Raw genomic sequence first — 57289 nt, 5'->3', positions numbered from 1 at the left:
CATAGCCAGCTGACGAGGACGCGCTACAGAACGAGAACGACGCTTAGATAGCAAGTCCGCTACTTTAATCTTGTAGTATTCCGCCACGGTCTTTTGAATGTTATCGATCGTCACCAGCTTCTCTTGTAGAGCAAGCAGATCGCGCAGCGCTTCACGAACAAAATCAATCGTAATTGGACGACCAGTAAAGTTCGCGTTCGCGATAACACGGTTCAGTGCACCTTCGAGCTCACGAACGTTCGAACGCAGACGCTTGGCAATAAAGAATGCCACTTCATCAGCAAGGTGGATTTGGTGATCTTCGGCTTTTTTCATCAAGATCGCCACACGCGTTTCAAGCTCAGGTGGCTCGATCGCAACAGTAAGACCCCAACCAAAGCGAGATTTAAGACGATCTTCAACGCCATTAATTTCTTTAGGATAACGGTCAGACGTTAGAATGATCTGCTGATTACCTTCCAATAGTGCGTTGAAGGTATGGAAGAATTCTTCTTGTGAACGTTCTTTATTAGCAAAGAATTGGATGTCATCGATAAGGAGCGCATCCACGCTGCGGTAGTAGCGTTTGAATTCTTCAATCGCATTGTTTTGCAGCGCTTTTACCATGTCTTGCACAAAACGTTCTGAGTGCATGTAGACCACTTTTGCGTTCGGGTTGTTATCCACAATCGCGTTGCCCACCGCATGCAACAAGTGCGTTTTACCCAAGCCCGTGCCGCCGTATAGGAACAGCGGGTTGTATGCTGCACCAGGATTATCCGATACCTGACGCGCCGCAGCCAAACCCAGTTGGTTCGACTTACCTTCAACAAAGTTATCGAACTTGTGTTTTGGGTTCATGTTTGAGCGGTGATTGATAGCCGCAATCGCTTGAGCGTCGTCATCCCAGGTTTTGTGTACTGGCTTACGCGCCTGTAATTGCGCAGGTGCAGATGACTCGGCAGCCACATCTGCAGGCGTACGTGTCGGCGCTGGTTTTGGTGCAGAGACAGGTCGGCTCCCCACTTCAAAACGTAAGTTAGGAATATCGCCACCGCAGTATTCCTGCAGTAAGCGAGTAATATTGTTCAGATACTTATCACGCACCCAGTCCAACACAAAGCGGTTTGGCGCGAATAGAGTGAGAGTATTGTCATTGAGCTCCGCTTGTAGCGGACGAACCCACATGCTGAATTCTGTAGCTGGTAGCTCTTCTTGAAGCTGCTGCAAACATTGCAGCCAAAGCGAAGATGACACGGTGCCCCCACTGAGTAATTGAATTATCGGAAAAGACTGGCAATTTTACCTGTTGATAACCAAGATCGCCAGCGATTGATCGACGTTCCAGTGAATAAGATCCAAGTTATTCACAATTATTTCTGCAAACTTGATGAGATCAACACACCTTGCCCCAAATTTGCCCACACAACGATCCACAATTGGGCAAAATTAACAAGATCGAGCGATTGGTGATAAGTCTGTGTATTATTTTATTCCCAATGCTGATTTTGTCGATCATTTCGCTAGGTTCAGTTCGCATTTTCGTCACATTTAACATTCTTCTTCTATTATCTAATAACTCACAGGTCTAGGTTATTGCTCTTGGTTATTTATTTAATTGAGCTAACTAACAGTAGTATTTCCAACCATAAAATTATGGAGATGTATTATGAAAAACTGGATTAAGGTTGCCGTTGCAGCCATTGCACTGTCGGCAGCAACCGTACAAGCCGCTACTGAAGTCAAAGTTGGTATGTCAGGTCGCTACTTCCCGTTTACTTTTGTAAAGCAAGACAAGCTACAAGGCTTTGAAGTCGACATGTGGGATGAAATCGGTAAACGTAACGATTACAAAATCGAATACGTAACAGCCAACTTCTCTGGTTTATTTGGTCTTTTAGAAACTGGTCGTATCGATACGATCTCCAACCAAATCACCATGACTGATGAGCGTAAAGCTAAATACCTATTTGCTGACCCTTACGTTGTAGATGGCGCACAAATTACCGTGCGTAAAGGCAACGACAGCATCAAAGGTGTTGACGATCTTGCGGGCAAAACCGTTGCGGTGAACCTAGGCTCTAACTTTGAGCAACTGCTGCGTCAATACGACAAAGACGGCAAGATCAACATTAAAACGTACGACACAGGTATCGAACATGACGTGGCGCTCGGTCGTGCAGACGCGTTTGTAATGGATCGTCTTTCTGCGTTAGAGCTGATTAAGAAAACTGGCCTTCCTCTGGAATTGGCAGGCGAACCGTTTGAGACAATTCAAAACGCATGGCCTTTCGTTGACAACGAGAAAGGTCGTAAGCTGCAAGAAGAAGTAAACAAAGCACTGGCTGAGATGCGCGCAGATGGTACAGTAGAGAAAATTTCCGTGAAGTGGTTTGGCGCTGACATCACGAAATAAGAACTCTTTGTACTTTAGGCCGCAAAGTGGTATCACTCTCGGACTAAAATAAACTTACGTAAAGGTGGAACTTGTTTTCCACCTTTTCTTTTCTCTAGCCTTTAGGTAAGCCGTATGGGATTTGACTTTAATTACATGTTGGAACTGCTGCCGATATTGCTGAAATATCTTGGCACAACCATGGAAATGGCGACATGGGGATTGGTGTTTTCGCTGATTTTATCCGTCATTTTAGCCAATATTCGCGTATTTAAACTGCCAGTTCTGGATCAATTAAGCCAACTGTACATCAGCTTCTTCCGTGGCACCCCACTGTTGGTTCAGCTTTTCCTGCTTTACTACGGCTTACCGCAAATTTTTCCATTGATGGTCGGTATCGACGCCTTTTCAGCAGCGGTGATCGGTTTAACGCTGCACTTTGCCGCTTATATGGCGGAAAGTATTCGTGCCGCCATTATTGGCATTGATCGCAGCCAAATGGAAGCGAGCTTATCGGTCGGTATGACGACATCCCAAGCAATGCGCCGAGTGATTTTACCTCAAGCAACGCGTGTCGCACTGCCTTCATTGATGAACTATTTCATCGATATGATCAAGTCAACGTCTCTCGCTTTCACGCTTGGTGTGGCCGAAATCATGGCGAAAGCACAGATGGAAGCCTCATCAAGTTTCCGTTTCTTTGAAGCTTTCCTTGCGGTTGCTCTTATTTACTGGGGCGTGGTGGTAATTCTGACTCGCGTACAAATCTGGGCAGAAGCAAAACTGAATAAGGCGTACGTACGATGATTAAGTTAGAAAATATTCACAAACGTTTTGGTGAGACTGAAGTGCTGAAAGGCATCGACCTCGATATTAAGCAAGGTGAGATCATCGTGATTATCGGCTCAAGTGGAACGGGTAAATCAACCTTGCTGCGTACGGTGAACTTTCTAGAGCAGGCAGATGAAGGTCGTATCACGATAGATGACATCTCCGTTGATACTCAAAAACACACTAAAGCCGAAGTATTAGCGCTGCGTCGTCGAACTGGCTTTGTGTTCCAAAACTATGCCCTGTTTGCCCACATGAATGCGCGCCAGAACATTGCCGAAGGTCTAGTGACCGTTCGAGGCTGGAAAAAAGCCGATGCTCTCAAACGAGCGCAACAAATTCTGGATGACATCGGCCTTGGGGATAAAGGCGATAGTTATCCAGCGGCATTGTCTGGCGGCCAACAACAACGTGTGGGTATCGGCCGAGCGATGGCGCTGCAACCAGAACTGCTGTTGTTTGACGAACCAACTTCTGCGCTGGATCCTGAATGGGTCGGTGAAGTTCTCTCATTAATGAAGAAGTTAGCTAATCAGCATCAAACCATGCTGGTGGTGACGCACGAGATGCAATTCGCGAAAGAAGTCGCTGATAGAGTGATCTTCATGGCGGAAGGCAATATCGTTGAGCAAGGTTCTCCACAGGATATCTTCGATAATCCACAAGATCCTCGTTTGAAAAAATTCCTTAACCAAGTAGGAATAGAGTAACGATCAAGCATCAGGATCGATTGATCCTTGAGATTTTACTCACACTACGTATAATCGCCCGGCCGGAATTTCGTACTCATTGAGTCATTGACACATTATGTGAGTGTGATTACAATTCCGCCTCTTTGTTGAGAGGCGTCGGTTGTCCTTCTCTATATAAAGAGCTTCTTTATATAAGAAAGCAAATACCCACGCCGGGTTTAACAAGAACCTAAAACTACTGATCAGTAAAGGTAATTATCATGAAACGCACTTTTCAACCTACAGTTCTAAAGCGCAAGCGTACTCACGGCTTCCGTGCTCGCATGGCAACTAAGAACGGTCGTAAAGTTATCAACGCACGTCGTGCAAAAGGCCGTGCGCGCCTATCAAAATAATCGCTAGTTTATTTTGAACACGTACGCGTTTAATCGGGAGTTACGTTTGTTAACTCCCGAGCATTATCAAAACGTCTTCCAGCAAGCTCATCGAGCTGGCTCGCCTCATTTCACCATCATTGCTCGCAATAACAAACTTTCTCACCCACGATTAGGTTTAGCGGTTCCCAAAAAGCAAATCAAAACGGCTGTCGGTCGTAACCGATTTAAGCGTTTGGCTCGTGAAAGCTTTCGTAACAATCAACATCAGCTTCCAAACAAAGATTTTGTTGTGATTGCGAAGAAAAGCGCGCAAGATTTAAGCAATGAGGAAATTTTTAAGTTGTTTGATAAGCTATGGCAACGCCTGTCTCGCCCTTCACGTGGATAGCCATTGGGCTCGTTTATCTGTATCGCTGGTTTATCAGCCCTTTGATTGGTCCTCGTTGCCGGTTCACACCAACCTGTTCCACTTACGCGCTAGAAGCTTTGAGAGCTCACGGTTTTGTAAAAGGATGTTGGTTATCAGGCAAACGTCTATTAAAATGCCACCCTTTGAATGAAGGGGGGTATGACCCCGTTCCACCAGTCCAAAAACAAGACAGAGATAACTAACGATGGATTCTCAACGTAATATCCTGCTCATCGGTTTGGCCCTGGTTTCTTTTTTGCTGTTTCAACAATGGCAAGTTGCAAAGAATCCAGAACCTCAAGCAGTTGAACAGGCTCAATCAAGCAGCACTCTACCTGCACCATCTTTTGCTGATGAACTTGACCCAGTTCCTGGTCAACAGCAAGCTTCTGCAAAAACTATCACAGTAACGACTGATGTTTTAACTCTGTCGATCGACACCGTTGGTGGCGATGTGGTACATGCCAACCTTAACGAATACTCTGCTGAGTTAGATTCATCAGATTCCTTTGTTCTGCTTAAAGACGCTCAAGGTCACCAATTTATCGCTCAAAGCGGTCTAGTGGGCCCTCAAGGTATCGACTTGAGCAGCACAAATCGCCCTCACTACAACGTAAGTGCAGACAGCTTCACAATGGCTGACGGTCAAGATGAACTTCGCGTTCCGATGACATTCACTGCAAACGGTATCGAATACACCAAAACTTACATCTTTAAACGCGGCAGCTACGCGCTTAATGTTGAATACGATGTAGTGAACAACTCAGGCAACAACGCAACATTTGGTATGTACGCTCACCTACGTCAAAACCTAATGGACGATGGTGGTAGCATCACAATGCCTACTTACCGTGGTGGCGCATACTCAACAGAAGATACGCGTTACAAGAAGTACAGCTTTGATGATATGCAGGATCGCAACCTGTCTCTTAACCTAGCCGATGGCCAAGGTTGGGCAGCAATGATTCAGCACTACTTTGCCGCAGCTTGGATCCCACGTAACGAACCAGGTACTAACCTATACACTCGTGTAATTGGCAACCTCGGCGACATCGGCGTTCGTATGCCGAACAAAACTATCGCAACAGGCGATCAGGCTAAGTTTGAAGCAACACTTTGGGTTGGTCCAAAACTGCAAGATGAAATGGCAGAAGTGGCACCTAACCTAGACCTAGTAGTGGACTACGGCTGGTTATGGTTCATTGCGAAGCCTCTTCATATGTTGCTTTCATTCATCCAGAGCTTTGTTGGCAACTGGGGTGTGGCAATCATCTGTCTGACCTTCATCGTTCGTGGTGCAATGTACCCACTAACAAAAGCGCAATACACGTCTATGGCGAAAATGCGTATGCTTCAGCCTAAGCTGCAAGCTATGCGTGAGCGCATCGGTGATGACCGTCAGCGCATGAGCCAAGAAATGATGGAACTGTACAAGAAAGAGAAAGTGAACCCACTAGGTGGCTGTTTACCTCTTATCCTACAGATGCCTATTTTCATCGCACTATACTGGGCACTAATGGAATCGGTTGAGCTACGTCACTCTCCATTCTTCGGTTGGATTCATGACCTTTCAGCGCAGGACCCTTACTACATCCTGCCGCTACTGATGGGTGCGTCTATGTTCCTAATCCAGAAGATGAGCCCGACAACAGTAACGGATCCAATGCAGCAGAAGATCATGACCTTTATGCCGGTTATGTTTACCTTCTTCTTCTTGTTCTTCCCATCAGGTCTCGTTCTGTACTGGTTGGTGTCGAACATCGTAACGCTTATCCAGCAAACTCTGATCTACAAAGGATTAGAGAAAAAAGGCTTACACAGCAAGTAACCTTTTAGGAAATGATTGAGAAAGGCGGCCAAAAGGTCGCCTTTTTGTTTTTGGCTGATTACAATTCAGCTAATTAATTGTGATGGCTCCCTAGGTATCTTCCCTATAGCCCAGCTCAAAAGGCAAAATTATGACTACAGATACGATTGTCGCTCAAGCGACCGCGCCTGGTCGTGGCGGTGTCGGTATTATTCGAGTTTCTGGCCCTAAAGCCAACCAAGTGGCGTTAGAAGTCACTGGCAAAACACTAAAGCCCCGCTACGCAGAGTACCTGCCGTTTAAGTCAGAAGATGGCACTGTGCTTGATCAGGGCATCGCACTGTACTTCCCTAACCCGCACTCATTTACAGGTGAAGACGTACTTGAGCTGCAAGGCCATGGCGGCCCTGTCGTGATGGATATGCTGATAAAACGTATTCTAGGTATAGATGGTATTCGAGCAGCTCGTCCTGGTGAGTTCTCTGAGCGCGCATTTCTGAACGATAAACTCGACCTAGCTCAAGCCGAAGCGATTGCAGACCTCATTGATGCCAGTTCTGAAGAAGCCGCAAAATCGGCGCTGCAATCCTTACAGGGCGCATTTTCAGGCCGTATTAATACCTTAGTTGAGTCGCTGATTCATTTGCGTATCTATGTTGAAGCAGCCATCGACTTCCCTGAAGAAGAGATCGACTTTTTGGCCGACGGTAAAGTGGCTGGTGACCTACAAGCCATCATCGACAACCTAGATGCGGTGCGCAAAGAAGCTAACCAAGGCGCTATTATGCGTGAAGGGATGAAAGTCGTGATTGCGGGTCGTCCAAATGCGGGCAAATCAAGCCTACTAAACGCACTATCGGGTAAAGAGTCTGCAATCGTAACCGACATCGCAGGAACCACGCGTGATGTACTGCGTGAGCACATCCATATTGATGGCATGCCACTACACATCATTGATACAGCAGGTTTGCGTGATGCTTCCGATGAAGTAGAGAAAATCGGTATCGAACGTGCGTGGGATGAAATAGCCCAAGCAGACCGCGTGTTGTTCATGGTGGATGGCACAACAACCGATGCCACCGATCCGAAAGATATCTGGCCAGATTTTGTGGATCGCCTACCAGACAACATTGGCATAACTGTGATCCGTAATAAAGCGGATCAAACGGGTGAAGATATGGGGATCTGCCACGTCAATAACCCTACTCTTATCCGTTTGTCAGCGAAGACTGGTGCAGGGGTTGAAGCTCTGCGCGATCATCTCAAGGAGTGTATGGGCTTCTCTGGCAACAGTGAAGGTGGGTTTATGGCTCGTCGTCGTCATCTCGATGCATTAGAGCGTGCCGCACAGCACCTTCAAATAGGCCAGGAGCAGCTTGAAGGCTATATGGCAGGTGAAATATTGGCTGAAGAGCTACGCATCACCCAACAACATCTCAATGAGATTACCGGTGAGTTCAGTTCTGACGACTTACTGGGACGAATCTTCTCTTCATTCTGTATCGGGAAGTAAATAATCGAACGCGCGGTGCTGAGCTTAACTCACACCGCGTTTCTTTTTGTACGGCAAGCCATCCATGAGCTTTAGCCGTCGCATTCAATAAGGAAGAAGTATGATCCACATTATTACAGGCAGCACGTTAGGTGGCGCAGAATACGTAGGGGATCACCTGAGTGATCTACTCAACGAGAATGGATTTGAAACAACGATCCACAACCAGCCTTCCCTCAGTGATATCGAAAATCAAGGTACGTGGTTGGTGATCACCTCTACACATGGAGCTGGTGAGTATCCTGATAATATCCAACCTTTTATCGCAGCATTACAAAATACACCGCCAAAAATGACTGATGTAAAATTTGCGGTGATTGCGATTGGTGACTCTAGCTACGATACGTTCTGTGCCGCTGGTCAACACGCTTATGATTTATTAGAGGATATTGGTGCAACCCCTCTCGCAGATTGCTTTAAAATCGATGTACTGAGCCATGATGTGCCAGAAGACGCCGCAGAGATGTGGTTAAAAGAGAATATCGAACGTTTTTAAACTCACGACTTTCCCTTCAACAGAGTCGAAATTCGGCTCTGTTTTCTCCCATGTGAATAACTCCCACCAAATTATTTTGTTTAACCGCTCAAAAACCAACCAAACAGACTGTGGATAACTACAATAAGATCCAGTGATTTTCCTTTAGTTATCCCAATAACAACTTTGATCAATTTTATCCCCTGTGCATAACTGCCACTTTTGATCCCAGGTAATCCTCGATCTGATCCAATCATGATCACAAGATATGATCCAAAGAAGATCCATGATCTTGTTGATCATTTTTAGGTTATCCACAGAAACGGTCGATCCTAATAGTAGATCTAATAAAAGATCATATATATAGATCTTATATATATTTATCTTGAAGCTTAAAACGGATAAAACGAGAAAACGTTTTTCTCTCTGGCATAAAGCAGGTAAAATACGGCTCCTTTATCTGTCCATTAAATCCCTTTGAATACCTGAGGTCAGTTCATGCTTTATCACGAAAACTTTGACGTCATTGTTGTCGGTGGCGGACACGCAGGAACGGAAGCCGCGCTCGCATCTGCACGCACAGGACAAAAAACGCTTCTCCTTACCCATAACATCGATACATTAGGCCAGATGTCTTGTAATCCGGCGATCGGTGGTATTGGTAAAGGTCACTTAGTAAAAGAAGTAGATGCTATGGGCGGTTTGATGGCTGAAGCCATCGACCATGCAGGTATTCAGTTTCGTACACTAAATGCCTCCAAAGGTCCTGCAGTACGAGCAACTCGAGCTCAAGCCGATCGCGCTCTGTACAAAGCGTACGTTCGTAATGCATTAGAAAATGCGCCTAACTTAACGTTGTTCCAACAATCAGTTGATGATCTGATTGTTGAACAAGATCGCGCAGTTGGTGTGGTAACTCAAATGGGACTTCGCTTCCATGCAAAAGCCGTTGTGCTAACCGTGGGTACCTTCCTTGGTGGTAAGATCCACATAGGTATGGAAAGCTCGTCTGGTGGTCGTGCCGGGGATCCACCATCGATCGCATTAGCGGATCGACTGCGTGAACTGCCGTTCCGTGTGGATCGTTTAAAAACAGGTACTCCACCGCGCATTGATGCTCGTACTGTTGATTTTTCAGTGCTAGAAGCTCAGCACGGTGATAACCCAACGCCTGTATTCTCGTTCATGGGCAAACGTGAACAGCATCCGCGTCAGATTCCATGTTTCATCACCCACACCAATGAACAAACTCACGATGTGATCCGTAGTAACTTGGATCGCAGTCCAATGTACGCAGGTGTGATTGAAGGTATTGGTCCTCGTTACTGTCCGTCTATAGAAGACAAAGTGATGCGTTTCGCTGACAAAAACAGCCACCAAATCTTCATTGAGCCAGAAGGCCTAACCACGCACGAGTTATACCCTAATGGTATCTCGACCAGCTTGCCATTTGATGTGCAAGTACAAATCGTGCGCTCAATGAAAGGGTTTGAAAATGCACACATCGTTCGCCCAGGTTATGCGATTGAATATGATTTCTTCGATCCACGTGATTTGAAGCAAACGTACGAGACGAAGTTCATCCATGGTTTGTTCTTTGCTGGCCAGATTAATGGTACGACTGGCTACGAAGAAGCCGCAGCGCAAGGCTTGATGGCCGGTCTAAACGCAAGCTTGTTTAGCCAAGACAAAGAAGGCTGGAGCCCACGTCGTGACCAAGCTTACATGGGCGTGTTGATTGATGACTTATCGACCATGGGTACCAAAGAGCCGTACCGCATGTTCACTTCTCGTGCGGAATACCGCCTGCTACTTCGTGAAGATAATGCCGATTTGCGTTTAACGGAAAAAGCGCGCGAGCTAGGCTTGATTGATGATGTTCGTTGGGCTCGCTTTAACGAGAAAATCAACAATATGGAAACGGAGCGTCAGCGTTTGAAAGCAACGTGGATGAATCCGAAGTCAGAGGGTGTTGATGAGCTGAACAAGCTGCTGAAAACCCCAATGGCCCGTGAAGCGAGTGGTGAGGATCTTCTGCGTCGTCCAGAGATCACTTATTCGCAACTGACGCAACTTGAAGCGTTTGCTCCTGCACTTGAAGATCAGCAAGCGGCTGAGCAAGTTGAAATTCAAGTGAAATACGATGGTTACATCAAGCGTCAGCAGGAAGAGATCGAAAAATCACTGCGTCACGAAAATACCAAGTTACCTGCTGATTTGGATTACCGCGATGTAAAAGGTTTATCAAACGAAGTCGTTGCTAAACTGAGCGAGGCCAAACCAGAGAGCATCGGTATTGCATCACGCATTTCTGGTATTACGCCTGCTGCAATTTCTATTCTACTTGTTCACTTGAAAAAGCATGGTTTGCTGAAGAAAGGTGAGGAAGAATAATGAGCGCATTGCGAACAAAGCTGGATTCACTGATCGCGAAAACCGATTTGGAAGTGTCAGAACAGCAACGAGAGCAGTTAGTTGGTTATGTCGAACTGCTCGACAAATGGAACAAAGCGTACAATTTAACATCGGTACGTGATCCGCTTGATATGTTAGTGAAACATATTCTTGATAGTATCGTTGTAAGCGCACACCTGCCCGGTGAGCGCTTCATTGATGTTGGTACTGGTCCGGGGTTACCGGGCATCCCTTTGGCAATCATGAACCCTGAGAAAACCTTCTTTTTGCTCGACAGTCTTGGCAAACGCATCCGTTTTATCAAGCAAGTCGTGCACACATTAGGGCTTAAAAACGTGACACCAATTCAAAGTCGCGTCGAAGAATTCCAACCTGAAGAAAAATTTGATGGCGTTTTGAGTCGAGCTTTTGCTTCAATGACAGACATGGTGGAATGGTGCCACCATTTGCCGAAACAAGAGCACGGGGTGTTTCTAGCGCTGAAAGGACAGCACCCTAAAGATGAAATGGATCAGCTTCCTGAATGGTGCAGTGTGACAGAGATCATATCTTTGGCTGTTCCTGAGTTGGAAGGTGATCGTCATCTAGTAATCTTATCGCGCAAGGAAAATTAGCGAGGTAATCGTGGGTAAAATTGTAGCAATAGCCAACCAGAAAGGTGGGGTCGGCAAAACAACAACGTGCATTAACTTAGCGGCTTCGATGGCGGCAACAAAGCGCAAGGTTTTGGTGATCGATCTCGACCCGCAAGGCAATGCTACGATGGCCAGTGGCGTGGATAAGTATATGGTCGACGCCACCGCATACGATCTTTTGGTCGAAGATACACCGTTCGATCAAGTCGTTTGTACCCAAACAACAGGGAAGTATGATTTGATCGCGGCGAACGGAGACGTAACCGCGGCAGAAATCAAATTGATGGAAGTTTTCGCTCGTGAAGTGCGTCTAAAAAATGCATTGTCGTCAGTTCGCGATAACTATGATTTCATCTTTATTGATTGTCCTCCTTCTCTAAACCTTCTTACAATCAATGCGATGGCGGCAGCTGACTCTGTGTTGGTGCCGATGCAATGTGAATACTTTGCGTTAGAAGGTTTAACTGCTCTTATGGATACAATCAGCAAGTTAGCGGCTGTTGTGAATGAAAACCTCAAAATCGAAGGTTTATTGCGTACCATGTACGACCCACGCAACCGCTTATCGAATGAAGTATCCGATCAACTTAAAAAACACTTTGGGAATAAAGTTTACCGTACTGTCATTCCGCGTAATGTTCGTTTGGCTGAAGCGCCAAGTCACGGTAAGCCAGCAATGTACTACGATAAGTACTCCGCAGGTGCCAAAGCGTATCTTGCTCTAGCGGGCGAAATGCTCCGCCGCGAAGAAATCCCAGTTTAACTCTAACCTAAGGAATTCAATCCCATGTCTAAGCGTGGTCTCGGAAAAGGACTGGATGCGTTATTGTCGACCAGTTCGTTTGCTCGTGAAAAACAGCATATTGCATCGCATAGCCAAGAATTATCGGCAGACGGAGAGTTAACCGATTTAGCGATTGGTCAATTGCAACCGGGCGTATACCAACCGCGTAAAGATATGGCGCCTGAAGCGCTAGAAGAACTAGCGGCTTCGATTCAATCACAAGGCATTATTCAACCAATCGTGGTTCGCCAGGTCGAAAATGGTCAGTTTGAGATCATCGCAGGTGAGCGCCGCTGGCGTGCTGCAAGGCAGGCGGGTTTAAAACGCGTGCCGTGTTTGGTGAAAAAAGTTGAAGATCGTGCCGCCATCGCCATGGCGTTGATTGAAAACATTCAACGTGAAGACTTGAATGTGATTGAGGAAGCCCAAGCGCTTGAACGTCTACAAGATGAATTCACGCTGACACATCAACAAGTGGCCGATGTGATTGGTAAATCAAGAACGACGGTGAGTAACCTATTACGTCTGAATCAGTTGGAAGTTGATGTAAAAGGTCTGGTTGCAGATAAAAAATTGGAAATGGGTCATGCTCGAGCTCTGTTAGCGTTAGAAGGCGAACAGCAAGTCGAAGTAGCTCAACAAGTGGCTAAGAAGCAAATGACTGTTCGCCAAACCGAACAGTTAGTAAAAAAGTGCTTAGCCCCACAAAATGAGCAAAAAGGGCAACAAGAGGATACCGAAGCCGAGCAAATGTCGCATAAATTGAGTCAGCTGCTTGATGCAAAAGTTTCTCTTACCCGTTCTGCAAACGGAAAAGCGAAATTGACGATAAGTCTTGATGAGCCTCACAAATTGGACCAACTAATTGCCAAGCTTGAGGCCTAGATGAGATAATTGATTTAGGTCAATTAATCGAATTAATCGAATTTTGTGCGAAAGTTGTCGTTTTGTAAACAAAACTGTAAGTTTTTGATGCAATCGAATTGCTTTACGTTGAACTGAACGTATAATTTTCGCCAATTTCCCAGCACAGAGAGTTAAGTGCGAAGTGGATATTACTAGAGGTACGAATACATGGTAGCTGCGTTAGCTAGACCAGGACGAGAGCTCGCAAGGCAATTGTTAATGATCCAGTCTGGCGCGGTTATTTTTGTGGCAGCAGGAATGGCGGTAGCCATAAATCCTGACTGGGGATTTTCAGCGCTGATTGGCGGAGGCATTTTTGTTGTTGCCAATGCAGTATTCGCGCTGTGTGCTTTCATGTTTAGTGGAGCTCGCGCTGCCAAGCGCATCGCTGCTTCCTTCTATACGGGTGAAGTACTGAAAATTCTCATCACGGTTGCACTGTTCTATGTTGCCTACATGTATATGCAGGTGGAACTTGTTCCCCTCAAACTAACCTATTTGCTGGTACTAGGTATTAATATCTGTGCACCAGTGCTATTCATTAACAACAAAAAATAGGATGAGTTATGGCTGCGCCAGGTGAAGCGCTAACATCGTCCGGTTACATTGCCCACCACCTTTCTAACCTATCGCTATACAAGTTGGGTTTAGTAGGGTCGGAGACAAGTTTCTGGAACGTACATATCGATAGCCTGTTTTTTTCTTGGTTTACTGGTTTAATTTTCCTCGGAATTTTTTACAAAGTAGCAAAGAGAACAACAGCGGGTGTACCGGGTAAGCTTCAGTGTGCTGTAGAAATGATCGTTGAATTTGTCGCCGATAACGTCAAAGACACGTTCCATGGACGCAACCCACTGATCGCGCCTTTAGCACTGACTATCTTTTGTTGGGTATTTTTGATGAACGTGATGGACTTAGTTCCTATCGACTTCTTACCATACCCAGCAGAGCATTGGCTAGGTATTCCTTACCTTAAGGTTGTACCGTCTGCTGATGTGAATATCACCATGGCTATGGCTCTAGGCGTTTTTGCATTGATGATTTACTACAGCATCAAAGTAAAAGGTCTAGGTGGATTCGCAAAAGAACTTGCACTACATCCATTCAATCACCCACTGATGATTCCGTTTAACCTACTAATTGAAGTGGTATCGCTATTAGCGAAACCTCTATCACTTGGTATGCGTCTATTCGGTAACATGTTCGCGGGTGAGGTTGTATTCATTCTTTGTGCGGCAATGCTACCATGGTACTTACAATGGATGGGTTCACTACCGTGGGCAATCTTCCATATCTTGGTTATTACGATTCAAGCCTTCGTATTCATGATGTTGACAATTGTTTACCTGTCAATGGCACACGAAGATCCTGATCATTAATTTTTTTAAAGCTTTTTATTTGGGCACTAAGCCAACAACTATAAATTGGAGATAGTAATGGAAACTTTACTGAGCTTTTCTGCAATCGCCGTAGGTATTATCGTCGGTCTTGCTTCTCTTGGTACAGCGATTGGTTTCGCACTGCTAGGTGGTAAATTCCTAGAAGGTGCTGCACGTCAACCAGAAATGGCTCCTATGCTACAAGTTAAGATGTTCATCATCGCGGGTCTACTTGATGCGGTTCCAATGATCGGTATCGTAATCGCGCTACTATTCACTTTCGCAAACCCATTCGTTGGTCAACTAGGTTAATCACCTTTAACTCGGGACGGGCGATTATCGCTTGTCACTGATTAACACTAAGTCCAAATAGAGGGGTAGCTGTTGTGAACATAAACGCAACTCTGCTAGGTCAAGCAATCTCGTTCGCACTATTTGTGTGGTTCTGCATGAAGTATGTATGGCCACCATTGATGCAAGCGATCGAAGAGCGTCAGAAGAAAATTGCTGATGGTCTTCAAGCAGCAGAACGTGCTGCGAAAGACTTGGATCTAGCACAAGCCAACGCTTCTGATCAATTGAAAGAAGCGAAGCGCACAGCAACTGAGATCATCGAACAAGCGAACAAGCGTAAGTCTCAAATTCTTGATGAAGCTCGCGAGGAAGCTCAGGCAGAACGCCAGAAAATCCTAGCGCAAGCAGAAGCAGAACTTGAAGCTGAACGCAATCGTGCACGCGATGAGCTGCGCAAACAAGTTGCTACTCTGGCTGTAGCTGGTGCTGAGAAAATCCTTGAGCGTTCTATCGATAAAGATGCGCAAAAAGATATTCTCGACAACATTACTGCAAAACTTTAAGTCTGGGGGCGCATATGTCTGATTTGACTACTATCGCACGCCCCTATGCTAAAGCAGCCTTCGACTTTGCTTTAGAGAAAGACCAGTTGGACCAATGGGGCCAAATGTTATCTTTTGCTGCTGAAGTGGCCAAAAACGAACAAATGAACGAACTACTAACGGGTTCGGTTTCTGCTGATAAAATGGCAGAAATTTTTGTTGCAGTTTGCGGTGAACAAGTTGATGCGCACGGTCAAAACCTTATGAAGGTAATGGCTGAGAATGGTCGTTTAGCGGCCCTTCCTGATGTTTGTAAAGAGTTTTTTACTCTGAAAAAAGAACATGAGAAAGAAATTGATGTTGAAGTAATTTCAGCAACAGAGCTTTCTGATGAACAACTTGCAAACATTGGCAGCAAACTTGAAAAGCGTCTTGAACGCAAAGTGAAGCTGAATTGCAGTGTAGATGAGACCCTACTTGGTGGGGTTATTATTCGAGCCGGAGACCTAGTCATCGATGACTCAGCGCGTGGTCGTTTGAACCGCCTGAGCGATGCATTGCAGTCTTAATGGGGATTGGAGCATGCAACTTAATTCCACGGAAATTAGCGATCTGATCAAACAACGTATCGAATCTTTCGAAGTTGTTAGTGAAGCTCGCAACGAGGGTACTATCGTATCGGTAAGCGATGGTATCATCCGCATCCACGGCCTAGCGGACGTGATGCAAGGTGAAATGATTGAATTACCGGGTGGCCGTTATGCACTGGCACTTAACCTTGAGCGTGACTCGGTTGGTGCGGTTGTAATGGGCCCATATGCTGACCTTAAGGAAGGCATGAAAGTTACAGGTACTGGTCGCATTCTTGAAGTGCCAGTTGGTCCAGAACTACTAGGCCGCGTAGTAAACACGCTGGGTGAGCCTATCGATGGTAAAGGTCCAATCGAAGCGAAAATGACTTCGCCTGTAGAAGTGATCGCACCAGGTGTAATCGACCGTAAATCGGTAGACCAACCTGTGCAAACTGGTTATAAGTCAGTTGACTCAATGATCCCAATCGGTCGTGGTCAGCGTGAGCTTATCATCGGTGACCGTCAGATAGGTAAAACAGCACTGGCGATCGACGCGATCATCAACCAGAAAGACTCTGGTATTTTCTCTATCTACGTAGCAATCGGTCAGAAAGCATCGACTATCGCTAACGTTGTTCGCAAGCTAGAAGAGCACGGCGCACTACAAAACACTATCGTTGTAGTTGCATCAGCTTCTGAATCTGCTGCGCTTCAATACCTAGCGCCTTACGCAGGTTGTGCGATGGGTGAATACTTCCGCGATCGCGGTGAAGACGCACTGATTGTTTACGATGATCTATCTAAGCAAGCGGTAGCTTACCGTCAGATCTCTCTACTACTTAAACGTCCACCAGGCCGTGAGGCATTCCCAGGTGACGTATTCTACTTACACTCGCGTCTACTAGAGCGTGCAGCTCGTGTAAACGAAGAGTACGTAGAGCGTTTCACTAACGGTGAAGTGAAAGGTAAGACTGGTTCTTTGACTGCTCTTCCTATCATCGAAACTCAAGCAGGTGACGTTTCAGCATTCGTACCGACTAACGTAATCTCGATTACCGATGGTCAGATCTTCCTACAAACTGAGCTATTCAACGCTGGTGTTCGTCCTGCTGTTGACCCTGGTATCTCAGTATCTCGTGTAGGTGGTTCAGCTCAGACGAAAATCATCAAGAAACTATCAGGTGGTATCCGTACAGCACTAGCTGCATACCGTGAACTAGCGGCATTTGCTCAGTTCTCTTCTGACCTTGATGACGCAACGAAGAAACAGCTAGACCATGGTCAAAAAGTTACAGAACTAATGAAGCAGAAGCAGTACGCTCCAATGTCTGTATTTGACCAAGCTCTAACTATCTTCGCGGCAGAGCGCGGTTACCTTGATGATGTAGAACTTAACAAAGTTCTAGATTTCGAGGCGGCTCTACTATCGTACGCTCGCGGTCAATACGCTGAACTAGCAGCTGAGATCGACAAGTCTGGCGCTTACAACGATGAAATCGAAGCTCAGTTGAAGAAACTGACTGACGACTTCAAAGCAACCCAAACTTGGTAATTAGGTCGGTGGCAGTTTCTGCCACCAACTAACGGAGAGTAACGATGGCCGGCGCAAAAGAGATACGTAATAAAATCGGTAGTGTTAAAAGCACTCAGAAAATTACGAAAGCGATGGAAATGGTAGCAGCTTCAAAAATGCGTCGTTCTCAAGATGCAATGGAAGCTTCTCGTCCATACGCTGAAACAATGCGTAAAGTGATCGGTCATGTGGCTAACGCAAACCTAGAGTACCGTCATCCGTACCTAGAAGAGCGTGAAGCTAAACGTGTTGGTTACATCATCGTTTCGACAGACCGTGGTCTGTGTGGTGGTTTGAACATTAACGTGTTCAAAAAAGCCGTTACAGACATGCAAGCATGGAGAGAGAAAGGTGCTGAGATTGAGCTAGCCGTTGTTGGCTCAAAAGCAACAGCTTTCTTTAAACATGGTGGCGCAAAAGTTGCGGCACAGGTTTCTGGTCTTGGAGATAATCCAAGCCTACAAGACCTAATCGGCTCTGTTGGCGTAATGCTGAAGAAATACGATGAAGGTGAACTGGACCGTCTATATGTAGTATTCAACAAGTTTGTAAATACTATGGTTCAGCAACCAACGATCGATCAATTGCTACCTTTGCCTAAATCGGACAGCGAAGAGATGCAGCGTGAGCATTCATGGGACTACATCTATGAGCCTGAACCAAAACCTCTACTGGATACGCTATTAGTGCGTTACGTAGAGTCTCAGGTATACCAAGGTGTGGTTGAGAACCTTGCTTGTGAGCAAGCGGCTCGAATGATTGCGATGAAGGCTGCAACGGATAACGCAACCAGTTTGATTGACGATTTGGAACTTGTGTACAACAAAGCCCGTCAGGCTGCGATTACACAAGAACTATCAGAAATCGTTGGTGGTGCAGCTGCGGTTTAAGCTTAGGTAAAACGAAATAGTTTAGAGGATTAACGATGGCTACAGGTAAGATCGTACAGATCATCGGTGCGGTAGTCGACGTAGAGTTCCCACAGAGCAATGTACCTAGTGTATATGACGCTCTAAACGTAACGGACTCAAAAGAGCGTCTAGTTCTTGAAGTTCAACAACAGCTAGGCGGTGGCGTAGTTCGTTGTATCGTAATGGGTAGCTCTGATGGTTTACGTCGTGGAGTCGAAGTGGTTAACACTGGCGCTCCAATTTCAGTACCAGTAGGTACTAAAACTCTAGGTCGTATCATGAACGTCCTAGGTGACGCGATTGACGAGCGTGGTGAAGTGGGTGCGGAAGAGGTTTACTCTATCCACCGTAGTGCACCAAGCTACGAAGAGCAATCAAACGAAATTGCACTTCTAGAAACGGGCGTTAAAGTAATCGACCTAATTTGTCCATTCGCTAAGGGTGGTAAAATCGGTCTATTCGGTGGTGCAGGTGTAGGTAAGACCGTTAACATGATGGAACTTATCAACAACATCGCACTACAGCACTCAGGTCTATCAGTATTTGCTGGTGTTGGTGAGCGTACTCGTGAAGGTAACGATTTCTACTACGAGATGCAGGAAGCGGGCGTTGTAAACGTTGAGAAGCCTGAAGAATCAAAAGTAGCGATGGTTTACGGTCAGATGAACGAGCCACCAGGTAACCGTCTACGTGTTGCACTGACTGGTCTAACAATGGCAGAACGTTTCCGTGACGAAGGTCGTGACGTACTACTGTTCATTGATAACATCTACCGTTACACACTTGCAGGTACAGAGGTATCAGCACTACTAGGTCGTATGCCTTCTGCGGTAGGTTACCAGCCAACTCTTGCAGAAGAGATGGGTGTACTTCAGGAGCGTATCACGTCAACGAAATCAGGTTCTATCACGTCTGTACAGGCGGTATACGTACCTGCGGATGACTTGACTGACCCGTCTCCAGCAACAACGTTCGCGCACTTGGATGCAACGGTTGTACTTAACCGTAACATCGCTGCAATGGGTCTATACCCTGCGATCGACCCACTAGATTCAACATCTCGTATGCTTGATCCACTAGTCGTTGGTCAAGATCACTACGAAGTTGCTCGTGGTGTTCAGCAGACTCTTCAGCGCTACAAAGAGCTGAAAGATATCATTGCTATCCTAGGTATGGACGAGCTATCTGAAGAAGATAAGCAAGTTGTATCTCGTGCACGTAAGATTGAGCGTTTCCTAACTCAGCCTTACCACGTAGCAGAAGTATTTACAGGTGACCCTGGTATTTACGTACCTCTAAAAGAGACTCTACGTGGCTTTAAAGGCCTACTAGCTGGTGAATACGACGACATTCCTGAGCAGGCATTTATGTACTGCGGTAGCATCGACGATGCTATTGAGAATGCGAAGAAGCTATAAGGCTAACTAGGAGGCGATATGGCAGCAATAACCTTTCACCTAGACGTAGTAAGCGCTGAGAAGAAAATCTTCTCTGGTCGTGTTGAAACGTTTCAGGTGACCGGTAGCGAAGGTGAACTTGGTATTTTCCATGGTCACACACCGCTGCTGACCGCTATCAAGCCTGGTATGGTGCGTATTGTGAAACAGCACGGCCACGAAGAAATTATTTATGTTTCTGGTGGTATGGTAGAGATTCAGCCTGGTACAGCGACTGTACTAGCTGATACAGCTATCCGTGGTGAAGAGCTAGACGCAGCGAAGGCAGAAGAAGCCAAACGCCGCGCTGAGGAGCAAATCCAGAATCAGCATGGTGACATGGACTTCGCACAAGCGGCCAGTGAACTGGCTAAAGCCATTGCTCAGCTACGAGTTATCGAGCTGACAAAAAAGCGTCGCTAAGCTCAATTAGCAACGTTGCATGAAAAAAGGCGGCCAATTGGTCGCCTTTTTGATTAATTTTAGTTGGAAATTTACATCCCACCATTAACTAATCCTTCCAAGGTGTTTAAAATAACGCCCAATTAAAATAGAACGTCAATAGGTTATTAATGAAATTCAGTGCTGTGATCCTTGCTGCGGGTAAAGGTACCCGTATGTATTCAAACATGCCTAAAGTGCTACACACTTTGGCAGGTAAGCCAATGGCAAAACATGTGATTGATACATGTACAGGTCTAGGTGCACAAAATATCCACTTGGTCTTTGGCCACGGTGGTGATCAAATGCAAACCACTCTTGCAGAAGAGCCTGTAAATTGGGTGCTTCAAGCGGAGCAGTTAGGGACAGGTCATGCGGTTGATCAAGCGTCTCCGAAGTTTGAAGACGATGAAAAAGTACTGGTGCTTTACGGTGATGTTCCACTGATTTCAGCTGAAACGATTGAAAACCTATTAGATGCACAGCCAACAGGCGGTATTGCACTACTAACAGTGATTCTAGATAACCCGACAGGCTACGGTCGTATTATCCGTAAGAATGGTCCTGTTGTGGCGATCGTTGAGCAAAAAGATGCAACAGAAGAACAAAAACAAATTAAAGAGATCAACACTGGCGTGATGGTTGCGACTGGTGGGGATCTTAAGCGTTGGTTGTCTGGCTTAAACAACAACAACGCACAAGGCGAATACTACCTAACTGACGTTATTGCAGCTGCACACGATGAAGGTCGTGCCGTTGAGGCAGTACACCCAGTCAATGCCATTGAGGTGGAAGGGGTCAACGACCGCGCACAGCTTGCTCGTCTAGAGCGTGCTTTCCAGTCAATGCAAGCTCAGAAACTACTAGAGCAAGGTGTCATGCTACGCGATCCAGCACGCTTTGATTTGCGTGGTGAGTTACAGTGCGGTATGGACTGTGAAATCGACGTAAATGTTATCATCGAAGGTAAAGTTTCACTGGGTGATAACGTGGTTATCGGTGCGGGTTGTGTACTGAAAGATTGTGAAATCGACGACAACACCATCGTTCGCCCTTACAGTGTGATTGAAGGTGCAACGGTTGGTGAAGAATGTACGGTTGGTCCATTTACTCGCCTTCGTCCTGGTGCTGAAATGCGTAACGATTCCCATGTGGGTAACTTCGTTGAAGTGAAAAATGCGCGCATCGGAGAAGGTTCAAAAGCGAACCACCTAACTTACTTAGGTGATGCAGAGATCGGTCAACGTACTAACATCGGTGCAGGTACTATCACTTGTAACTACGATGGTGCGAACAAGTTTAAAACCATCATCGGTAATGATGTTTTTGTTGGTTCTGATAGCCAGCTGGTGGCGCCTGTCACTATCGCTGATGGCGCAACCATCGGTGCAGGCACGACACTAACAAAAGATGTTGAAGAAGGTGAGTTAGTAATTACTCGCGTCAAAGAGCGCAAAATTACTGGCTGGCAGCGTCCTGTAAAACAAAAATAAGCATTACCTACACTCTGTCTCTATATTGTCAAAGCCGCTCAACAAGAGCGGCTTTGTTGTTTCTAGCTAAGGCTTCATCGCTAGTAGCTAGGAATGGCAATACGTTTTTCGAGCCAACGAACGGCTTGAGATACAAATAGGATGAGCAACAAGTACTCCAAAACGAGGAAGGTATAAATTTCTAGGGGTAAGTATTCATTCACCACCAGCTCATTAGCACGGCGAGTGAGATCGCTTAAACCAATCACACTGACTAAAGAACTCATCTTGAGGATGTAGACGAATTGATTGCCCAGTGGTGGGAGAATTTGCCGAAACGCTTGGGGAAGAATTACCAAGCGCATCTTTTGCCAATAGCTTAAGCCCAAAGATTCAGCCGCTTCATGCTGGCCACGGCTGATAGCTTGTATTCCACCGCGAAATACTTCCGCCATAAACGCGCTCTCAGCGATAGTCAGTGCAATAACACCCGCCCAAAAGTGATTGAGTGAGACATCCAATAGCGTAGGCATGCCGTAATACACCCAAAGTAGTAAGACTAAAACTGGCACTGAACGGATCACCTCGACATAAATACGGTTTATCCACTTCAGAGAGGCAGAGTCCGACAGAGCGGGTAACGCAACGATCAGGCCCAAGCTCATCGCAAATAACATACTGAGGAGTGATACCTGAATGGTGTCATTAAACCCAGCGATTAAAAACTTTAGATTGGTGAGCCCTTGATCCGTCGAAGGGTCAAGTACATACCAGCCCCATTGATAATCTGAACAACCAGTGAGTAATAGCAGTGAAAACAGCCATAGAGTTCGAAACGTCACATTTACTCCCTGAATTAACTAAAAAACTTCCTTTGTTGCTGCTATGTTATCAGTAGAGCTCTAATAAAGGTTAATTATTAAACCGTATAAGGTCATTATTTTTAAGGGAATAAAAATGAGAAAGATTTTACTAGTGCTAGGAATGTGTTTGCTTGCTGCGACTCAAGTCGCTCACGCTGAAAGCCGTCTTCAATCCATTTTAGACAATGGCGTACTCCGAGTTGGAACGACGGGAGATTGGAATCCGATGACGATGAAAGACCCCGCGACAAACAGTTATCGTGGCTTCGATATCGATGTAACAACAGAACTTGCTAAAGATCTCGGTGTAAAAGTGGAGTATGTGCCCACGGATTGGAAGACGCTAGTTAATGGCATTACCGCCAACAAATACGATATTACTGGCAGCGCATCTCTGAACATGTCGCGCGCGAAAGTAGCTGGATACAGCCAGCCGTATTTCTACCTTGCCTTTGTACCTGTGGTGCAAAAGAAAGATCTCGCCAAATTTTCTGATTGGGCGGATTTTAATAAACCAGAAGTAAAAGTCGCAGCGACGTTAGGTACGGTACAAGAAAAAATGGTGAAAGAGTTCTTCCCGTCTGCTCAGCATATTGTTATTGAAGCGCCAGCGCGCGACTTCCAAGAACTACTAGCTCGCAGGGCCGATGTATCGGTGACGTCCAATGTGGAAGCAGCGACGTTGGTGGATAAGTTTAAACAGTTGGCGATAGTGCCAGTGACCGCACCGCGTAAACCAACCCCAATTGCTATGTTGTTGCCGCAAGACGATCAAGTATGGATTAATTACATCAATCACTGGGTAGAGTTGAAAAAGACTCAAGGCTTTTTTAAGCAGACTGCCAAGAAATGGGGGTTGAAAAGCTTATAAACAGAAAGAGCCGCATTGCGCGGCTCTTTTTATTATCTGAACGATTAAAGTTCGTCTTCACTCACGACTCGGGCGTTGTCAGGAGTCGTAAAGTGCTTGGATAATTCGCGATTCGACAGAATGTATCCCATCCACAGCCCACCCATACAGATGATGATTGCGATGCCAGTAACCATCTGAGCTTGGCTTGCCATTGCGGCTACCAATGCACTTGAGAAGCTACTTACACAGATTTGCAGGCTGTTTTGCAGACCTGCTGCTGTTGCAGGGCTCTGTTGTGCGCTGGCCAGTGCACGGTTTACCACGATTGGGTACAGTGCGCCGTTAGCAACGGCAATCAAACAGAATGGCGCAAGAATAGGCCAAATCGATGACAGCTCCCACTGTGAAGCAATGAAAATCATTAATGCCGCGACACTAAATAGGCCAATCAGTTGGCGCAGAACCTTTTCATCACCAAATTTTCGAACGCCTACTTTACCTAAGTAGCCACCAGCCATAAACGCGATGGTTTGTGGGATAAAGCTCAAACCAATATCTTTTGCTTCGTAGCCCAGTTGCGCCATGATTTCTGGCATCCCAGTTAGGTAAGCAAAGAATGCAGCTGAAGCCGTCGCAAACATAAACACGTTGCCAAGGTATTTTTTAGAACTCAGCAGCGCTTTGATGTCGGCAGACATACTGGTTTGTTTGATTTCTGCTTTCTCGTCTTTTTGTGCCATGGTCGCAAAGACCAAAAAGACGCCAACTAGTGTTAGCGTAATAAAGATACTGTGCCAGCCGAAGTTATCTGCCAACACAACCCCTAATTGAGGTGCTAGTGCTGGTGATAGCGCGACGAGTGGCATGATTGTCGCAAAAATTTGTTGGCTACTGCTTGAGTAGCGCTTAATGACCATAGCCTGCCAGATCACGGCTGGTGCACACACACCGATAGCTTGGATAAAGCGCAGTGTGAGTAGTTGCCATACTTGATCACAGAAAGCCAAACCGAATGACGCGATAGTAAATAGCACCAACCCGGCTGCGAGTGTATTACGATGGCCAAATTTATCGGATGCCAATCCCCACATTAGCTGGCCAATCGCCATACCAACGAGGAATACCGTTAAAGAGAGCGCAATTTGCTCAGGGCCTGTTGCAAAGTCGATTTCCATCGCTTTGAATGCTGGCAGATACATATCGGTAGCAACGAAGCCAAGCATCGATAATGCTGCCAGATAAATGAGCTGTAGTTTTGAGATTTTCATGATTCAACCAGTCAAATTATTTAATCATTTTTTAATCAACATCAGTTGGCGCCAACCCTGATTTATTTACCTTATTATTCTATTTTTCGATTTTGAGAAAATAAAACGCTAAAATTGTTGGTTATCAATCAAATTTTTTGAAAGGTTAAATCATGTTCTCTAAAGCGTCTTTGGAAATGCTGGATACGGTTGCCCGTTTAGGCAGTTTCACCGCTGCGGCTGAGGTATTGCATAAAGTCCCCTCAGCCATCAGCTATGGAGTAAGGCAGGTCGAGCAAGATTTAGATGTGGTGCTGTTTCGACGTTTACCAAGGAAAGTCGAGCTAACTCCAGCGGGTGAACTTTTTATGGCCGAGGCGCGCTCTTTGCTGCGTCAAATGGAAGAGGTGAAAGCACAAACGCGGCGAGCGGCTCAAGGATGGAAAAGCACGTTAAAGCTGACCTTAGATAACGTGGTGAAGTTAGAAAAACTCAAACCTTTGGTGGAAGATTTCTATCGCGAGTTTGAATTTGCTGAATTGCAGATCAATATGGAGGTCTTCAATGGTTCTTGGGAAGCCATAGCACAAGGTCGAGCCGACATTGTCGTTGGCGCGACATCTGCGGTTCCCGTTGGGGGAGATTTTGAAGTCAAAGATATGGGCGTATTAGATTGGGCATTTGTAATGTCACCCGCTCATCCTTGCGTTCGACAACAAGTGCTTACTGAAGAGTTTGTGAGTCAATTTCCGGCGATCTGTCTTGATGATACTTCGAACGTGCTGCCAAAACGCCATACTGGCCATTATCCGCAACAGCGCCGATTATTATTGCCCAATTGGTATAGTGCGATTGAATGTTTAAAAAATGGGGTGGGCGTGGGTTACATGCCACGTCATATTGCAACACCCTTAATCAATGATGGTGTGCTGGTGGAGAAGGTCATGCCGGATGATAAACCGCTCAGTCACTGCTGCTTAGTATGGCGCAAAGATGATAATCATAAATTGATCCAGTGGATGGTGGACTATCTTGGATCGCCTAATCAGCTACATAAAGATTGGTTACAGTCATAAAAAACACCTCGCATTAGCGAGGTGTTTTCATTGATATGTTTAAAATGTGGCGTTTTATGACAGGAAGAACTTGTAAGACGGGTTGTCTGTTTCGTCTTTGCATTGATAGCCAAGTTCGCGTAAATGCGCAGAAAACTGAGCTAAATCTCCTTCATCTAACTCGAAACCACATAAAACGCGTCCGTAGTCTGCGCCGTGGTTACGGTAGTTGAACAAGCTAATATTCCAATGGGTACCAAGAGTGCTTAAGAATTTCAGCAAGGCACCAGGATACTCTGGGAATTCAAAGCTGTAGAGGCGCTCTTTAAGCGGCTTAGACGGCTTACCACCAATCATGTAGCGCACGTGCAGCTTCGCCATTTCATCATCAGACAAATCAACCACTGGGTAGCCACCATCACGTAAGTCGTGAATGATATGTTCTAGCTCTTCCTGACCGCCTTGCAAACGCACACCGACAAAGATATTTGCCAATGCGTCATCGTTGTAGCGGTAGTTAAACTCCGTTACGGCGCGGCCGCCAATGAGGTTACAGAACTCAAAGAAGGCACCTTGACGCTCAGGAATGGTGACGGCAAGCAAACCTTCACGTTTCTCACCAAGCTCGCAACGCTCAGAAACATAACGTAAGCCATGGAAGTTAGTGTTGGCACCAGACAGCACAGTACCTAAATTCTTACCTTGCAGTTTGTTTTGCTCAGCAAACTTCTTCAAACCCGCCAGAGCAAGCGCGCCAGAAGGCTCTGCAATCGCACGGGTGTCTTCAAAGATGTCTTTTACTGCTGCGCAGATTTCATCGCTAGAGACGGCAATATGGCCATCAATGTACTTTTGGCATAGACGGAAAGTCTCTTCGCCAATGCGTTTTACAGCGACGCCATCGGCAAACATGCTGACTTGGTCTAGTACTACTGGCTCACCAGCATCCAAAGCAGCTTTGAGGCATGACGAATCTTCTGGCTCAACTGCAATCACTTTGATTTCTGGCATGAGCTGCTTCACAAGTACCGCAACACCCGCAGCCAAACCGCCACCACCGACAGGGACGAAAATGTAATCAAGGTGACCATTTTGCTGCAGCATTTCCATGCCTATGGTGCCTTGACCTGCAATCACCAGTGGGTGATCGAAAGGAGGGACAAATGTGTACCCATGCAGATCAGAAAGGCGTTCCGCTTCCGCTTTTGCCTCATCAAAGTTGCTGCCGTGCAGCACTACATTGCCACCGAAGCCACGTACCGCATCGACTTTGATGTCTGGTGTGGTTTTAGGCATCACGATGGTGGTTTTGATGCCTAGCTTAGTACCAGAGAGCGCCATGCCTTGAGCGTGGTTACCTGCCGATGCTGCAATGACACCAGCGGCTTTTTGTGCTTCAGATAAACTCGCCACCATGTTGTATGCACCGCGCAATTTGAACGAGTGTACGGGTTGGCGATCTTCACGCTTGATCTGCACGTTATTCCCGATACGTGCAGATAAACGAGGCATTTCTTGCAGTGGCGTCACTGTTGCTACTTCATAAACAGGTGCGCGAAGGATTTGGCGCAGATAATCTGCGCCAGTTTGGTTCACTTGTTTTTCGGGTTGAGCTTCCATCATTGCTAGCCCTCTAGCTTCGACTTGTCTCGTACTGCACCCTTGTCAGCACTGGTTGCCATACTCGCGTACGCTTTGAGTGCAAATGAAACTTCACGTTGGCGGTCAACTGGTTTCCAGCCTAGTTCGTCTTGTTTTGCACGGCGCTCAGCAAGTTCTTGTTCAGACACTTGGAGTGAAATTGAACGGTTTGGAATATCAATTGCGATCATATCGCCTTCTTTTACCAGACCAATTGCACCGCCGTTTGCTGCTTCAGGAGAGGCGTGGCCGATAGACAGACCTGATGTGCCGCCAGAGAAACGGCCGTCAGTCAGAAGTGCACACTCTTTGCCAAGGCCCATCGATTTTAGATAAGTGGTTGGGTAAAGCATTTCTTGCATGCCCGGACCACCTTTAGGGCCTTCGTAACGGATAACAACCACGTCGCCTGCTTTTACTTTGCCGCCTAAGATGCCTTCTACGGCGTCTTCTTGGCTTTCGAAAACTACGGCTGGGCCAGTGAACTTATGGATGCTCTCATCCACACCAGCAGTCTTAACGATACAACCATCTAATGCGATGTTGCCTGATAGAACGGCTAGGCCACCTTCTTTGCTAAAGGCATGATCGATAGTACGAATACAACCTTCCGCACGGTCGTCATCAAGGCGATCCCAGCGGCAATCTTGTGAGAACGCTTGAGTAGTACGAATACCCGCAGGACCTGCGCGGTAGAACTTGAGTACTTCTTCGTCTTCAGTTTGGATGATGTCGTATTTTGCGAGCTGCTCTTTCATGGAAAGACCAAGTACGGTGCGCGCATCATTGTGTAGAAGACCTGCACGATCTAACTCACCAAGAATTGCCATGACGCCACCTGCGCGGTGTACGTCTTCCATGTGATATTTCTGGGTAGATGGTGCCACTTTACATAGGTGTGGTACTTGACGTGATAGGCGATCGATATCTTCCATATCGAAATCCACTTCACCTTCTTGCGCCGCGGCAAGTAGGTGCAGAATGGTGTTGGTTGAACCGCCCATTGCGATGTCCAGTGCCATTGCGTTTTCGAACGCATCAAACGTAGCGATGTTGCGCGGCAGTGCTGATTCGTCATCTTGCTCGTAGTAACGACGAGTCAGTTCAACGATACGACGACCTGCATTAAGGAACAGTTGTTCACGGTCAGCGTGCGTTGCCAGCATAGAACCGTTACCTGGTTGAGAAAGACCCAGTGCTTCCGTTAGACAGTTCATTGAGTTTGCAGTGAACATGCCTGAACACGATCCACACGTTGGACATGCGCTGCGTTCGATCTGCTCGCTTTGCTCATCAGACACTTTTGGATCCGCGCCTTGGATCATCGCATCTACAAGGTCTAGTTTGATGATCTGATCAGAAAGCTTGGTTTTACCCGCTTCCATTGGACCACCAGAAACAAAGATAACAGGGATGTTAAGACGCATAGATGCCATCAACATTCCCGGAGTGATTTTGTCACAGTTAGAGATACATACCATGGCATCGGCACAGTGCGCGTTGACCATGTATTCTACTGAGTCTGCGATCAGTTCGCGTGAAGGCAGTGAGTACAGCATGCCGCCGTGACCCATTGCGATACCATCATCAACCGCGATGGTGTTGAATTCTTTCGCAATACCGCCAGCTTTTTCGATTTCGCGTGCTACAAGCTGACCCATGTCTTTCAGGTGTACGTGACCCGGAACAAATTGAGTAAACGAGTTTACAACGGCGATGATTGGTTTACCGAAGTCTTCTTCTTTCACACCCGTTGCACGCCACAGTGCTCGTGCACCCGCCATGTTACGACCATGTGTGGTGGTAGCTGATCTATATTTTGGCATTTCCTAATCCTTCTTACTTCTGTTCTGGGTACACATAGTCTAACCAGCCCCACTTATCTTCCGTGGTGCCGTCAAATAGGCCAAAGTAGGCTGCTTGTAGTTCTTTAGTGATAGGGCCGCGCTTACCAGTGCCCACTTCAATCTTGTCGATGGTTGCCACTGGTACAATCTCAGCCGCAGTACCTGTCATGAAGACTTCATCGGCAAGGTAAAGGGCTTCACGAGCAATGTTCGCTTCACGTACTTCGTAGCCTTTATCGCGTGCAATTGTCATGATCGAGTCACGAGTGATGCCCGGTAGAATCGCGCTAGTTGCTGGTGGTGTGGTGATTACGCCATCTTTGATAACGAAGATGTTTTCACCAGCCCCTTCCGATAGGTAACCATCTACGCTTAGCGCAATACCTTCGTCGTAACCGTGACGACGCGCTTCACCACCAACCAGTAGTGAAGATAGGTAGTTACCGCCTGCTTTAGCCGCAGTTGGGATGGTGTTTGGCGCAGCGCGATTCCAGCTTGAAATCATCGCATCGACACCTTTTTCTAGCGCTTCTTCGCCTAAGTAAGAGCCCCAAGGAAATGCTGCAATGATTAGATCCATCTCAGTGCCAACTGGTGGACATACGCCTAAGCCAACATTACCGACAAAACCCAATGGACGAATGTAAGCGCTGTCGAGTTTGTTTTGGCGCAGTGTTTCTCGGGTCGCTTCCATGATTTCTTCTACAGAGAAAGGGATCGGAAAGCGGTAAATCTTGGCAGAATCTTTTAGACGTTGTGCATGCTCACGGTGACGGAAGACAATTGGGCCTTTTGGTGTGTTGTAACAGCGCACGCCTTCAAACACGGATGTACCATAGTGCATTGCGTGAGTCAGAACGTGAACGTTCGCCTCTGCCCATGGAACCATCTCACCATTAAACCAAATGAAATCTGCAGTTTTCGTTGCCATTTGTTGCCTTCCTTATGCACTTACGTGTTGTTGTAAGTTGTGATTTGGCAGTTCATCGTTGCGGATTTTTAGCACCTCAACCTTACGAACGTCCCACAACTTCTCTATTTGATTGATCAAAAACGAGATTGGTCGATCGCTGTCGACGATGATCTCGACGCTGGCTACTTTGCTTTCGTGGTTTTGCGTAGCCGCGACTTGTTTGATCACGAAACCTCGGTGACGAATCACACGTAGAACGCGCTCCAACAGTACCGGTTTGTCATCGGCTTTGATGTCGAGTAAATATCTGTCCATGCGATTGTCTCCTATGTATTTTCCAACATATCACTGTTTGATGCGCCAGGTGGCACCAATGGCCACACGTTTTCTTCTTCATCAATCAAAACGTGAAGCATGTAAGAAGTTTCACTCGCTAGCATCTCTTTGAGAGCAGGTTCGACTTCTTCTTTCTTGGTGATGGTTTTGCCCGGGATATCGAACGCTTTTGCTAACATCACGAAATCTGGGTTGTCATCAAGAATGGTTTCACTGTGGCGACCGTCAAAGAACAACGACTGCCATTGGCGAACCATGCCAAGACGTTGGTTATTAAGAAGGACAATCTTCACTGGAATCTGACGACGCTTCAGCGTGCCCAATTCCTGAACGTTCATCATAAATGAACCGTCACCTGTAATAAGAATAGACTGATCATCAGGACGTGCGACTGCAGCGCCCATCGCTGCTGGCAAGCCAAAGCCCATGGTGCCAAGGCCAGCAGAAGTGATGAAATTTTGTGGTTCGCGTGGCTGGATATGTTGCGCTGCCCACATCTGATGCTGACCGACGTCGGTCGAGACAATTGAGCTATCTGGCATCATGTCAGACAGTTGTTTAAGCAATAGCGGTGCGTAGATTAACTCGCCCGGGTGGTCGTAACGCCACTTAAAGCCGCTGCGCAGACTTTCACTGTGATGAACCCACGGTGAAATATCTTGAGTCAGCTCTAGCTGAGGAAGAATGGTGTTGATGTCGCCACGTAATGGTGCGTTGGCGTGGCGCAGTTTATGAATCTCCGCAGCATCAATGTCGATATGAATCACTTTTGCATTTGGTGCAAACGTGTCGAGCTTACCCGTCACACGGTCATCAAAGCGCGCGCCAACCACGATCAATAGATCGGCTTCTTGAACCACTAGATTAGCGGCTTTGGTGCCGTGCATACCCAACATACCAAGATAGTGAGGATCATGGCGTTCAATGGTACCGAGGCCTTTTAATGTGCTAACTGCAGGCATTGGGTTTAAGCGAAGAAATTCGCGTACTGCATCGGTTGCTTTTGCAAGTTGCACGCCACCACCAACATACAACACTGGGCGAGTAGATGCTGCCAGCACATCTTGCGCACGTTTGATATCTTCAGCGCTGACATCTTCGATTGCTGGTGCTATGTATGGAGGAAGAAGGTCTGTAGGTGCTTGAGCGAGTTGAACGTCTTTGGCGATATCGACAATGACTGGACCCGGACGACCGGTTTTTGCGACCTCAAAGGCTTCGGCAAGTGTCGGAGCTAGATCTTCAATTTCGGTCACGAGATAGCTGTGCTTAGTACAGGCTAGGGACATTCCGATCACATCCATTTCTTGGAATGCATCGGTACCGATATGAGAGCTAGCAACCTGGCCTGTGATGGCAACTAGAGGTACGGAGTCAAGGAAAGCGTCGGCAAGGCCGGTAACAAGGTTAGTGGCTCCTGGGCCAGAAGTTGCCATGCACACAGCAACGTCTTGAGTGGAACGAGCCATCCCGATAGCTGCCATAGCGGCCCCTTGCTCGTGACGGCATAGGATGTGTTCCACCCCACCGTCATACAAAGCATCATAGATTGGCATGATGGCCCCGCCGGGGTAGCCAAAAACGGTTTCGATGCCTTGCTGTCTTAAAGCGGCTACGACAAGTTGTGCACCAGTCATCGTAAACCTCCTTTGCTACGTTGTGGCTCGTAGCGATTGCCATATTTATTGCACTTCATGTGCACTCCCATTCTTCCCGTTAAACTGTCCGAGGGTTAGACAGATGACAACTTGTAGTTGTAAAAAAACCCCCGGACTTTTCAGTGCGGGGGTTTTTTGTAATTTGTGGTTACCTTTCGCCCACAATACCCCGCGCGGTGCCAATAATGACCACGATAATCAGGGCTAGCAGTGCGTTGATATGAGCGAAAAGGTTCATCTGTCTGTCGTTCTTTTTTCGTTAAAAAATGTTGTGTAATGTTCTACGAAATTGTTTGCGTCATTAGTGGTATCACACAATTCCGCTGCATGACAAGCAAAAAGTCATTCTTTTTTCACATTAACTCTCAATTGGGACGCGGTATATAACATAACCAACTAGATAAAACATTTGTTTACAGAGTGTTCAAAAAAATTGAGGAACGTATGGGGCTGGCAATCATTCATAGTCGAGCAAGCGTCGGGGTGCAAGCGCCATCGGTTAGTGTAGAAGTTCATATCAGCAACGGCATGCCAGGGTTTACCTTAGTAGGCTTGCCAGAGACAACGGTAAAAGAGTCCAAAGATCGCGTACGCAGTGCGATCATTAATTCTAACTTTCAATTTCCTGCTAAGCGGATCACCGTGAACTTGGCTCCGGCAGATCTACCCAAGGAGGGAGGGCGTTTTGATCTTCCTATTGCATTGGGAATTTTGGCCGCTTCGGAGCAAATCGCGACAGATAAGCTCAAAAACTACGAATTTGTTGGTGAGTTAGCGTTATCTGGTGGTCTGAGACCTGTAAAAGGTGTGCTGCCTGCTGCGCTGGAAGCCAGTAAGATTCAACGTCATTTGGTCGTCCCACATGTGAATGGCGATCAGGCGGCGCTGGTGGGGAAGGAACAACATAAATCGGCCCAATCATTACTGGAAGTATGTGCCGAGCTTTGTGGTCAACATCGACTGAATCTTTTTCAAACGCCTAAGCGAAAAACGATCGAAAAACATGGTCGAGACTTACAAGATATTATTGGCCAACAACAAGGTAAGCGAGCACTGGAGATTGCTGCCGCTGGAAACCACAACTTACTTTTCCTTGGCCCGCCAGGTACTGGAAAAACGATGTTGGCTTCGCGTTTGTGTGACTTATTACCGGAAATGAGTGACGAAGAAGCAATGGAAACCGCTTCGGTGGCATCGTTGACTCAGAGTGAAATTAATGAGCATAACTGGAAGTCGCGTCCGTTTCGTTCTCCGCATCATTCAAGTTCAATGGCGGCATTAGTCGGCGGTGGTTCGGTACCCAGACCAGGGGAGATCTCTTTAGCCCACAACGGGTTATTGTTTCTCGATGAAATGCCCGAATTTGATCGTAAAGTTCTAGACTCGTTACGCGAACCGCTCGAATCTGGCGAGATCATTATCTCTCGAGCGCAAGGTAAAACACGCTTTCCGGCTCGCTTCCAATTAGTTGGAGCATTGAACCCAAGCCCGACAGGATATTACGAAGGCAATCAAGCGCGCACCAATCCACAAGCTATTTTGCGCTACCTTGGTCGATTATCTGGACCACTGTTAGATCGCTTTGATATGTCTTTAGAAATCCCAGCTTTGCCCAAAGGGACATTAGCAGAAGGAGGTGATCGTGGTGAGCCGACTGCTATCGTAAAAGCGCGTGTGAGCCATGCGCGTAACAATATGCTAAACCGCAGTGGTAAGGTCAATGCACTGCTAGGTAGTCGAGAAATTGAGGCGTTTTGTCCCTTGCATAAGAGTGATGCTGAGTTTCTTGAAACCGCTTTGCATCGTTTAGGGCTCTCGATTCGTGCGTATCATCGTATTATCAAAGTGGCGCGAACAATCGCCGATCTGGATGGGGCGGAGCAAATTGAACGAACGCACTTGGCCGAGGCGCTTGGGTATCGAGCGATGGACCGTTTACTGAAACAGCTTACGGCGCAAGCGGTATAGACAGCAAAGTGTCATCGCAACAAGTGTTGTGAGCGCCTTGTTGCGATGAAGGACGTTAGAAGGTGTAGTTGAGACCAAGCGACAATAGGTACTCTTTCTCCTCATAAAACGTGATATTCGAGTCAGTTTGGCTATAGCCGGCTAAAGAAATGAACGACCAGTCTTGCCAGTCAAATACGTTTTGATATTCGTAGGCCGCAAATAGGCTGATGGTGTCGTCATTTCGTGTTTTAGCAAAAGTTTGGCTAGCTCCTTGATAGTCTTTCCATGCATAACCCGCGGTGAGAGCCAATCGATGGCGATTGATAAATTTAAACCAGCTGATGTCAAACCCGTACGAATCAAATGATTCCGCCTTACCGTCGGCATCTTGATTGATGTAGGTGAAAGCGGGTTGCAACATAGACGTTTGGTTGAGTGGAATGCGATAGTCGCCTTTGACATAGTAAAGGTTAGCATCGCGAGCAAGTGAGCGGTCTGTCACTTCCTCCTGCTCGATGTCTTTATCAGCATAAGCAAGATCAAGGTTGAAGTTCTTATCAATTAACCCTTTGATCTGAAAGCGATACGCATTGCCGTCAACATCCGTCTCTTTACGTGCGGTTCCTACTTGATAAGGGTTGCGCCAAGTTTCGCCTTTGAGTACCGTCGGCAGATAGGAAACATCGAGCACGGTGCCAGATTGTAGCTCGTGTTGATAGCCCAACTGAAAAGCGAGTGTACCTACCGCGACATCTGAGCGTGTGGTACCGGCGTAAACTTGGTGGTTGAGTCGGCTACCAAAGGTGTATGTCACACTCCCTAGCGGTGCAGCGATAACGGAACTGTCACTATCGGCACGCTTATCGAGAGAATCGATGGTGTTACTATTTTCTGTATTGAAATTGGATTCTGATGATATGAATCCGGCATTCAGCGAAATTTCACCGCCAAAACCTGCGGTTTCAGCGAGTTGAGCCTGAGCAGAACTGACGACAAAGGCCAAAGGCAAGAGAAGTAGCCTTGGTTTCATTCGTTATCTCCTTGTTGTCGAATGAGTGGTGCACATATTGGTTGCGGTAACAAATCTGACCATTCCCACGCATGTTCCAATGTGGCAAAGGCGCAGTATAATTACACGCTGTTTTATTCTTCACACATTATCACTGTTGTTTGACTATCATGTTGGCATATTTGTTATTTTTTTTTAACGCTTCTTTTGTGATTCTCAATTCTGCGGTTTGTTCACTCGCAATTTGTGTTATCGCTGTATTTAAAATATTGCTTCCTGGCGTAAAGCTAAAAGCGATAGCGACCGCTTGTGCCAATAAGGTGATGTGGTTATGGGCTACCGTTAATGCGTGCATTCTGGCGGTATCTAACCGTGTTGAGTGGGATGTTCAGGGCGGTGAAGCGCTTAAAAAAGACGGGTGGTATCTGCTGATCAGTAACCATCTCAGTTGGACAGATATTGTTGTGCTTTGCTGCGTGTTTAAAGACCGTATTCCCATGCCGAAGTTTTTCCTCAAGCAACAACTGCTGTATGTGCCTTTCATCGGGATGGCGTGTTGGGCGCTCGATATGCCATTTATGCGTCGCTATTCGCGAGAGTATCTGATCCGCAACCCTCATAAGCGAGGTCAAGATTTAGAGACGACACGTCGCTCGTGCGCTAAGTTCAAACACAGTCCAACCACAGTGGTTAACTATGTCGAAGGAACTCGATTTACCGAAGAAAAGCAGCGTAAGAGTAAAGCAAACTATCAATATTTGCTGCAACCAAAATCGGGCGGGATTGCGTACACGTTAGCGGCGATGGGGGAACAGTTCGAGAGCATTATCGACGTTACGTTGGCGTACCCAGAAAATACGCATAAACCGTTCAAGGATTTATTGATGGGTCGCATGAGCAAGGTGGTTGTGCGTGTAAATGTGTTACCCGTTGATGAACGAGTGCTCGGTGATTACTTCAACGATAAGCCCTATAAGCGGCAATTTCAGCAATGGTTGGGTGATGTGTGGCAAGAAAAAGATCGGTTACTACAAGAGATTTACAAATAAACAAAAGGGGAGCGACGTGCTCCCCTTTTGATTGATATCGATGTGCTTATTTTAGTGTCAGCAAGTAGTTCACCAGAGAGAAGTACTCATCCATCGTTTTGATGCTTTGTGCTTGAACTAGGTATTTGTTGTTAACGATAACCGCAGGAACGCCGGTTAGACCGCTGTTTTCAAATTGCTTGTCCATACGGCGAACCATTGAATCAACCGCGAAGCCTTTGAATGCAGAATCGAATTTTTTCGCGTCTACACCTTCATCAAGGAAGATTTGACGAAGTTCTTCATCATTACGTGGCGCCTTCTTTAGATTGTGGATGCGGTTAAACATCACTGGCACCATTTTGTCTTCCACTTTTAATGCAACCATCGTTGCGTAGGCTTTGCTCATTGATGGGCCCATGTTGCCACCCATGAAAGAAACGTGGTTTTTTAATAGCTTAGTACCTTCTGGCAACTGCTTTTTCAGTTGCTGGATAACTGGTTCAAAGCTATTACAGTGCGGGCAGTAGAAAGAGAAAAACTCCGTCACAAGAGGTTTTTTTGATGCCTCAAGATCCAATACTTTGTAATGTTCACCTTCTTTGAATTGCGCTGCATGTGCCGACAGGCTTAACATCAGCATAGAAAACAGTGCGAACAGTTTTTTCATCGAAATATCTCCATTTTTGAATTTTTGGCCTGACTTACCATTGAGGCATTAAAGACAGCGGTGCTTCTTCTAAAGCGGCGATCTGCTCTTTAAATGCAAGGACCTGACCTTCCCAGTATTTTGGCTCATTAAACCATGGAAAAGCGAGAGGAAATGCAGGGTCATGCCAACGTTTTGCTAGCCATGCCATATAGTGCACCATTCGTAGACCGCGAAGTGGCTCGATTAGTTTCAATTCTGCAGGATTAAAGTCGCAAAACTCTTGGTAAGCCTCTAAAACAATATCCAACTGCATCAGTTTGTCTTGGCGTTCACCGTTCAATAGCATCCATAAGTCTTGTACTGCAGGGCCGTTACGAGCGTCATCCAAATCAACAAACATAGGGCCATCTCGCCACAAAATATTGCCTGGGTGGCAATCGCCATGCAAACGAATGATATTGAAGCCTTCTTGCCAGTGGCTTTCAATTGATTTGATCAGCATATCCAAGTCATTGAAGAAGCTGTTCTCCAAGTGCATTGGAATCATATTGGCGTTTTGCAGAATCTCTCTTGGTTGATACAGGTATTCTTGTAAGCCAATAGGAGGACGATGTTGGAAGGCTTGGCGGCTGCCGACTTTATGGATTCTGCCAAGGAAACGCCCTACACCTTCGAGCTGATCTAAATTGTCAACCTCGTATTGGCGACCACCCACGCTATCAAACAGCGCAAAAGCATAGCCTTGATAGTGATGCAGGGTTTCACCGTTGATGCGCACAGGTGGTGCGACGGGGATCTCATTGCCAATCAGCTCTAAAGTAAAGTCGTGTTCCTCTTGGATCTGTTCATTGCTCCAACGTTCAGGACGGTAAAACTTGACGACATAACGACGACGCTCTTCGTCAGTGAATTGATAAACACGGTTTTCGTAGCTATTGAGGGGAAGAAAGCCTGATTCTGCGCGAACGCCGATGCTTTCTAACGCGTACCACATAAAGTCTGGGGTAAGGGCGTCAAAGTTAAACATACTTTGGGACATATAAACAAAAAGGCTCATTACTGAGCCTTTTTCCGTTAGTCACTGAAGTAGCGCTATAGTTTTTTAATAAAACGGCTTTCTACTTCAATAGTGAATTCGTTGCTCTTATCGGTGAGTATAAACTGAATTGTCGTAATCGCAGAGTTTAGCTTGTCAGGATCGGTACCAAGACTCATTGGCAGGTTCAATACCTCACCTGGCTGGACCTGAATTGTCTGCTTACCATACCAGCTTACATCGGATAGCCCTTCAACATCCAACGAGTACTCTTGCACTTGCTGAGTTTTGTTGATCACCTTGAGGGTGTAGGTGTTTTCTACTTCTCCCGAGCCATTAACGCGGAACAGTTGGTTACGGTCGCGAATAACACTCATGCCGGCTGGGTCTACCGCTGCAATTTGGGCAAAGAAAAGACCGACCATGACGAGTAGTACGGCACCATAGCCTAGCAGCTTCGGACGCATGACTTTGGTACTCTTACCCGATAAGCGATGCTCGGTGGTGTAACTAATTAGGCCCTTCTCGTAGCCCATGCGATCCATGGTGTTATCACACGCATCAATACAGGCGCCACAGTTGATACATTCATACTGCAAGCCGTCACGAATATCGATACCTGTTGGGCACACCTGCACACACAAATCACAATCAATACAATCACCCAAACCAAGTTGCTTTGGATCGGCTTTACGCGGACGTGGGCCACGTTTTTCCCCACGTTTTGCATCGTAGCCAACGATGAAGGTGTCTTTATCAAACATGGCAGACTGGAAGCGCGCGTAAGGACACATGTGAATACACATGATGGAACGCATCCAACCAGCATTACCATAAGTACAAATGGCAAAGAACATTACCCAAAAGACGGGCCAGAAGTTGGCGTTAAAGGTGAAAAAGTCGATAACCAATTGCTTCATTGGCACGAAGTAGCCAACAAAAGTAAAACCAGTGGCGAGTGCAATGGCAAACCAAGCTATATGTTTGACGGTTTTACGCATCGCTAAATTCGCTGTCAGCTTATTGGAGTCTTGTTTACGGCGTTTATTGGCACTACCTTCCAGCTTCTCTTCAAACCAGATATACATGAAGGTCCAGACGGTTTGTGGGCAGAGATAGCCACACCAAACCCGACCTAAGAAGGTGGTAATAAAGAACAACCCAAACGCCGCGATCACAAACAGCAAGGCGAGTAGGGTAAGATCTTGTGGGTACAGTGTGGTACCGAAAAAGTTGAACTGCTGGTTGCCAATATCAAGCAAGATCGCTTGACGTTCACCGTAAGGAATCCACGGTATCAAAGCGAAGAGAAGTAGTAAGAACCAACCACCGTAACGACGTAGTTTCTGGTAAGTTCCTTTACTTTCGCGTACATAGATGCGATTACTTGGGTTAAACCGATCCCCGTTTCCTTTATGGGTTTTGGGATTATAGGTTTTAGGAGTCACATCTTTGATATCGATCTTGTCCTGACTCATGCACTCATCCTTCTTAGGCTTTTATAATGTACGGCGTCATTTCTATTGATGTCGCTCGATGACATTGCTGCTCGTTCCGTCATAAAGATGACCGAACATAATTATTTTAGTAAATACTGATGAACGGCGATTATACAATCAATAACAATTCCGTTTCTTTAACGCAGTCAATGTTTAACAACAAAAATCAGTACAGTTAACCTGATAATTGGCTGAACAGTTATAACCAATTGTGGGACTAAAAACTTTGGTTATAAAAAAGCGACTCACAGGGAGAGTCGCTTAAAGAATACTGGCTGTTGAGCTGGTTATTTGATGATGCCACGAGCGCGTAGGATCGCCGTTTTAAAATCGTCCTCTTGGTCTTTTTTGAGTCCAGGGATCATTTCATCTTTGCTGCTATTACGCATTTTAAGGTGGTAGATCAGTACATCGTCGGTCAGATCTTCTAGCTTTCCTTTATAGCCTGCTTCTTTTGCCAGCTTAACGATGAACTGCAAGAGGTTCAGCTCTTGATCTTTATGCCATTCAGGCTCTAGTAGCTCAAGCAGCTCTTCAATGCGATGACACTTCATTTCTTTCTCCACAGAATTTATAGGTGTAATTAGCAGTAAAGGTACCAAATTGCTTTGCTAAGACCAAATAGGAAAAACGATCTCTTTCTCTGTAGTTTGTTTTATGTCTTTGAAGTTTTATTAGTAGCGCGCAAAGAAAAAAGCGCAGCTGGCGCCGCGCTTTTGATTAAGCTGCTTTGATAACTTTGGCCGGAACACTCGACATCATTGCTGTCTTCTCAACCAATGTCATTGCTGGCGCAACTTGCTTTGCTTTTGGTGCAGTAGTAAAGCCACTGCGGCGGCGCATTGCACTAGTATTAGTGTGTGCGAACCTGACTGTTGTTGGGCGCATTAATTTACCTAACTGTCAGGCATATCCATTGCCGATGTAATGGCCTGAATCATTATGAGCTAGGCTCCAACAAGATTGAAGAATCACTCTTCTGGCTCTCGCCAATCCAGTTAATGAGTCAGGAATACCGATATGCATGCATATCAAGTGTAAGATTAGCATCCTTGTAATAATTGGTCGATAGTTGAGCAATTGAATTGTTTAGATTTTGTCATTTTGTCGCGATGTTCGAGGCAATTTTTGTTTGATCCCTCGATCAGCAGTAGTAGTATGAGATCTCGATGAAGGAGGTGCCTATGTCATTTTTGAAGAAGACACTTGCCAGTTTTGGGATTGGGAGCGCGAAGGTCGACTCAATCTTAAACCAAGACGTGCTATACCCAGGTCAAAGTGTGGATGTGTCTATCCATGTATATGGTGGTGCGACTGAACAAGCGATCGACAACATTGATTTAAAACTCTGTTGCCGCTACATCGCAGAAGCCCCTGATGACCGTGGTGCGCGAGAAGGACACAGCATGCGCCGAGTACCTCAAACTCATGTGCTTGCTAAGTGGAGTCTCCCTTACGCATTTACCATCCATTCCGGCGAAGAGCGTACCTTCGATGTTAAGCTCGATGTGCCTTGGAACACGCCTGTCACCATTGGTGATGCCAAAGTATGGTTAGAAACTGGCTTAGACGTTGCTGCTGCTTTGGATCCGACTGATAAAGACATCCTCACCGTCCGACCTGATCCTCTGATGGATGCGGTACTATCTGCATTTGAAGCGCAAGGTTTACGAATTCGCCAGGTGGAATGCGAGGAAGTGAAAGGATTCGATCTACCATTTGTGCAAGAGTTTGAACTGGTGCCAACCGACGGACCTTACCACGGCGTGTGGCGCGAATTAGAATTTGTTGCCCACCGCAGTGAGCAAGAGCTCAAGTTGTGGTTTGAAGTTGACCGCACACGCAAGGGGCAAGGTGGCATGCTCGCGAGCTTACTGGGTAGTGGCAAACTCAAGCGAGAGCTGACCATTCCTGCCACGACTAAGCCAGATCAAGTTGGCGAACTGGTACTCAATTATCTCGATCAAACTACTGCCGTTCATGAGTCTTAATTTAAGCTTACACGTGTAAGCCTAATGTGCCATACTAGAGCAAATTTCAAACTCTAGTATAGGCGCATTGATGTCCGAGCTGCAGAAACCTCAATACAGTCAACGTGAAGAACTGGCCAATACCATCACCCACGGTATAGGGATGATTTTTGGTATTGTTGGCTTGATACTGCTGTTAGTTAAAGCCATAGACCATCAAGCTGACACTTTAACGCTTACCAGTATGGCGATTTATGGAGCGAGTATTATCGTGCTATTTTTGGCCTCGACGCTCTATCATGCGATCCCTCATCCCAAAGCGAAACGTTGGCTAAAAACCTTCGACCATTGTGCTATTTATCTTTTGATAGCAGGCAGCTATACCCCTTTCTTGTTAGTCAGCTTAAGAACACCTCTAGCATTTGGGTTGATGATCGTTATTTGGAGCATTGCGTTGATTGGCATCATCATGAAAGTTGCGTTCGTCTATCGATTTAAAAAGCTTTCTTTGATGACGTATTTGGTGATGGGATGGTTATCGCTGATTGTGATTTATCAATTAGCTATTAACTTGGATGTCGGCGGACTTACACTGCTTGCTGCTGGTGGAATTGTGTATTCACTAGGGGTAATCTTCTACGTCGCGAAGCGCATTCCCTTTAACCATGCGATCTGGCACGGCTTTGTTTTGGCTGGCTGCGTGTGCCATTTCTTTGCGATTTATTACTTTGTTGAGCCTATCTAGCCGATAGGCTCAACAAAGAATATTAAACACGTATTAGCGAGTTTTTACCTCTAGCACTTTGGCAGAAAACTGGTATTGCTGTGATTGCGGTACAGCCAATTTAATGCTCTTACCTTGTTCCGCTTGCTGTGGTCGCAGGTAGGTATCCGCCATGCGCTTGATGGATTGCCAAACTGTTACGTTTTCTTTTGCCAGTTGCTGACCAGACATATCAAACACTTGCACCTCAACTTCCACTTGAATGACAGATTGAGAGCTTTGGTTGGTGATTGATGTAGGTAAAACAAGCTCACCGCTTTGATAGCTTGCTGAACCAATCAATACATCCACACCTGAATCTGATAGCTGCATGGTTGGCTTTTTGGCGTTTACCACCACGGTCGTGCCAACGGTTTTCGTTACCACTGGAATTGTCGCAATCGCAGGAGCTGCGATTGTTTCAACTACGCTTGCTGTTGTTTGTGTCTCCGTCGCTTGCTGCGCCGGTTTTTTCATGACGTATTCCCAGGTAAAGTCATCGTTCAACTTCACTTCTCGACCATCGGCTAAAGTGATGACCTCGGCGGCGTATGTGGATGAGGCGGCAAGTAGGGTCGCCAGAGTAATCCATGTTTTCATTGTTATACCTTTTAATTAGAGTCTGCTTAGCGGCGCCAAAACGCAGGAAAGAACAGTACAAGAATAGTCAGAATTTCCAAGCGGCCCATTAACATCCCAAAGCTTAAGAGCCATTTGGCAGTATCGGGCAGAGGCGCGAAGTTGCCTGTCGGGCCAATCACACTACCCATACCAGGGCCAACATTGGCAACGGCGGTGATTGAGCCAGAAATACTGGTCACAGGGTCGAGGCCAAGAGCACTTAAACAACCCGCGATAAAGATAATGGTGATAAAAAACATCAAGCCAAATGCCACCACTGAGCGAACAATATCATCATTCACCGGTCGCTGGTTATAACGCTGTACAAACACCCCTGAAGGGTGAATCAACTTCATCATTTGTTTGTTTAGCAGCGTCATTGCAATTTGGAAGCGGAAGATTTTGATCCCGCCAGACGTTGATCCTGAGCATGCCCCCGCCATCATTAAGAATGCGAAAAGAGTGGTGGGTAATGCGCCCCATGCGGTGAAGTCTTCTAAGCCAAAGCCAGTTGTGGTGACGACAGAGACAATATTAAACATCGACACTCGCAGGGCATCCAAAATGGTGTACCCATCTCGAATCACTAGCCAAGCTGAAATCACTAAGCTTGAGAATACGAACAGGTACGCAAATCCTCTAACTTGAGCGTCGTTAACCAACACATCAATACGGCGTTTACGTAATGCGGCGATAAAGAGCAAAAACGGCAAACCACCTAAGAACATAAAGGTAGTGGCCACCCAATGTGCGCCATTAGAGAAGTGGTTCATTGACCCATCAGATGTAGAGTATCCACCCGTCGATAGCGTAGTAAAGGCATGGTTGATTGCTTCGAACAGGTTCATGCCGGTGATCAAGTAGCCCAAAATACATAGGCCTGTTAGCATCAAATAAACCGCTACGATGTTTTTGGCGACCGTTTTCGCTCTTGGACTACTTTTATCCGACCAATCTGATGATTCGGTTTGGAATAGCTTCATACCACCGACATTCAGCATAGGTAGCACTGCTACCGCCATCACGATAAAACCAATGCCACCAAGCCACTGTAAAATAGAGCGCCATAGCAAGATGCTCGGTGCCATGTTGTCTAGGCCACTGAGCACCGTTGAGCCCGTCGTGGTGATACCCGACATCGTTTCGAAGTAGGCGTCGGTGAAGCTGATGTGGTTGATAAACACAAATGGCAAGGCGGCGAACGCACTCGCGATGGTCCAAACCAAACTGGTGATGAGGAACATATCGCGTACGCTGAGTTTGAACTTGGCGGTGCGACCGATCGTCAGGCAGATGAAGGCGGCAAGGTGCGTGATCACAACGGCTTGGGCGAAATCGAGGAATCCCCCCGTACCGGTAAAGAAAGCGACCAAAGTCGGCACGTACATAAACAGGGCCAGTTTGGATAAAACCAGCCCGATAACAAACAGTACGGGACGTAAGTTGACCATAGGAAAATCCTAGAGGAAGAATGGACTCGGCTGGAATAGCGCTTCGACGTCTGATACGTATTTTTTGTTGACCAGGAACATCACCACATGGTCATCCTGCTCGATGACCGTACGGTCGTGGGCAATAAGAACTTCTTCGCCACGAACGATAGCACCAATGGTGGTCCCAGGTGGAAGCTTTATATCTCCAATCGCACGTCCAACCACTTTAGATGTACTTTCATCACCGTGAGCGACGGCTTCAATCGCTTCCGCAGCGCCGCGGCGAAGTGAGGATACGTTTACGATATCAGCGCGACGAACGTGCGTTAGCAAGGCTGAAATAGTGGCTTGCTGAGGTGAGATTGCTACATCAATTACGCCGCCTTGTACCAGGTCTACATAAGCGCCACGTTGGATCAGCACCATCACTTTTTTAGCGCCCATGCGTTTTGCCAACATTGCAGACATGATGTTGGTTTCATCTTCGTTGGTCAGCGCGATGAAGACGTCGACTTGGTCGATGTTCTCTTCCGAGAGAAGCTCTTGGTCTGCCGCATCACCGCAGAACACGATGGTGTTTTCTAGTTGCTCAGAGAGCTTTTCTGCACGCTGGTAGTTACGCTCAATCAGCTTCACGCTGTAAGTTTGCTCTAGGCGTTTAGCCAAGCTTGCGCCGATGTTACCCCCGCCAACAATCATGATGCGGCGGTACGGTTTTTCTAGACGCTGAAGCTCACTCATCACTGAGCGAATATGATTACTTGCTGCAACGAAGAACACTTCATCATCGGCTTCAATAATGGTGGTGCCTTGCGGGCGAATCGGACGGCCTTGACGGAAAATCGCTGCCACACGGGTATCGATGTGCGGCATGTGCTCACGCAAAGCAGACAGCGCGTTACCCACCAACGGGCCACCGTAGTAGGCTTTTACCGCCACTAGGCTGACTTTCTGTTCAGCAAAGCTCACCACTTGCAGCGCGCCTGGGTATTGGATCAGACGTTCGATGTAGCTCGTGACGAGTTCTTCTGGTGCGATAAGGTGATCAACAGGAATAGCACCAGATTTAAACAGGGCTTCTTTTTCGGCCAGATATTCTGGAGAGCGAATACGCGCAACGCGGTTTGGGGTATTGAATAGAGTGAACGCGACCTGACAGGCGGCCATGTTGGTTTCATCAGTGTTGGTTACTGCGACGAGCATATCGGCGTCTTGCGCGCCAGCTTCGTGTAGCACGTCTGGATGGCTCGCATGGCCATTGACCACACGTAGGTCGTATTTGTCCTGCAATTCACGCAGTCGGTCGGCATTATTGTCGACGATGGTGATGTCGTTGTTTTCACCCACTAGGTTTTCTGCCAGTGTGCCGCCAACCTGACCTGCACCAAGAATAATGATCTTCATACTCTTTTCTCGTATCTGAAAAAGGCGATTGAAATCACTTCAATCGCCCTATTTAGCATGCTGTTACGCGTGTGTTTTAGTTAGCACTGCGTAGTAGAAACCATCCATATCTTCTTCGCCTGGTAGAATTTGACGACCAGGCTGGTCGGGATCAGAATCCAGCAGTTGCGCATCCGCGGTACGTGCTAAAAACGCTTTTACTTGCTCCACGTTTTCTTGCGGTGTGATTGAACAAGTCGCGTAAACCATGGTGCCGCCGGGCTTCAGTTGCGTCCACATGGCATCAAAAATTTCACTTTGTAGCTCTGCTAATGCGGCGATGTCGTCTGCACGACGTAGCCATTTGATGTCTGGGTGACGACGAATCACGCCAGTCGCAGAACATGGGGCATCCAGCAAAATGCGATCAAATTGCTCGCCTTGCCACCATTCTTGTGGATTACGCGCATCACCGCAAACCACTTTTGCCTGAAGGTTGAGACGCTTCAGGTTTTCATGCACACGTTTCAAGCGTGTGTCGTCGCAGTCAATCGCGACCACTTCACTGCCCGACGTGCGCTCTAGAATGTGCGCCGTCTTGCCACCTGGCGCAGCACAGCAATCTAAAATCCGTTCGCCGTCTTGTGGTTTTAGATAGTTGATCGAGAGCTGCGCTGCCGCATCTTGTACCGAAACCCAACCTTTATCAAAACCAGGTAGCTTCATCACGTCACATGGTGCGGCCAATTTTATGGCGTCCATTGCTTCTGTGTGTGGCGTGCTATCAATGTTTTCATTTTTGAGCAGCGCAAGGTATTCATCACGAGTGTGGTGTTGATGGTTCACACGCAGCCACATTGGTGCTTTTTGGTTGTTCGCTTCAACAATACTTTCCCATTGCTTTGGGTAGGCCTCTTGCAGCAGTTTTAGTAACCAGCTTGGGTGACCGTACTTGCCAGCGTTGTTGCTGACGGCCATTTGGTCGAGTTCTTCTTGGTTGCGCTGGTAGTTACGCAATACCGCGTTAATCAAACCACGCAGACGAGGACCTTTCAGCTCTTTAGTGCCTTCAACCGTTTCACCGACTGCTGCGTGCGCAGGAATACGCATGAAGCTCAGTTGGTAAATACCAACCAGAATTAGGTGATGGAATACACGTTGTTTGCCTTTGAGCGGCTTATCCATCAACTGGTTTGCGATCATTTCTAGGCGAGGGAGGTAACGTAGCGCACCGTAACAGATCTCTTGTAACAGAGCGTGGTCACGAGGTCGTACCGTTTGTTGAGCCGCTGGAAGAGCGCTTGAAAGTGAGTGGCCCTTGTCGACGACAAGATACAGGACGTTAGCAGCCGCAGCGCGAACATTCATGATGAGTACCTTAAAGTAAAGGAGGGCATCTCTGCCCTCTAAAAGTTCGTATAATTGGGGATAATAACCCCTAGTATGGCTTAAACCAGCAGAGTGCCAACTTCAAACCAAGCCGCACGCGAATTCAGAATATCCTGAACTGACATGGCTTTTTTGCCAGGAACTTGCAGTTGCTCTAGCACCAGTACGCCGTTGCCTGTCGCAACATAAATACCGGTTTTATCTGCTTGTACGATGGTGCCGGCTGGCTTGTCACTGGTTTGCTCTGCCACACGGCTTTGCCATACTTTGATGCTGTTTTCTGCCGCCTCAAAGTGGCTCATTGGCCATGGGTTAAATGCACGAACGCAGCGCTCAATGTGCGCCGCATCGTCGTTCCAGTTGATGCGTGCTTCTTCTTTGCTGAGCTTTTTCGCGTAGTTCGCGAGCTCATCGTCTTGCTTCACTGGCACTGCTTTACCCGCAGCAATGTCTGCTAGGCAGTCAATCAGGGCTTCTGGGCCAAGCTCAGCCAATTTTTCGTACATTGAAGCGCTGGTATCTGTCGCTTCGATTGGCAGAGTTGCAATCTTCAGCATATCACCAGTGTCGAGACCGATGTCCATCTGCATGATGGTCACGCCAGTTTCTGCATCGCCCGCCCAAATAGAGCGTTGGATTGGAGCCGCACCACGCCAACGAGGTAGGATAGAACCATGTACGTTGATACAACCCAGTTTAGGGGTATCAAGAACCGCTTGTGGCAGCAGCATACCGTACGCCACGACAACCATGAGGTCGGCGTTCAGATCGGCAAGTTCTTGTTTCGCTTCGTCGGACTTAAAGCTTTCAGGTTGGTAAACCGGGATATTGTGTTCTAGCGCCAGTTGTTTTACCGGTGGCGCAGCCAATTTTTTGCCACGACCCGCTGGACGATCTGGGTTTGTGTAAACCGCGATGACTTCATGCTCCGAAGACAACAACGCCGCCAAGTGACGGGCGGCGAAATCCGGAGTACCTGCAAAGACAATTCGTAAAGACTGACTCAAGGTAGACTTCCTTCTAATTGGTATGGTTCGAGATTAAGCGTTTTGCTGCTTCTCGTTAAAGCGTTTGATTTTCGCTAGCTTGTCCTGAATGCGTTTGCGTTTCAGTGGCGATAGGTAATCCACGAACAGCTTACCTTGTAGGTGATCAAGCTCGTGTTGAACACAAATCGCTAGCAGGTCGTCGGCTTCAAAGGTGAACTCTTTGCCATCACGATCCAGTGCTTTAACGGTAACTTCTGCAGCGCGAGGCACAAGTGCGCGTGCACCTGGTACCGACAGACAGCCTTCTTCGATGCCATCTTCGCCACGCTTTTCCAGAATCTCAGGGTTGATTAGCACCATCGGCTCATCGCGAGTTTCTGAAATATCAATCACTACGATACGTTTGTGGATATCAACCTGCGTTGCAGCAAGGCCAATACCTTCTTCGTCGTACATGGTTTCAATCATGTCATCGACGATTTTTTGAATCTCAGGTGTCACCGCTTCAACAGGCTTTGCGACTGTGCGCAGGCGATCATCCGGGAATGTTAATACTTGTAATACAGACATATTCACTCGAAATATTGAACTGTGCCGAAACAGCACAAACCTTGTTGGCTCAATTCTAGACATTTTATAGCCTAAATGACAGCATCCTTGCACCAATTTCCATTCTGGTTCCTGCTTAATAGACCAAGGACGAGGGTCATGAATCGAATTTTCCGCAACGTTGCCAGTGTTACGTTGCCGTTACTTTTCTCTTTCAACGCTGTAGCAAATGTGGATGCGAACCCACTGACTGTTAAAGATGATGCGCCACAAACGTATGTAGTCGTGAAGGGCGATACGCTATGGGATATTTCGGCCATGTACTTAGATAGCCCGTGGTTGTGGCCTCGTTTATGGCAAGTAAACCCGGAAATCGATAACCCTCATTTAATTTATCCCGGAGACAAGCTGTCTTTGGTGTGGATTAACGGTCAGCCCGTGTTGAGCCTAAAACCGGTTAAGAAGCTGAGCCCGAAAGCTCGCATCACAGAAAAGAAAGCCGTACCAACGGTCGCGGAAGGTTTGGTGATGCCTTACCTTAAATCGGATCGGTTGCTAGATAAAGATTCGTTGAACAGAGCAGCAAAAGTGATGGGTAGCAGCAAGGGCAGTAAGTATCTGACTGCAGAAGATGTGCTGTATATCAATGGCAATCAGACCGCGACAGGTTGGGCTATTTACCGACCAGTAGCTACCTTTTCGCGTGACGATGTGTCGGAAGAGATTACCGCGCTGCGTTTGATTGCCAAAGGCGATCTCGTTGAAGCTTCGAGTGATTATTCAGGTTTGAAGCTTACATCGCAAATGCAAGAAATCCTACGTAACGATATCGCGTTGCCAAATCAATCGGTTGAGAATACTGACTTCACGACTACGTTCTATCCGCTGCCGTCGCCACAAGGCAGTTCTGCAAAGTTGCTAGGTAATATCGAAGGTATTCGCTTTAGTTCAATTAACCAAGTCGTGGTGATTGATAAAGGCACGTCAGATAATCTCAAGCAAGGCAGTGTGTTTGATTTAAAAGAAGACGCGCACCCAGTTTACAAAGACGGCGATGAGTTCAAGAAAGAGTTTGGCGTGCTTGATAAGAAAATCACTTTGCCTCAAAGCAAAGTTGGTGAGTTGCTGGTCATTCGTCCTTATGAGTACTTTAGCTTGGCACTGATCACTAACAGTACGAAACCCATTAACCAAGATATTTCGGTGGTGTCACCGTTGGCGGACGAATTAACCATCGATGAATCGACGAAATAACGATGATCTCGCTGCCTGGTTAAAACTGAGTTGTTTACCAGGCATTGGCGGCGTCAAAATGAATAAGCTACTGGCAAGAGACACGCCACGTAACATCGTAAACTTCTCTCCTGAACAGCTACAACAACTTGGGTTAACAACTAAGCAAATTCAAGCTTGGGCTTCAACAGATAAAGAAGTCGATGCTTGTTTAAGCTGGCTTGAGGCTTCTACAAAACATCATATCCTGACACTGACTGACCCGCGTTATCCACCTCAACTCAAACAAATCGTTGCACCGCCACCTTTACTTTTTGTTCAAGGAAACCCTACTTGTCTCTCTCAGCCACAAATCGCGATGGTTGGCAGTCGAAATGCGAGTATTGATGGATTACAGCATGCACGTCAGTTTGCTGCAGAGTTTGTTCAGCACGATTTTATTGTCACCAGTGGTCTCGCTTTAGGCATTGATGGTCATGCGCATGATGGTGCGTTGCAAGCGGGTGGTAAGACGATTGCGGTGCTAGGATCTGGCTTAGAAAATATTTATCCGGCACGTCATCGTGGTTTAGCGCAACGTGTTATTGAACATGGGGCCTTGGTGTCTGAGTTTCGGCCTAATGCCAAGCCGCGTCCAGAAAACTTCCCGCGTCGTAATCGTATTATTAGTGGATTATCGCTTGGTGTACTGGTCGTCGAGGCGGCGAAAAAGAGCGGCTCGTTAATTACAGCTCGTTACGCGCTTGAGCAAGGTCGAGAAGTATTTGCGCTGCCAGCGTCAATCAATGCCCCCAATGCCTGCGGTGGAAACCAGTTGATACGTCATGGCGCTTGCCTCGTAGAAAAGACGAAAGATGTCTTAGATGAAATACAGTCCTTGCTTGATTGGTCTATTAATCAGAGTACCGATTTATTTTCTACGTTAAATGATGAAGAAGAATTGCCATTTCCTCAGCTGTTAGCTAACGTAGGAAGTGAAGCTACACCGGTTGATATTCTTGCAAACAGGACCAATATACCTGTCCAAGAAGTCATGATGCAGCTCTTAGAGTTAGAACTCTCTGGGCATGTCGTTGCGGTTTCAGGAGGCTATATTCGAAAGGGGAGGGGCTAGCTATGATGATGGATATACTGATGTATCTATTCGAAACCTACATCCATAGCGATGCAGAGTTACAGGTCGAACAAGACGAGTTGGAAGAAGAATTGCTCCGTGCAGGCTTCCAACAAAAAGATATCTACAAAGCCCTTGTCTGGTTAGAAGAGCTTGCCGCATTGCAGCAAAGTGACACCTCTTCTGCAATCTCGACTTGCATGGCTTCGTCATCAACTCGTATCTACACAGCGAAAGAGATGCAGCGTTTAGATTTGGAATGCCGAGGATTTCTATTGTTTCTCGAGCAAATCAATGTGTTAACCACAGAAACTCGCGAAATGGTGATTGACCGAGTGATGGGATTAGAAACGAGTGAGTTTGAGCTTGAAGACCTCAAATGGATCATTCTGATGGTGCTGTTTAATGTGCCTGGCAACGAAAACGCTTACACGCTAATGGAAGAGCTGTTGTACACCAAGGAACAAGGGATTCTTCACTAACCATCTGGGCAAGTTCGAGTTTAGCTAGAATAAACGCGAGCTTGTCTTTTTGTGTGTTTTTCACGAAACGGTAAGTATGAGTAGTAAAATCGACAACACCCTTTTCTCTGCCCATGAACACGCTTTGGAACACGAGCCGTGTCCAAAATGTGGTGGTGAGCTGACTCTCAAGCACGGAAAACATGGCCCATTTCTCGGCTGTAACCATTATCCAAGCTGTGATTACATTAAACCGCTACACAGCAATGATGGGCACATCGTGAAAGAGTTGGGTGTGCCTTGTCCTGAGTGTGGCAATGAGTTGGTACTCCGCCAAGGGCGCTACGGTATGTTCGTTGGTTGTAGCCATTACCCGGCTTGTCATCATATTGAGTCGATTAATCAACCAGAGCCAGAGGCGCAGTCAGAAGAGCAACACGCTTGCCCTGAATGTAGCAAAGGACATTTGGTTGAGCGTAAAACCCGATTTGGCAAAACATTCTACGCGTGTGATAACTACCCTAAATGCAAATTTGCTGTGAACCTTGCTCCGGTCAAGGGGCGATGCGAAGAATGTGGTTTTACTCTGTTGGTGGAGAAGAAACTTGCCAGTGGTGTGAAATTGCAATGTGCTAATCGTAAGTGTCAGCACACCCAGCAAGGGTAAATGAATTAAAGGAATTGAAAAGGGTCGCATCGTGCGACCCTTTTTTGTTTTTTTGCTGCCAAACGTTAGTGTTGAGGCTGTTTAGCGAACGCTTGCACGGCTGGGAAAGCTATTGGGTCTAAGATGTCTGCCAGAGCGCACAACCTACGGTGCAATTCTCCTGGGTAGTCGCCACACACGTTGATATGTCCCATCTTGCGACCTGCACGTTTCTCTTTGCCATACCAATGAATGTGGCAACCATCCATTGATAACAATGCTTCTGGTAGTGTGTCTTCACCAAGAATATTAATCATTGAGGTTTCACGAACCAATTTCGTACTACCTAATGGCAAGCCGCACACTGCGCGCAGATGGTTTTCAAACTGACACGTTTCTGCACCTTGCTGTGTCCAGTGACCAGAGTTGTGCACGCGTGGAGCAATCTCATTCACTAAAAGTGCCCCATCGACATCAAAGAACTCAAGCGCCAATACGCCAACGTAATCTAGGCTATCTGCGACAGCCGTGAACATTTGCTTTGCTTGTTCCTGTAACCCTGGCGCATCAATCGCAGTAGAAAGACTCAATACACCGTTGGTGTGGACGTTCTCTGCCAGAGGATACACTTCCACACTGCCATCTTTGCTTCGAGCACCAACCAGTGATACTTCGCGGTTAAAAGGAACAAACTCTTCAGCAACAATCGCTTGAGTTGGTGTTGCCGCGATGCACTCTGCCATCTCAGTCCAAATGTCGTCGACTTGAGAAGCTTCTTTTAAGCGCCATTGGCCTTTACCATCGTAACCACCTAATGCACTTTTCAGAACCATTGGCATACCAACGTGTTCAATTGCGCGCTCAAAGTCTTCACGAGTTTCAATGACGTAGTATTTCGCGTTGCGCACGCCAGCATCATCAAGCAGTGCCTTTTCAATACGGCGATCACCACCTGCTTTGATGGCTTGCGTACTTGGTAGGAACTTGCCGCTCGCTTCGCAAACTTTGAGCACGTCATGTGGAATATGCTCGAACTCGGCAGTAATCACATCAACTTGCGTAATCGCATTTTCCAAGCCATGGCCAAGTACCTGTTGAGTTAAAGGGTGAACGACATCACCGCTGCTGACATCGTAAGCTGAAATTTGAATATTCAGTGGCGCACCAGCCAGAGACATCATACGAGCCAACTGACCCGCACCAAGAACCAGTACATGCATCTGATTAATCCTCTGCAGGGTTTGGATTTGCGAGAACTGTTTCCGTTTGCTCATTACGGAATGCTTCTACCTTCGCCATGATGTTTTCATCATGAGTGCCTAGGATTTGCGCTGCTAGGATACCGGCGTTTGCTGCGCCCGCTTCGCCAATCGCCAATGTACCAACCGCAATTCCCTTTGGCATCTGTACAATAGAAAGCAGTGAATCCATACCTTTCAGTGCACGAGACTGAACGGGAACCCCAAGCACTGGCAAACTAGTAAACGCCGCCGCCATACCTGGTAGGTGGGCTGCACCACCTGCGCCTGCGATGATAACTTTGATGCCGCGTTCTTTTGCGCCACTGGCGTAGTCAGCCAGTAATTGAGGAGTTCGGTGTGCTGACACTACTTTTGTTTCGTAAGGCACGCCAAATTGGTCTAGCATGTCCGCTGCTAGTTTCATGGTTGGCCAATCGGATTTAGAACCCATGATGATACCGACTTTCATCTCAAACTCCTTTAAGCTGCAAAAATTAGGTGAGCTATAAATTTGTGCGCATTATACGGGGATTTTTATCTCAAGCAAACGTTTGCGTCTTGTTGTTGGCGCTATTGATACATTTTATAAAAAAATTGCTTTAGTGTCTGAGAATGAATATTTGTACACTTAGTGAAAACAACACAGTCAAACAAATAGGAAGTAATCGGTGGATAACTTTGAACAAGTGCTCAACGCACTCAAGCAAGGCGAAGTGATTGCCTATCCAACAGAAGGGGTTTTTGGTGTCGGATGTGATCCAGATAACCCAGAAGCAATTCAAAAGCTATTAGAGCTCAAGCAGCGTCCGGTAGAAAAAGGGCTGATTCTCATCGCGGCAAGTTATGATCAGCTCTTGCCTTATATTGATGAATCTCAGTTGACTGAAGAACAATTACAGACTGTTCATGCCACTTGGCCAGGCCCATACACTTGGATCATGCCAGCGAGCGATAAAGTATCCAACTGGGTTTCAGGGCAGTTTGATTCAATTGCGGTTCGTGTGACTGATCATCCTTTGGTGCAAAAAATGTGTAATGCATTCGGAAAGCCGTTAACCTCTACCAGCGCGAATCTCTCCGGCTTACCACCGTGTATGACCACGGAAGAAGTCGAAGAGCAGTTGGGTGATAAGCTGGTCGCCATTCTTCGTGGCGAGACCAGCGGTCGTGATAAACCCAGCGAGATTCGTGACGCCAAAACTTCACAAATATTAAGACAGGGTTAACCCTGCTAGCCAGCCATCATTAGGTTTCACGTAATAGGTAATAACGTATGTCAGCGATCGATAAGCACGCCGTAAAGCAGTTCTTGATGTCACTTCAGGACTCCATTTGTCAGCAGTTAGAACAAGAAGATGGAAAGGCCGTCTTTGTCGAAGATGCATGGCAACGTGAAAAAGGAGAGCGTCTGGGTGGCGGTGGTCGCTCACGTGTTTTGCGTGATGGCCTTGTTTTCGAGCAGGGAGGCGTGAACTTCTCACATGTGGAAGGGAAAGAAATGCCAGCATCTGCGACAGCGCATCGCCCAGAGCTAGCGGGTCGTCGTTTTGAAGCGATGGGTGTTTCTTTGGTTATTCACCCTAAAAACCCTTATGTACCGACTTCACACGCCAATGTCCGCTTCTTTATTGCAGAAAAAGATGGCGAAGACCCAATTTGGTGGTTTGGTGGTGGTTTTGACCTAACGCCGTTCTACCCATTTGAAGAAGATTGCCAATCATGGCACGACACTGCAAAACAGCTTTGTGCACCATTTGGTGACGATGTTTACCAAGAGCATAAAGCATGGTGTGACAAATACTTCTTCCTACAACATCGTAATGAAACTCGCGGTGTTGGCGGTTTGTTCTTTGATGATCTAAACCAGTGGGAATTTGATAAGTGTTTTGCTTACATCAAAGCAGTGGGTGAAGGCTATTGCCAGGCTTACTTGCCGATCGTTTCTCGTCGTAAAGAGATCAAGTATGGTGAGCGTGAGCGTGAATTCCAACTATATCGTCGCGGCCGTTACGTAGAGTTCAACTTAGTGTATGACCGTGGCACCTTATTTGGTTTACAAAGTGGTGGGCGTACTGAGTCGATTCTGATGTCAATGCCGCCGCTCGCTCGCTGGGAGTACTGCTACGAGCCAGAAGCGGGATCGCCAGAAGCTGAACTTTACGAGCGATACCTAACGCCCCGAGAGTGGTAAGCACGGAATCTCCTTTTCTATATAGATAGATAGTGATAGGGTCATCTGTAATCAGGTGGCCCTGTTTTCTCTATATCTAAGTAAGGAACAAAGGTAAGGAAATGACCCAGCAAATCGATCGCTATGCCGTGTTTGGTAATCCTATCGGACACAGTAAGTCGCCATTCATTCACACCTTGTTTGCTCGTCAAACTAATCAATCTTTGGTGTATACCGCAGAAAGTGCACCTGTTGATGGTTTTATTGACGCGGCGAAGGTGTTTTTTGCTGAAGGTGGCAAGGGGTGCAACATCACTATGCCATTTAAAGAAGATGCTTATCAATTTGCTAGTCGATTGACAGAACGGGCTCAGTTAGCAGGCGCGGTAAATACCCTCAAGAAGTTAGACGATGGTGAAATCATCGGTGACAACACTGATGGTGCAGGTTTAGTGCAAGATCTGCTTCAGCATCAGGTTGTATTGGAAGGTGCGCGAATCCTAATTATTGGTGCTGGTGGTGCAGCTCGTGGTGTTATTAAGCCACTACTCGATCAAAAGCCGACCTCTTTAACCATTACCAACCGTACCTTTAGTAAAGCACAAGAGCTCGCAGAGCTGTTTGTCTCTCACGGTCCTATCCTCGCCAAAGAGATGGCAAGTATTGATGAAGAGTATGATGTCATCATTAACTCCACATCCGCTTCTCTTAGTGGTGAACTGCCGACTATTTCATCCTCCATCTTTGCCGCTAACAGTACAAGCTATGACATGATTTATGGCAAAGGGGTGACGAGCTTTAACTTATGGGCAAAAGAGAATGGTGCCGCTCATGCGTATGACGGTCTTGGAATGTTAGTTGGGCAGGCTGCGGAAAGCTTTATGCTCTGGCGTGGCTTACGTCCTGGTGCCAAACAAATTCTCAGAGAACTAAGAAAGAATCTTGAAGGTCAATAAGCGATGAATCAATCCATCTTATTCCCAGATATTCAATCATGGGATGAAGTATCACAATCGGTAAACTTTTCGGCGCAACAATCAGGCGCACTAATAGAGTGCTTTGTGACGAAACAAAAGTTAGAAGAGCTCAGTGGTTCACTGATTGAAACTGAGCAAGCGGCAATTAAAGTGTTTACTGATTACAGATTCGACCTAGAAGAAATGGCTGAAGAGCTAATAGAAGATGAAGCCTTCAACGAAGAAGGCCATATCATCATCGGTTAACAGGGTTTTAGTTCAAGTCTTTTACTTCATTTAAGTAGTCGTTTTTGTTCTGCACATAGTTATTGGCAGACTTTTGCAAGAAAGCTCGTTCTTTTTCTGATAGAGGGCGAGCTTGTTTTACTGGGCTTCCAACATATAAGTAGCCACTTTCTAATACTTTCCCAGGTGGCACTAAACTGCCTGCTCCGATCATCACCTCTGACTCAATTACAACAGCATCTAAAACAATAGCTCCCATACCAACCAAAACACGATCGTGGATCTCACAACCGTGCAGCATCACTTTGTGGCCAATCGTAACGTCATTACCAATAATCAATGGGTAGCCGTTTGGGTTTTCGGCGTTCTTATGGGTGACATGCAAAACACTGCCATCTTGAATATTCGTTCGATCACCAATGTGAATGTGGTTTACATCACCTCGCGCTGCTACCAGTGGCCAAATGCTAGAATCATCGCCAATTCGGATATCACCGACTAAAACAGAGGTTGGGTCAACGTAAACACGCTCACCAAGTTCAGGCTTTATACCTTTGTAGCTTCTCATTGAGCTCATCTTTTTTCCTTATTCAGGGCGATTACAGGGTGTATGGAGGTAGAATAGTAGTGAAAACTCGCCTTTTAGAATAAAAAACACCCA

The 57289-nt window shown here is 46.6% G+C and carries 60 protein-coding genes (1 of these 60 cut by a window edge); 37 read left to right on the top strand and 23 right to left on the bottom strand.

Translation table 11 applies throughout. The features are described 5' to 3' along the window. A protein-coding gene (gene dnaA, locus R7O13_RS21495; RefSeq protein ID WP_005378835.1) for a chromosomal replication initiator protein DnaA crosses the window boundary here: on the bottom strand, positions 1–1236 show its 5' portion. 171 nt of this gene lie to the left of the window's left edge; only the first 1236 of its 1407 coding nucleotides appear in the window; its start codon is at positions 1234–1236; the stop codon falls past the left edge of the window. A gap of 412 nt (positions 1237–1648) precedes the next feature. Between dnaA and R7O13_RS21490 the strand changes: the two genes are divergently transcribed. From R7O13_RS21490 to glmU, 23 genes are all read left to right on the top strand, one after another. Then, a complete protein-coding gene (locus R7O13_RS21490; RefSeq protein WP_005378831.1) occupies positions 1649–2395 on the top strand; it encodes an amino acid ABC transporter substrate-binding protein in 747 nt (248 codons plus the stop codon). 114 nt (positions 2396–2509) lie between these two features. Further along, on the top strand, positions 2510–3181 hold the full coding sequence (locus tag R7O13_RS21485) for an amino acid ABC transporter permease (RefSeq protein WP_005378829.1): 672 nt from the start codon (positions 2510–2512) through the stop codon (positions 3179–3181). After that, complete coding sequence (locus tag R7O13_RS21480) at positions 3178–3915, top strand: amino acid ABC transporter ATP-binding protein (protein ID WP_005378827.1); 738 nt, start codon at positions 3178–3180, stop codon at positions 3913–3915. The genes R7O13_RS21485 and R7O13_RS21480 overlap by 4 nt, the downstream gene beginning before the upstream one ends. 242 nt (positions 3916–4157) lie before the next feature. Further along, on the top strand, positions 4158–4292 hold the full coding sequence (gene rpmH / locus R7O13_RS21475) for a 50S ribosomal protein L34 (RefSeq protein ID WP_005378825.1): 135 nt from the start codon (positions 4158–4160) through the stop codon (positions 4290–4292). A 46-nt stretch (positions 4293–4338) separates the two neighbouring features. Next, positions 4339–4662, top strand: a complete 324-nt coding sequence (gene rnpA / locus R7O13_RS21470) for a ribonuclease P protein component (RefSeq protein ID WP_005394102.1) — start codon at positions 4339–4341, stop codon at positions 4660–4662. Beyond that, entirely contained in the window at positions 4629–4886 is a 258-nt protein-coding gene (gene yidD, locus R7O13_RS21465; RefSeq protein WP_005378822.1) for a membrane protein insertion efficiency factor YidD, read from the top strand. The genes rnpA and yidD overlap by 34 nt, the downstream gene beginning before the upstream one ends. A 2-nt stretch (positions 4887–4888) precedes the next feature. Continuing rightward, positions 4889–6511 (top strand): membrane protein insertase YidC, encoded by a 1623-nt coding sequence (gene yidC, locus R7O13_RS21460; protein WP_005383834.1) that lies wholly within the window; start codon positions 4889–4891, stop codon positions 6509–6511. Between the two features lie 130 nt (positions 6512–6641). Next, positions 6642–8003 carry a tRNA uridine-5-carboxymethylaminomethyl(34) synthesis GTPase MnmE gene (gene mnmE, locus R7O13_RS21455; protein WP_005383836.1) on the top strand — a complete coding sequence of 454 codons (1362 nt, stop codon included), beginning with the start codon at positions 6642–6644 and terminating at the stop codon, positions 8001–8003. Positions 8004–8103: 100 nt separating this feature from the next. After that, positions 8104–8538 (top strand): FMN-binding protein MioC, encoded by a 435-nt coding sequence (mioC, locus tag R7O13_RS21450; RefSeq protein ID WP_005378900.1) that lies wholly within the window; start codon positions 8104–8106, stop codon positions 8536–8538. 477 nt (positions 8539–9015) lie between these two features. Continuing rightward, a complete protein-coding gene (gene mnmG / locus R7O13_RS21445) occupies positions 9016–10911 on the top strand; it encodes a tRNA uridine-5-carboxymethylaminomethyl(34) synthesis enzyme MnmG (RefSeq protein ID WP_005378901.1) in 1896 nt (631 codons plus the stop codon). Continuing rightward, positions 10911–11546 (top strand): 16S rRNA (guanine(527)-N(7))-methyltransferase RsmG, encoded by a 636-nt coding sequence (gene rsmG, locus R7O13_RS21440; RefSeq protein WP_005378902.1) that lies wholly within the window; start codon positions 10911–10913, stop codon positions 11544–11546. The genes mnmG and rsmG overlap by 1 nt, the downstream gene beginning before the upstream one ends. Positions 11547–11556: 10 nt before the next feature. After that, the gene (locus R7O13_RS21435) at positions 11557–12330 is read left to right on the top strand and encodes a ParA family protein (RefSeq protein WP_005383838.1); all 774 of its coding nucleotides are present in this window, start codon (positions 11557–11559) and stop codon (positions 12328–12330) included. A 24-nt stretch (positions 12331–12354) separates the two neighbouring features. Next, on the top strand, positions 12355–13236 hold the full coding sequence (locus R7O13_RS21430; RefSeq protein ID WP_005383840.1) for a ParB/RepB/Spo0J family partition protein: 882 nt from the start codon (positions 12355–12357) through the stop codon (positions 13234–13236). Between the two features lie 189 nt (positions 13237–13425). Beyond that, positions 13426–13815 carry a F0F1 ATP synthase subunit I gene (locus R7O13_RS21425; RefSeq protein ID WP_005378921.1) on the top strand — a complete coding sequence of 130 codons (390 nt, stop codon included), beginning with the start codon at positions 13426–13428 and terminating at the stop codon, positions 13813–13815. An 8-nt stretch (positions 13816–13823) separates the two neighbouring features. Further along, positions 13824–14636 carry a F0F1 ATP synthase subunit A gene (gene atpB / locus R7O13_RS21420; RefSeq protein WP_005378922.1) on the top strand — a complete coding sequence of 271 codons (813 nt, stop codon included), beginning with the start codon at positions 13824–13826 and terminating at the stop codon, positions 14634–14636. Positions 14637–14693: 57 nt separating this feature from the next. Beyond that, positions 14694–14948: a F0F1 ATP synthase subunit C gene (atpE, locus tag R7O13_RS21415; protein WP_002540812.1), complete on the top strand. Its 255-nt coding sequence runs from the start codon at positions 14694–14696 to the stop codon at positions 14946–14948. 74 nt (positions 14949–15022) lie between these two features. Further along, positions 15023–15493 carry a F0F1 ATP synthase subunit B gene (gene atpF, locus R7O13_RS21410; RefSeq protein ID WP_005378929.1) on the top strand — a complete coding sequence of 157 codons (471 nt, stop codon included), beginning with the start codon at positions 15023–15025 and terminating at the stop codon, positions 15491–15493. 14 nt (positions 15494–15507) lie between these two features. Next, complete coding sequence (gene atpH, locus R7O13_RS21405) at positions 15508–16041, top strand: F0F1 ATP synthase subunit delta (protein WP_138939885.1); 534 nt, start codon at positions 15508–15510, stop codon at positions 16039–16041. A 13-nt stretch (positions 16042–16054) separates the two neighbouring features. Continuing rightward, entirely contained in the window at positions 16055–17596 is a 1542-nt protein-coding gene (gene atpA / locus R7O13_RS21400; protein ID WP_005378931.1) for a F0F1 ATP synthase subunit alpha, read from the top strand. 44 nt (positions 17597–17640) lie between these two features. Further along, positions 17641–18507, top strand: coding sequence for a F0F1 ATP synthase subunit gamma (gene atpG, locus R7O13_RS21395; RefSeq protein ID WP_005378932.1), 867 nt, complete (start codon positions 17641–17643; stop codon positions 18505–18507). Positions 18508–18542: 35 nt separating this feature from the next. Then, complete coding sequence (atpD, locus tag R7O13_RS21390) at positions 18543–19946, top strand: F0F1 ATP synthase subunit beta (RefSeq protein WP_005383849.1); 1404 nt, start codon at positions 18543–18545, stop codon at positions 19944–19946. 18 nt (positions 19947–19964) lie between these two features. Further along, a complete protein-coding gene (locus tag R7O13_RS21385) occupies positions 19965–20387 on the top strand; it encodes a F0F1 ATP synthase subunit epsilon (protein WP_005378937.1) in 423 nt (140 codons plus the stop codon). Positions 20388–20536: 149 nt separating this feature from the next. After that, complete coding sequence (glmU, locus tag R7O13_RS21380) at positions 20537–21898, top strand: bifunctional UDP-N-acetylglucosamine diphosphorylase/glucosamine-1-phosphate N-acetyltransferase GlmU (protein WP_213867296.1); 1362 nt, start codon at positions 20537–20539, stop codon at positions 21896–21898. 80 nt (positions 21899–21978) lie between these two features. Here glmU and R7O13_RS21375 read toward each other — a convergent pair whose 3' ends face one another. Further along, positions 21979–22719 (bottom strand): amino acid ABC transporter permease, encoded by a 741-nt coding sequence (locus tag R7O13_RS21375; protein ID WP_005383852.1) that lies wholly within the window; start codon positions 22717–22719, stop codon positions 21979–21981. A gap of 115 nt (positions 22720–22834) precedes the next feature. Here R7O13_RS21375 and R7O13_RS21370 point away from each other — a divergent pair, with 115 nt between their 5' ends. Beyond that, the gene (locus R7O13_RS21370; protein ID WP_005378944.1) at positions 22835–23611 is read left to right on the top strand and encodes a transporter substrate-binding domain-containing protein; all 777 of its coding nucleotides are present in this window, start codon (positions 22835–22837) and stop codon (positions 23609–23611) included. A gap of 44 nt (positions 23612–23655) precedes the next feature. Here R7O13_RS21370 and punC read toward each other — a convergent pair whose 3' ends face one another. Next, positions 23656–24861: a purine nucleoside transporter PunC gene (gene punC, locus R7O13_RS21365; protein ID WP_005378946.1), complete on the bottom strand. Its 1206-nt coding sequence runs from the start codon at positions 24859–24861 to the stop codon at positions 23656–23658. Positions 24862–25013: 152 nt separating this feature from the next. Between punC and punR the strand changes: the two genes are divergently transcribed. Beyond that, entirely contained in the window at positions 25014–25916 is a 903-nt protein-coding gene (punR, locus tag R7O13_RS21360; RefSeq protein WP_017821565.1) for a DNA-binding transcriptional activator PunR, read from the top strand. A 54-nt stretch (positions 25917–25970) separates the two neighbouring features. Here punR and ilvA read toward each other — a convergent pair whose 3' ends face one another. The 5 genes from ilvA to ilvG are packed head-to-tail and all read right to left on the bottom strand — an operon-like array spanning position 25971 to position 32269. Then, on the bottom strand, positions 25971–27518 hold the full coding sequence (gene ilvA, locus R7O13_RS21355; protein WP_318304669.1) for a threonine ammonia-lyase, biosynthetic: 1548 nt from the start codon (positions 27516–27518) through the stop codon (positions 25971–25973). Between the two features lie 2 nt (positions 27519–27520). Beyond that, positions 27521–29362 carry a dihydroxy-acid dehydratase gene (gene ilvD / locus R7O13_RS21350; RefSeq protein WP_318304667.1) on the bottom strand — a complete coding sequence of 614 codons (1842 nt, stop codon included), beginning with the start codon at positions 29360–29362 and terminating at the stop codon, positions 27521–27523. Between the two features lie 13 nt (positions 29363–29375). Beyond that, a complete protein-coding gene (gene ilvE / locus R7O13_RS21345) occupies positions 29376–30314 on the bottom strand; it encodes a branched-chain-amino-acid transaminase (protein WP_005378953.1) in 939 nt (312 codons plus the stop codon). A gap of 12 nt (positions 30315–30326) precedes the next feature. Beyond that, entirely contained in the window at positions 30327–30611 is a 285-nt protein-coding gene (gene ilvM, locus R7O13_RS21340; protein ID WP_005378958.1) for an acetolactate synthase 2 small subunit, read from the bottom strand. An 11-nt stretch (positions 30612–30622) separates the two neighbouring features. Next, the gene (gene ilvG, locus R7O13_RS21335) at positions 30623–32269 is read right to left on the bottom strand and encodes an acetolactate synthase 2 catalytic subunit (protein WP_005378960.1); all 1647 of its coding nucleotides are present in this window, start codon (positions 32267–32269) and stop codon (positions 30623–30625) included. A gap of 465 nt (positions 32270–32734) precedes the next feature. Between ilvG and R7O13_RS21330 the strand changes: the two genes are divergently transcribed. After that, on the top strand, positions 32735–34258 hold the full coding sequence (locus tag R7O13_RS21330) for a YifB family Mg chelatase-like AAA ATPase (RefSeq protein WP_005383862.1): 1524 nt from the start codon (positions 32735–32737) through the stop codon (positions 34256–34258). Between the two features lie 55 nt (positions 34259–34313). Here R7O13_RS21330 and R7O13_RS21325 read toward each other — a convergent pair whose 3' ends face one another. After that, positions 34314–35270: a DUF2860 domain-containing protein gene (locus R7O13_RS21325; RefSeq protein ID WP_054729808.1), complete on the bottom strand. Its 957-nt coding sequence runs from the start codon at positions 35268–35270 to the stop codon at positions 34314–34316. Positions 35271–35419: 149 nt separating this feature from the next. On the opposite strand from R7O13_RS21325, the gene R7O13_RS21320 reads away from it, so the two are divergent. Then, complete coding sequence (locus R7O13_RS21320; RefSeq protein ID WP_137282462.1) at positions 35420–36298, top strand: acyltransferase; 879 nt, start codon at positions 35420–35422, stop codon at positions 36296–36298. 46 nt (positions 36299–36344) lie between these two features. Here the strand turns inward: R7O13_RS21320 and R7O13_RS21315 are convergent, their stop codons facing one another. The 5 genes from R7O13_RS21315 to R7O13_RS21295 all read right to left on the bottom strand — a co-directional run bounded on the left by R7O13_RS21315 (position 36345) and on the right by R7O13_RS21295 (position 40352). Continuing rightward, positions 36345–36947, bottom strand: coding sequence for a thiol:disulfide interchange protein DsbA/DsbL (locus R7O13_RS21315; RefSeq protein WP_005379036.1), 603 nt, complete (start codon positions 36945–36947; stop codon positions 36345–36347). Between the two features lie 34 nt (positions 36948–36981). Beyond that, positions 36982–37968 carry a serine/threonine protein kinase gene (locus tag R7O13_RS21310; RefSeq protein ID WP_318304681.1) on the bottom strand — a complete coding sequence of 329 codons (987 nt, stop codon included), beginning with the start codon at positions 37966–37968 and terminating at the stop codon, positions 36982–36984. Between the two features lie 53 nt (positions 37969–38021). After that, a complete protein-coding gene (gene ccoG / locus R7O13_RS21305; protein WP_318304663.1) occupies positions 38022–39443 on the bottom strand; it encodes a cytochrome c oxidase accessory protein CcoG in 1422 nt (473 codons plus the stop codon). Between the two features lie 308 nt (positions 39444–39751). Next, positions 39752–40018, bottom strand: coding sequence for a YihD family protein (locus R7O13_RS21300; RefSeq protein WP_005379040.1), 267 nt, complete (start codon positions 40016–40018; stop codon positions 39752–39754). A gap of 166 nt (positions 40019–40184) precedes the next feature. Then, a complete protein-coding gene (locus R7O13_RS21295) occupies positions 40185–40352 on the bottom strand; it encodes a hypothetical protein (protein ID WP_005379043.1) in 168 nt (55 codons plus the stop codon). Between the two features lie 296 nt (positions 40353–40648). Here R7O13_RS21295 and R7O13_RS21290 point away from each other — a divergent pair, with 296 nt between their 5' ends. Together R7O13_RS21290 and trhA are read left to right on the top strand one after the other, a co-directional pair. Beyond that, positions 40649–41455, top strand: a complete 807-nt coding sequence (locus R7O13_RS21290) for a sporulation protein (protein ID WP_005379045.1) — start codon at positions 40649–40651, stop codon at positions 41453–41455. 70 nt (positions 41456–41525) lie between these two features. Next, entirely contained in the window at positions 41526–42179 is a 654-nt protein-coding gene (trhA, locus tag R7O13_RS21285) for a PAQR family membrane homeostasis protein TrhA (protein ID WP_005379047.1), read from the top strand. Positions 42180–42212: 33 nt separating this feature from the next. Here the strand turns inward: trhA and R7O13_RS21280 are convergent, their stop codons facing one another. The 6 genes from R7O13_RS21280 to def form a co-directional block, all read right to left on the bottom strand. After that, positions 42213–42797: a DUF3157 family protein gene (locus R7O13_RS21280; protein ID WP_054575337.1), complete on the bottom strand. Its 585-nt coding sequence runs from the start codon at positions 42795–42797 to the stop codon at positions 42213–42215. 26 nt (positions 42798–42823) lie between these two features. Continuing rightward, entirely contained in the window at positions 42824–44269 is a 1446-nt protein-coding gene (locus tag R7O13_RS21275) for a TrkH family potassium uptake protein (RefSeq protein ID WP_017821575.1), read from the bottom strand. 9 nt (positions 44270–44278) lie between these two features. Continuing rightward, positions 44279–45655, bottom strand: a complete 1377-nt coding sequence (gene trkA / locus R7O13_RS21270) for a Trk system potassium transporter TrkA (RefSeq protein ID WP_005379062.1) — start codon at positions 45653–45655, stop codon at positions 44279–44281. A gap of 63 nt (positions 45656–45718) precedes the next feature. Further along, entirely contained in the window at positions 45719–47002 is a 1284-nt protein-coding gene (rsmB, locus tag R7O13_RS21265; RefSeq protein WP_086047108.1) for a 16S rRNA (cytosine(967)-C(5))-methyltransferase RsmB, read from the bottom strand. An 80-nt stretch (positions 47003–47082) separates the two neighbouring features. Further along, complete coding sequence (fmt, locus tag R7O13_RS21260) at positions 47083–48030, bottom strand: methionyl-tRNA formyltransferase (protein ID WP_005461453.1); 948 nt, start codon at positions 48028–48030, stop codon at positions 47083–47085. Positions 48031–48063: 33 nt separating this feature from the next. Continuing rightward, positions 48064–48582 carry a peptide deformylase gene (def, locus tag R7O13_RS21255; RefSeq protein WP_005379068.1) on the bottom strand — a complete coding sequence of 173 codons (519 nt, stop codon included), beginning with the start codon at positions 48580–48582 and terminating at the stop codon, positions 48064–48066. 138 nt (positions 48583–48720) lie between these two features. Here def and R7O13_RS21250 point away from each other — a divergent pair, with 138 nt between their 5' ends. From R7O13_RS21250 to R7O13_RS21235, 4 genes are all read left to right on the top strand, one after another. Beyond that, positions 48721–49815: a LysM peptidoglycan-binding domain-containing protein gene (locus R7O13_RS21250; RefSeq protein ID WP_262630421.1), complete on the top strand. Its 1095-nt coding sequence runs from the start codon at positions 48721–48723 to the stop codon at positions 49813–49815. After that, on the top strand, positions 49799–50908 hold the full coding sequence (gene dprA, locus R7O13_RS21245; RefSeq protein ID WP_318304659.1) for a DNA-processing protein DprA: 1110 nt from the start codon (positions 49799–49801) through the stop codon (positions 50906–50908). Before R7O13_RS21250 ends, dprA begins: the two co-directional genes overlap by 17 nt. Positions 50909–50910: 2 nt before the next feature. Further along, positions 50911–51390: a DUF494 family protein gene (locus R7O13_RS21240; RefSeq protein ID WP_005379074.1), complete on the top strand. Its 480-nt coding sequence runs from the start codon at positions 50911–50913 to the stop codon at positions 51388–51390. Between the two features lie 76 nt (positions 51391–51466). After that, positions 51467–52036 (top strand): type I DNA topoisomerase, encoded by a 570-nt coding sequence (locus R7O13_RS21235; protein WP_262592717.1) that lies wholly within the window; start codon positions 51467–51469, stop codon positions 52034–52036. A gap of 65 nt (positions 52037–52101) precedes the next feature. Here the strand turns inward: R7O13_RS21235 and R7O13_RS21230 are convergent, their stop codons facing one another. Both R7O13_RS21230 and purE read right to left on the bottom strand, forming a co-directional pair. Continuing rightward, positions 52102–53235 carry a 5-(carboxyamino)imidazole ribonucleotide synthase gene (locus tag R7O13_RS21230; protein ID WP_047104450.1) on the bottom strand — a complete coding sequence of 378 codons (1134 nt, stop codon included), beginning with the start codon at positions 53233–53235 and terminating at the stop codon, positions 52102–52104. A 4-nt stretch (positions 53236–53239) separates the two neighbouring features. Then, positions 53240–53725 (bottom strand): 5-(carboxyamino)imidazole ribonucleotide mutase, encoded by a 486-nt coding sequence (purE, locus tag R7O13_RS21225; protein WP_005379082.1) that lies wholly within the window; start codon positions 53723–53725, stop codon positions 53240–53242. Between the two features lie 199 nt (positions 53726–53924). Between purE and R7O13_RS21220 the strand changes: the two genes are divergently transcribed. The 4 genes from R7O13_RS21220 (at position 53925) to R7O13_RS21205 (ending at position 56649) form a co-directional block, all read left to right on the top strand. Next, positions 53925–54482 carry an L-threonylcarbamoyladenylate synthase gene (locus tag R7O13_RS21220; RefSeq protein WP_005379084.1) on the top strand — a complete coding sequence of 186 codons (558 nt, stop codon included), beginning with the start codon at positions 53925–53927 and terminating at the stop codon, positions 54480–54482. Positions 54483–54529: 47 nt separating this feature from the next. Then, positions 54530–55447, top strand: a complete 918-nt coding sequence (hemF, locus tag R7O13_RS21215; RefSeq protein ID WP_318304656.1) for an oxygen-dependent coproporphyrinogen oxidase — start codon at positions 54530–54532, stop codon at positions 55445–55447. A 101-nt stretch (positions 55448–55548) separates the two neighbouring features. Further along, complete coding sequence (aroE, locus tag R7O13_RS21210; protein WP_017821584.1) at positions 55549–56382, top strand: shikimate dehydrogenase; 834 nt, start codon at positions 55549–55551, stop codon at positions 56380–56382. A 3-nt stretch (positions 56383–56385) separates the two neighbouring features. Beyond that, a complete protein-coding gene (locus R7O13_RS21205; RefSeq protein WP_213961291.1) occupies positions 56386–56649 on the top strand; it encodes a DUF1488 domain-containing protein in 264 nt (87 codons plus the stop codon). Between the two features lie 7 nt (positions 56650–56656). Here the strand turns inward: R7O13_RS21205 and R7O13_RS21200 are convergent, their stop codons facing one another. Continuing rightward, positions 56657–57205, bottom strand: coding sequence for a gamma carbonic anhydrase family protein (locus R7O13_RS21200; RefSeq protein WP_005379096.1), 549 nt, complete (start codon positions 57203–57205; stop codon positions 56657–56659). Between the last annotated feature and the right edge of the window lie 84 nt (positions 57206–57289).

It is taken from the genome of Vibrio sp. Y176, from assembly GCF_033438945.1.
This window is presented reverse-complemented; position numbering and strand designations above follow the sequence as displayed.

Bases quoted from the DNA above. Each gene is read 5' to 3' on its own strand.
- R7O13_RS21490 (WP_005378831.1), top strand. From the start codon at position 1,649: ATGAAAAACTGGATTAAGGTTGCCGTTGCAGCCATTGCACTGTCGGCA.
- R7O13_RS21485 (WP_005378829.1), top strand. From the start codon at position 2,510: ATGGGATTTGACTTTAATTACATGTTGGAACTGCTGCCGATATTGCTG.
- R7O13_RS21480 (WP_005378827.1), top strand. From the start codon at position 3,178: ATGATTAAGTTAGAAAATATTCACAAACGTTTTGGTGAGACTGAAGTG.
- rpmH (WP_005378825.1), top strand. From the start codon at position 4,158: ATGAAACGCACTTTTCAACCTACAGTTCTAAAGCGCAAGCGTACTCAC.
- yidD (WP_005378822.1), top strand. From the start codon at position 4,629: ATGGCAACGCCTGTCTCGCCCTTCACGTGGATAGCCATTGGGCTCGTT.
- yidC (WP_005383834.1), top strand. From the start codon at position 4,889: ATGGATTCTCAACGTAATATCCTGCTCATCGGTTTGGCCCTGGTTTCT.
- mnmE (WP_005383836.1), top strand. From the start codon at position 6,642: ATGACTACAGATACGATTGTCGCTCAAGCGACCGCGCCTGGTCGTGGC.
- mioC (WP_005378900.1), top strand. From the start codon at position 8,104: ATGATCCACATTATTACAGGCAGCACGTTAGGTGGCGCAGAATACGTA.
- mnmG (WP_005378901.1), top strand. From the start codon at position 9,016: ATGCTTTATCACGAAAACTTTGACGTCATTGTTGTCGGTGGCGGACAC.
- rsmG (WP_005378902.1), top strand. From the start codon at position 10,911: ATGAGCGCATTGCGAACAAAGCTGGATTCACTGATCGCGAAAACCGAT.
- R7O13_RS21430 (WP_005383840.1), top strand. From the start codon at position 12,355: ATGTCTAAGCGTGGTCTCGGAAAAGGACTGGATGCGTTATTGTCGACC.
- R7O13_RS21425 (WP_005378921.1), top strand. From the start codon at position 13,426: ATGGTAGCTGCGTTAGCTAGACCAGGACGAGAGCTCGCAAGGCAATTG.
- atpB (WP_005378922.1), top strand. From the start codon at position 13,824: ATGGCTGCGCCAGGTGAAGCGCTAACATCGTCCGGTTACATTGCCCAC.
- atpE (WP_002540812.1), top strand. From the start codon at position 14,694: ATGGAAACTTTACTGAGCTTTTCTGCAATCGCCGTAGGTATTATCGTC.
- atpH (WP_138939885.1), top strand. From the start codon at position 15,508: ATGTCTGATTTGACTACTATCGCACGCCCCTATGCTAAAGCAGCCTTC.
- atpA (WP_005378931.1), top strand. From the start codon at position 16,055: ATGCAACTTAATTCCACGGAAATTAGCGATCTGATCAAACAACGTATC.
- atpG (WP_005378932.1), top strand. From the start codon at position 17,641: ATGGCCGGCGCAAAAGAGATACGTAATAAAATCGGTAGTGTTAAAAGC.
- atpD (WP_005383849.1), top strand. From the start codon at position 18,543: ATGGCTACAGGTAAGATCGTACAGATCATCGGTGCGGTAGTCGACGTA.
- R7O13_RS21385 (WP_005378937.1), top strand. From the start codon at position 19,965: ATGGCAGCAATAACCTTTCACCTAGACGTAGTAAGCGCTGAGAAGAAA.
- glmU (WP_213867296.1), top strand. From the start codon at position 20,537: ATGAAATTCAGTGCTGTGATCCTTGCTGCGGGTAAAGGTACCCGTATG.
- R7O13_RS21370 (WP_005378944.1), top strand. From the start codon at position 22,835: ATGAGAAAGATTTTACTAGTGCTAGGAATGTGTTTGCTTGCTGCGACT.
- punC (WP_005378946.1), bottom strand. From the start codon at position 24,861: ATGAAAATCTCAAAACTACAGCTCATTTATCTGGCAGCATTATCGATG.
- punR (WP_017821565.1), top strand. From the start codon at position 25,014: ATGTTCTCTAAAGCGTCTTTGGAAATGCTGGATACGGTTGCCCGTTTA.
- ilvA (WP_318304669.1), bottom strand. From the start codon at position 27,518: ATGATGGAAGCTCAACCCGAAAAACAAGTGAACCAAACTGGCGCAGAT.
- ilvD (WP_318304667.1), bottom strand. From the start codon at position 29,362: ATGCCAAAATATAGATCAGCTACCACCACACATGGTCGTAACATGGCG.
- ilvE (WP_005378953.1), bottom strand. From the start codon at position 30,314: ATGGCAACGAAAACTGCAGATTTCATTTGGTTTAATGGTGAGATGGTT.
- ilvM (WP_005378958.1), bottom strand. From the start codon at position 30,611: ATGGACAGATATTTACTCGACATCAAAGCCGATGACAAACCGGTACTG.
- ilvG (WP_005378960.1), bottom strand. From the start codon at position 32,269: ATGACTGGTGCACAACTTGTCGTAGCCGCTTTAAGACAGCAAGGCATC.
- R7O13_RS21330 (WP_005383862.1), top strand. From the start codon at position 32,735: ATGGGGCTGGCAATCATTCATAGTCGAGCAAGCGTCGGGGTGCAAGCG.
- R7O13_RS21325 (WP_054729808.1), bottom strand. From the start codon at position 35,270: ATGAAACCAAGGCTACTTCTCTTGCCTTTGGCCTTTGTCGTCAGTTCT.
- R7O13_RS21320 (WP_137282462.1), top strand. From the start codon at position 35,420: ATGTTGGCATATTTGTTATTTTTTTTTAACGCTTCTTTTGTGATTCTC.
- R7O13_RS21315 (WP_005379036.1), bottom strand. From the start codon at position 36,947: ATGAAAAAACTGTTCGCACTGTTTTCTATGCTGATGTTAAGCCTGTCG.
- R7O13_RS21310 (WP_318304681.1), bottom strand. From the start codon at position 37,968: ATGTCCCAAAGTATGTTTAACTTTGACGCCCTTACCCCAGACTTTATG.
- ccoG (WP_318304663.1), bottom strand. From the start codon at position 39,443: ATGAGTCAGGACAAGATCGATATCAAAGATGTGACTCCTAAAACCTAT.
- R7O13_RS21300 (WP_005379040.1), bottom strand. From the start codon at position 40,018: ATGAAGTGTCATCGCATTGAAGAGCTGCTTGAGCTACTAGAGCCTGAA.
- R7O13_RS21295 (WP_005379043.1), bottom strand. From the start codon at position 40,352: ATGCGCCCAACAACAGTCAGGTTCGCACACACTAATACTAGTGCAATG.
- R7O13_RS21290 (WP_005379045.1), top strand. From the start codon at position 40,649: ATGTCATTTTTGAAGAAGACACTTGCCAGTTTTGGGATTGGGAGCGCG.
- trhA (WP_005379047.1), top strand. From the start codon at position 41,526: ATGTCCGAGCTGCAGAAACCTCAATACAGTCAACGTGAAGAACTGGCC.
- R7O13_RS21280 (WP_054575337.1), bottom strand. From the start codon at position 42,797: ATGAAAACATGGATTACTCTGGCGACCCTACTTGCCGCCTCATCCACA.
- R7O13_RS21275 (WP_017821575.1), bottom strand. From the start codon at position 44,269: ATGGTCAACTTACGTCCCGTACTGTTTGTTATCGGGCTGGTTTTATCC.
- trkA (WP_005379062.1), bottom strand. From the start codon at position 45,655: ATGAAGATCATTATTCTTGGTGCAGGTCAGGTTGGCGGCACACTGGCA.
- rsmB (WP_086047108.1), bottom strand. From the start codon at position 47,002: ATGAATGTTCGCGCTGCGGCTGCTAACGTCCTGTATCTTGTCGTCGAC.
- def (WP_005379068.1), bottom strand. From the start codon at position 48,582: ATGTCTGTATTACAAGTATTAACATTCCCGGATGATCGCCTGCGCACA.
- R7O13_RS21250 (WP_262630421.1), top strand. From the start codon at position 48,721: ATGAATCGAATTTTCCGCAACGTTGCCAGTGTTACGTTGCCGTTACTT.
- dprA (WP_318304659.1), top strand. From the start codon at position 49,799: ATGAATCGACGAAATAACGATGATCTCGCTGCCTGGTTAAAACTGAGT.
- R7O13_RS21240 (WP_005379074.1), top strand. From the start codon at position 50,911: ATGATGATGGATATACTGATGTATCTATTCGAAACCTACATCCATAGC.
- R7O13_RS21235 (WP_262592717.1), top strand. From the start codon at position 51,467: ATGAGTAGTAAAATCGACAACACCCTTTTCTCTGCCCATGAACACGCT.
- R7O13_RS21230 (WP_047104450.1), bottom strand. From the start codon at position 53,235: ATGCATGTACTGGTTCTTGGTGCGGGTCAGTTGGCTCGTATGATGTCT.
- purE (WP_005379082.1), bottom strand. From the start codon at position 53,725: ATGAAAGTCGGTATCATCATGGGTTCTAAATCCGATTGGCCAACCATG.
- hemF (WP_318304656.1), top strand. From the start codon at position 54,530: ATGTCAGCGATCGATAAGCACGCCGTAAAGCAGTTCTTGATGTCACTT.
- aroE (WP_017821584.1), top strand. From the start codon at position 55,549: ATGACCCAGCAAATCGATCGCTATGCCGTGTTTGGTAATCCTATCGGA.
- R7O13_RS21205 (WP_213961291.1), top strand. From the start codon at position 56,386: ATGAATCAATCCATCTTATTCCCAGATATTCAATCATGGGATGAAGTA.
- R7O13_RS21200 (WP_005379096.1), bottom strand. From the start codon at position 57,205: ATGAGCTCAATGAGAAGCTACAAAGGTATAAAGCCTGAACTTGGTGAG.